This window comes from Rathayibacter sp. AY1C4, from assembly GCF_002932195.1.
Lineage (GTDB): Bacteria > Actinomycetota > Actinomycetes > Actinomycetales > Microbacteriaceae > Rathayibacter.
This window is the reverse complement of sequence record NZ_PSWE01000021.1, coordinates 1-55460: the sequence shown is the minus strand read 5'-3', so window position 1 is coordinate 55460 and position 55460 is coordinate 1. Positions and strand designations below refer to the sequence as shown.

Below are 55460 nucleotides of genomic sequence, written 5' to 3'. Positions count from 1 at the left end.
CGACCAGGACGCCGAACGCGAGGGTCACGCCGAGGTTCGCGCCGAGCGCGTCGATCGCGACCAGCGGTCCGGGGTGGGGCGGGACGAGGCCGTGCATCACCGAGAGGCCGGCGAGCGTCGGGATCGCCACCTTCATCAGCGGCAGACCGCTCCGGCGGGCGACCAGGATCACGACCGGGATCAGCAGCACGAGCCCGACCTCGAAGAACATCGGCAGCCCGATCAGCGCGCCGACGAAGCCCATCATCCAGGGCAGCGCGCGAGTGCTCGAGCGGGCGATGAGGGTGTCCACGATGCGGTCCGCGCCGCCCGAGTCGGCGAGGAGCTTGCCGTACATCGCGCCGAGGCCGATGAGGATGCCGACGCCGCCCATGGTGTTGCCGAACCCCAGCGCGAAGCTGGCGACCGCGTCCGCCGCCGCCAGCCCCGCGATCAGGCCCGTCGTCAGCGCTCCGATCAGCAGGGAGACGAAGGGGTGCAGCTTCAGCCAGGTGATCAGCACGACGATCACGGCGATGCCGACGACGGCGGCGAGGATCAGCTGCCACTGCCCGGCGGTGGTGGCGGGGGCGTCCCCGGCGGCGGCGCGGAGGGCGGGGAGGAGGGTCGGTGTCATGAGCGTCCTTGGTCGAGCCGACGGCCAGCGGTCGGCTTTTGTCCGACATAACCTGCGTGTGTCCCGATCATGCCCGAAGATCGGCCGGGGCGCGACTCCGGCGATGGCAGGATGACCGCATGCCCGCGCCGACGCCCTCGCTGCACCACTCGGTGCTGGACGAGCTCGGCTCGCAGATCGTGCGCGGCGAGCTCGCGCCGGGCACCACCTTCAGCGCCGACGAGCGTGCGGAGCGGCGCGGGGTCTCCCGCTCGGTGATGCGGGAGGCCGTGCGCGTCCTCGAGACGCTCGGGCTCGTGACGTCCCGCCGCCGCGCGGGGACGCGGGTCCAGCCTCCGGAGTGCTGGAACGCCCTGGACACGCGTGTCGTCGCGTGGGGACTGGACGGCCCGGACCGGCGGCGCCAGCTGCACCAGCTCAGCGAGCTCCGACTCGGGGTGGAGCCGCTCGCCGCCCGGCTCGCAGCGGCGAACGCGACCGAGGAGCAGCGGCGGGCGCTCACGGAGGCGGGCGACGCCCTCTCCACCCACTCCCGCGCAGCCGACCAGTCCGCCTACCTCGCCGCCGACACCGCCTTCCACCGCTCCCTCCTGGCCGCGTCCGGCAACCGGATGCTCGCGCAGCTGGGCGATCTGGTCGCCGAGGTCCTCGCCGGCCGCACCCGCAACGCGCTCATGCCGCGCGAGGCCGACTCCACCGCGGTGCGGCTGCACCGGGCGGTGGCCGCCGCCGTCGCCTCGGGCGACGCGGACGCTGCGGAGGTCGCGATGCGGGCGATCGTCGAGGAGTCGGACCGGGCGGTGCAGGAGAGCTGACGGGGTTGCACGCCCGCTGCGCCGCGCGCACAGTGGAGCGCATGGTCGAGGGATACACGTCCGCGCAGGTGCGGGCCGCCGAGGCTCCGCACCTGGCCCGGCGGGAGCCGCTGATGCAGCGCGCCGCCGACGGCCTGGCCCGCGAGCTGCGTCTCGTGCTCGCCGGGCGCTCCGACCGCTCCCGTCCGGGCTCGGTGCTCGTCCTGGTCGGTCCGGGCGACAACGGCGGTGACGCGCTCTACGCGGCCGCCGAGCTCTCCTCCTCCGGAACCGACGTCGTCCTCGTCCTCACGGCCGAGCGGGTGCACCGCCGGGGCCTCGCCGTGGCGCTCGACGAGGGCTGCGGGCAGGTGCCGGCCGACGACGCGCCCGGCCTCGCCGCGGCGGTGGCGCGGGCGGATGTCCTGGTCGACGGGATCCTCGGCATCGGAGCGACGGAGCCCGCGCTGCGGGGGCGGCCGCGCGTCGTCGTCGAGGCGGTGCTCGACGCGCTGGAGCGGCGGGCCGAGCGCCCGGTGGTCGTCGCGGTCGACCTGCCGAGCGGCGTCCATCCCGACGATGGGTCGGTCCCCGATCCCACCGTGCTGCGCGCCGATGTGACGGTCGCCTTCGGCGCGATCAAGGCCGGTCTGCTGCTGCCTCCGGGCGACTCCTACGCGGGCCGTCTGCGCCTGGTCGACATCGGCCTCGGCCCGGACCTGGCCGGAGTGGAGCCCGCGGTCCGCGAGTGAGCGAGCGGCTCAGGAGGGAGCGAGGAGGTGCGCCTTCTCGGGGTGCTGCTCGAACCACTGCCCGACGTACCAGCACATCGGCACGACGCTCCGCCCGCCGGCGGCCTCGATGTCGTCGACGGCGAAGGAGACCAGCTCCCCTGCGAGCCCGCGGCCGCGGAAAGGCGGAGTCGTGAAGGAGCGGACGAGGGAGACGCTGCCGGGCGCCTCGCGGTAGTCGAGGACGCCCACCAGGGCGCCGTCGAGGTGGAGCTCGTAGCGCGACGCGTCGTCCGCCCGGCGGAAGTCCTTGGCCATGCCTCCAGAGTAGGACGGCCCGGACGGATCAGGCCTCGTCGCCGAGCATCTCGCCGTCGACGTAGAGCCAGCGACCGTCCTCGCGCAGGAAGCGGCTGCGCTCGTGCACGAGGCCGGGGCCGGCGGGCGAGCGGTAGGAGGCGCGGAACTCGACCAGGCCCTCCTCGTCGCCCTCCCCGCCGAACGAGGTGTCGACGATCTGGAGCCGGCGCCACTGGACGTCGGGATCGAGGTCGATGCGGCGCGGCCGGGTCGAGGGGTCCCAGCTCGCGAGCAGGTAGGGAGCGCTGCCGAGGACGTTCGCGCTGTAGCGGCTGCGCATCAGGCGCTCCGCCGTCGGCGAGGTCTCCTCGCCGAGGTGGGCGGGGCGGCAGCAGTCGGCGTAGTGGCGGCGGCTTCCGCAGGGGCAGGAGTCGGCGGGATGCATCCGGCCAGTGTGGCAGGCGATGCGGCGCCCCCGGTCCGGCGCGGCTCCGGCGAGCGCCGCGACTCCCCGGGCCGTCCAGGTGTGCATCCCCTCCACATCCGCTCCGCCGCCTTGAGGGTGCCGCCGGATCCCGGCAACGTGGCCCCCTCATCGACCACGGACGGAAGGAACGACCCGATGCTCACGCTCACCGACAACGCCAGCACCGTCGTCAAGACCATCACCGGGCAGACCGAGACCCCCGTCGAGGGAGGCCTGCGCATCAGCGGCACCGATCTCGACGCCCGCAACTTCGCTGTCGCGGTCGCCGCGGCCCCCGAGACGACGGACGCCGTCGTGGAGCAGGACGGCGCGCGCGTGTTCCTCGACGTCGCCGCCTCCGTCGCTCTCGGCGACAAGGTCCTCGACGCGCAGGTGGACGAGGGCGGCTCCGTCAGCTTCGGGATCGCTCCGCAGGGCTGACCCCGTCGACCCGGAGGCCGCCCCCACCGCAGTGCGGGAGGGCGGCATCCGTCGTCCCCCGGATCAGGAGAGGACGTCGCGAGTGGTGAAGCGGCCGATCGCGAGCGACCCGAACACGGCGACGTAGGCGAGCTGGAGCAGCGCGTTCTCGCCGAAGGAGCTCCACGCGATCGGGTCGCGCAGGAGGTCGGCGAAGTCGAACCACCGATCGGTCAGCAGGAACGGGTGGAAAGCGTCCAGCTGCGAGAGCGAGCCGACGATCTGCGCCGCGATGGAGACGACCACGGTGGCCGCCATGGCGCCGACCGGCACATCGGTCAGCGTCGAGATGAAGAGGCCGATCGCCGAGAGCCCGACCAGCGAGAGCGCCGCGTACACGGCGATCGCCAGGGCCCGGCCGATCGCGTCGGCGAGCGGGACGGCGCTGCCGGAGAGCAGCGTCACCGGTCCCGCCGGGAAGAGCGCCAGGCCGATCAGGATCCCGACCACCATGACGGTGAGTGCTGCGGCGAGGCAGAAGGCGAGGGAGGCGGCGAACTTCACCGCGAGCAGCCGCACGCGGCCGACGGGGCTGACCAGCAGGTAGCGCAGCGTCCCGAGCGAGGCCTCGCCTGCGATCGCGTCGCCGGCGACGACCCCGACCGTGAGCGGGAGGAACAGCGGGACGGCGACCGTGATGGCCGCGAAGCCGGTGAAGAGGCCGTTGCCGGCGATCGCGCCCACGAAGGAGGGCCCGCCTCCGTCGCCGCCCGAGAGCCGCACCGCGACGGCGAGCAGGATCGGGATGGCGGCCAGGGCCGCGAGCAGCGCCCAGGTGCGGCGCCGGCGGAAGAGCAGGGCGAGCTCGGAGGCGAGCAGGGACCCGATCCCCGCGCGGCGGACGGTCGCGTCAGCGCTCGACATCGAAGCCCTCCCCGGTCAGCTCGACGAAGCGCTCCTCGAGCGAGGGGCGGCGGACGGCGAACCCGCGGACGCGGACGTCGGCCCGCACGAGGTCGGCCACCAGCGTCTCGGCCGCGAGCCCGGGCGGCAGAGCGGCGACGACCAGCGGCGGATCGGCGGGGTGCGGGCCCGGCGCGGTGCGCGGCTCCAGACCCCGGGTGTGCAGGGCCACGATCGCTCGCTCGCGGTCGGGCGTCAGCAGCTCGACCGAGGCGGCGTCCCCGCGCAGCTCGTCGAGCCTGCCCTGGGCGACGAGGCGACCGGTGCGCATGACCGCGGCGTGGGTGCAGAGCTGCTCGATCTCGGCGAGGAGGTGGCTGGAGACGAGGACGGTCGTGCCGTCCTGGTTCAGTCCGCGCACGAGAGCGCGGACCTCGCGGGTGCCCTGCGGGTCGAGGCCGTTCGTGGGCTCGTCCAGCACGATCAGGTCGCGCGGCGAGAGCAGGGCGACCGCGATGCCGAGCCGCTGCTTCATGCCCAGGGAGTAGGAGCCGACCTTCTTGCGCGCCGCGGCCGAGAGGCCGACGCGGGCGAGGGCCTCCTTCGCGCGGGTGTCGCGGGTGCGGGACGAGGTGCCCGCCTCCGCGGCGTCGAAGCGCCGGAGGTTGGCCGCTCCGGAGAGGAACGGGTAGAAGCCCGGCCCCTCGACCAGCGCCCCCACCCGGGGCAGGACCTCGGCCGCGCGCCGGGGCATGGCCTGCCCGAGGACGGTGATGCTGCCCGCGGTCGGCGCGGCGAGGGCGAGCAGCATCCGGATCGTCGTGGTCTTGCCCGAGCCGTTCGGGCCGAGGAAGCCGAAGACGGCGCCGCGGGGAACGGCGAGGTCGAGACCGGAGACCGCCTCCTGGCGCCCGAAGCGCTTGGTGAGGCCCCGCGTCTCGACTGCGAGCTCGCCCGCCGTCACCGAGCGGAGGCCGCGTCGCGGAGCGTCTTGGCCGGGACCGCGCCGGCGAGGACGCGTCCGTCGTCGGTGACGAGGACGGTCAGCAGGGCGGAGGAGAGGATGCGGCCGCCGTCGACCGGCGTGGTGACCGCGTCGAGCGAGGAGAGCGCGTCGGCGTCACCGGCGGGCAGCTCGACGACGCTCGTCCAGCCGGAGCCCGTGGTGACGACGTCGGAGTGCTCGGCCGTGTCCGCGGCGGGCGCGTCGGAGGCGTCCGCCTCGTCGTCGACCGGAGCGGCCTGCTCCGTCACCTCGGCGCCGGCCGGGGGCGTGAAGGAGAAGAGGGACGCGTCGGGCGTCGAGAAGTCGATACTCGTGTACGCGACGCTGAACGCGGGCGCGGTGCCCCCGCGGGCGGTCACGGCTACTCCGAGCGGGAGGCCCGTCTCGCCGTCGACCGAGACGGTCACGGAGCCCACGAGGGTGCCGCCGTCGCGGGGCGTGAGCACGAGCTCGTACGCGTCGCGCCCGGCGACGCTGACGTCCGAGCCGACCGCGACCGTGGTCGTCGGGTCGATCGCGGCGAGCAGCTGCTCGGTGGCGGACGACGGCGTGACGACCTGATCGCCCGGCGAGGCCTCGGGGGCTCCGCCCGCGGGAGGCACGAGGTGGGTGGCGGTGTTCGCGCTCGAGTCGTAGATCCAGACTCCGTCGGTCGTCGAGGCGACGACGTCGCGCTCGGCGAGCCGGTCGAGCACCTGGAGGCGCACGCCCTTCTCGGCGTCGACGTACACGCGCGCCTGGTGCGAGCCGGTGGCGAGCTCGACGAGGGAGTCGGCGGGGTCGGCGGACGCCGAGCCGGCGGAGCCGCCGAGCGCCGAGAGGTCGGGCAGGCCGAGGTCCGAGGTCTGCCGGATCTCGCCGGAGAACGCCGTGGTGTCGCTCTCGGCGACGAAGGCGAGGAGGTCGGCGGCGGACTTCTCGGGGAGGTCTCCCGCGGCGCTCGCCGAGAGGGGGAGGGCGACGGCCGCGGCGACGACGACCGCGGGGACGACGGCGACGGGCGTCCAGCGCTTCCAGTCAATGCTCATGCCGGGAACGCTACGCCTCGAACCTCCGCGGCGGGCCCGGAACGTGCCGGTCCACAGCCTTCCGGAAGGGGGTGCGGTCGGAGACCGCGGCCGGGATGATCAGGGCATGGACCTCCCGTTCGCGCTCCCCCTCGCCCCGATGCTCGCCAAGGCCGTTCCGGCGGTGCCGGAGCAGACCGCCGTCGCGGGCGGATACTCCTACGAGCCGAAGTGGGACGGGTTCCGCGCGATCGTCTCGGTCTCCGGCGGGGAGTGCGAGATCGGGAGCCGCGGCTCCAAGCCGCTGACCCGGTACTTCCCCGAGCTCGTCGAGGCCTTCCTCCGGCTGCTCCCCGACGGCTGCGTGCTCGACGGCGAGATCGTCCTGGCGACCGGCGAGCCGGGAGCCCAGCGGCTCGACTGGGACCTGCTCTCGCAGCGCATCCATCCGGCTGCGAGCCGCGTGAGGATGCTGGCGGAGACCACCCCGGCGATGCTCGTCGCCTTCGACCTGCTCGCCGTGGACGGGCGCAGCATGCTCGAGGAGCCGTACTCGGCGCGGCGGGAGGCGCTCGCCGCGGTGATGGCCGGCGTCCCGCATCCGCTGCACCTCGGCCGCGCCACCGACGACGAGGCCCTGGCGCGCGACTGGCTGGAGCGCTTCGAGGGCGCAGGACTGGACGGCGTCGTGGCGAAGCCCCTGGCCGCGCCCTACTCCCCCGGGAAGCGCGCCGTGCTCAAGGTCAAGCACCACCGCACGGCCGACGTGATCGCGATCGGGTACCGCGAGCACGCCTCCAAGCCGGGCGTGGGCTCGATCCTGCTCGGCCTGCACGGCGACGACGGCGAGGTCCGCCAGGTCGGCGGGGCCTCGGCCTTCAGCGACGAGCGTCGCGTGCAGCTCCTGGAGGAGCTCGCACCCGCGGTCGAGCGCGACGCGGAGGGAGCACCGGTGCGCGGCGAGGGCGAGCGGAGCCGGTTCTCGAGCGGCCGCGACACCTCCTTCGTGCGTCTGCGTCCCGAGCTCGTGCTCGAGGTCCGCTACGACCAGCGCGAGGGCGACCGCTTCCGGCACACCGTTCAGTTCGAGCGCTGGCGCCCGGACCGCGACGCCGCCTCCTGCACCATGGAGCAGCTGGAGCAGCCGACCGCGTACGACCTCGGCGACGTCCTCGGCTAGGCCTTCTTCGCGCGGCTGGGCTGCACGCGGGGCGGCTCGCCCGGCATCTTGGGGAAGTCGGGCGGGAACGGCAGCTCGCCGAGGCCGGCGGCGACATCGCGCTCCCACCAGCCGAGCAGGGCGTCGAGGTGACCGGGGGCGTCGTGCATCCGGGCCCACGGATCACCGCGCTCGGCGAGGCGCGCCGGGACCGTGCGGATCGTGAAGGCCCGCGGGTCGACGCCGTCGAGCTCGTCCCAGTCCAGCGGAGTGGAGACGGGAGCGTGCGCGAGCGGCCGCGGGCTGTAGGCACCGGCGATCGTGCGGTCGCGGTTGGCCTGGTTGAAGTCGACGAAGATCCGCTCGCCGCGCTCCTCCTTCCACCACGCCGTCGTGACCTGCTCGGGCATCCGCCGCTCCAGCTCGCGCGCCGCGGCGATCACCGCGTGGCGGACGTCGAGGAACTCGTGCTCGGCGACGATCGGCGCGAAGACGTGCAGGCCGCGGTTGCCGGACGTCTTCACGAACGGGTCGAGGCCGGCTTCCCGCAGGACCTCCCGCAGCGCGTGCGCGGCGACGACCGCGTCGGCGACGTCGGTGCCGGGCTGCGGGTCGAGGTCGATCCGGAGCTGGTCGGGCAGGTCGGGCGCATCGGCGCGGGACGCCCACGGGTGGAAGACGACGGTGTTCATCTGCGCCGCCCAGACGGCGGCCGCGGGCTCGTCGATCACGAGCTGCGGATGCACCCGCCCGCTCGGGTACGTCACCGGGACGGACCGGACGTACTCGGGCGCGCCCTTGGGCGGGTTCTTCGAGAAGAACTGCTCGCCCTCGATCCCGGAGGAGAAGCGCTGCAGCGAGACGGGGCGGCCGCCGTTCGCCGCGACGAACGGCTCGCCGACGGCGATCAGGTACTCCGCGACCTCGCGTTTGGTGATGCCCGGCTCCGGGAAGAGCACGCGCTCGGGGCTCGAGATCCGCACCTCCCGGTCGCCGTGCGGTCCGGGGACGGTGAGGACGACGGCGTCGCTGCTGGGCATCTGCTGAGGCTAGCCCGCGGCGCCGCCCGGCGACAGGGGTCCGCCGGGGCGTCGCCGCAGCCGGATCGGGCCCTTCGCCCGCGAGGGGTCGACGACCTGTCCGCCCTGCACGATGTCGATCTCGCCCCGGTCGACCAGGCGGCGCGCGGCCCGGCGCGCGGGCTCCATCAGCGGCCGCCACTCCTCGCCGCCGACCCGGCGCGCGACCTCGGACGGGCACGCCGTCGACGCCGCCGCTCGCGCGAGCAGGACAGTGCGGATCTCCTCCTCGAGCCGCGCCTCCTCCGGTCCGACTCCGCGACGGCGGCAGGCGTCCGAGCAGTAGCGGACGTCCTCCCAGTCCCGTGCCCACTTCGCGCGCCACTCGATCTCGCGACCGCAGGAGGCGCAGGTCTTGCTCTCGGGATGCGCGGTGGACGTGCGCTGACGATGGGCCATGCCCTCGAGTCTGCGCGCAGACCGCGGCCGCAGCGACGGGTTGCGCTGAGGGCGAGCGACGGGCGCGCGGAGGCCGGCGCCGACGACGGGCACCCGATCGGGCGTGATCGGGAACAGGGAGCGGCGGATCGGCGTTCCCCGAGGTGGCGGCGTCATACTCCGCAATGGGGCGGCCCTCCCCCGGCCGGTGCGCCAGTCTGGAGGGGCCGTGCTGCGGCGCGACGGCGGGCCACCACCCCGTGCCGCACCCTCGATCGATCAGGAGTCTCCGATGAGCCGCGAGAACCTCGCCACCACCCCGGACCGCGAGCCGGAGCACCGCGCCTTCGCCGGACTCTCCCCGGAGGACTTCAAGCTCGCGTTCCGCAACCACGCCGCCGGAGTCGCGCTGATCACCGCCGACCCGGGCACCGGCCCGGTCGCCCTGACCGCGACCTCCGTCTTCTCGGTGAGCGCCGAGCCACCGCTGTTCGTCTTCTCGCTCTCGTCCGCCTCGTCCAGCTCTCCGGCCATCCAGGCGTCCGAGACGCTGGTCGTGCACCTGCTCGGGGCGGAGCAGCTCGACCTGGCGCGTCTGGGCTCGACCAGCGGCATCGACCGCTTCGCCGACACGTCGCTCTGGTCGCGGCTGCCCACGGGCGAGCCGTTCTTCCCGGGCGCCGCCGCCTGGATCCGCGGCACGGTGATCAACCGCATGGAGGCGGGATCGTCCACGATCGTCGCCGTGCACGCCCTCGAGGCCCACGTGCCCGAGGACTCCGAGACCACGGCGCCGCTCGTCTACCACAACCGCACCTGGCACCACCTCGGCGAGCACTCCCGCCTCAGCTGAGCTCCGCGGGCACTCCGGAGCAGGCGGTTCAGGCCTCCGGGCCGGTCGCCACCGTCCGGCCCGGCGTGCTCGACCACTGCGACCAGGAGCCCGGGTAGAGCGCCGGTGCGAAGCCCGCGAGCGTGAGCGCGACGACGTCGACCGCGGCCGAGACGCCGCTGCCGCAGTACACGCCGACGGGGGCGTGCTCCCGCACGCCGAGCGCCTCGAATCCGGCGCGCAGGTCGGAGGCGGGCCGGAACCGCCCCTCGGAGTCGAGCGCCGCGGACGCGGGAGCGTTCCGAGCGCCGGGGATGTGGCCCGCCCGCGGGTCGATCGGCTCGACCTCGCCGCGGTACCGCTCAGGGGCGCGGGCGTCGAGCAGGACGCCCGCCGAGGGCAGCGCCGCCGCCTCGTGGATGTCCAGCACCGGGAGCCGACCGTAGGCCAGCTCGACGTCGCCCCGCTCGCGCGGGACGTCGCCCGTCTCGAGCTCCCGCCCCGAGCGGATCCAGCCGGCGAGCGACCCGTCGAGCAGGCGGACGTCCTCCACTCCCGTCGCCCGCAGCAGCCACCAGGCCCGCGCGGCCGGGACGCTACGCGCGTCGTCGTACACGACGACGGACCGGCCCCGGCGGAGCCCCCAGCCGCGCGCCGCCTCCTGCAGCACCTCGATCGGAGGCAGCGGGTGGCGCCCCTCCTCCGGCTCGCCGTGGGCGGCCAGCTCGTGATCGAGGTCGACGTGCACCGCGCCGGGCAGGTGACCCGCGAGGTACTCCGGGCGGCCGTCGGGCCGGTCGAGGCGCCAGCGCACGTCGAGGACGAGCGGCGGCTCGGTGGAGGCCATGAGCTCGGCGAGCTCGTCAGGGGTGACCAGCAGGCTCTCGCGGCTGGAGGGGGTCGTCGGGGTCATGGCGTCCTTCCGATCCGCGTCGTCGGCGGAGTCCTGCCCCAGCATGCCGGGTCGCCCGGCGGCGCGGGAGCTCGGGCGGCAGCGGAGCATCAGTGCGCAAGGCGCCTTGTCGATGGTCGTCTGCCGGAGAGCCTCTCGCGCAGGCGGGTCGTGTTCACCACTCGAGACCCGCGGGCGCGGCCCGGAGGCCTGCAAGGGACCGCTCGGGCCTGAGAGAGGAGGGCGAGGCTCTCGACGTCGGAGGACCGCCGAAGGCCCGCCCCTCCGGCAGGGGCGGACCTTCGCTGCCTTCAGTTGGACTCGCAGGCGAACCCGTCGTCGTCCCTGTCGAGCCCTGCGACATCGCCGTAGTACGGGTAGTACAGGTCGAAGTACCGCTGAGCTGAGGCCTGGTCCGGGAAGTCGTCGCAGTTCACAGCGTCGCCGGGATAAGCAGGTCGTCCCGGGCCGGGCGCCGGTGCCGGCGCCGGTGCCGCGGCCTGCGTGCTCGCCCAGAGTGCGCGGCCCTGCGGCGAGTAGATCACCAGGTTGCCGTCGTTCTGCATGACCATCCGGGAGCCCGGGCTGCCCGCCGTGCCGGACTGCCAGCGCGCTCCGCCGGAGCCCGCGTAGACCACGGCGTTGCCGTCGGACTGCATCTCGAGCCGGTTGCCGCCTCCGGACGTGCCGGCCGCCCAGCGGGCCGAGCCGTGCGAGTACACGACGAGGTTGCCGTCGCCCTGCATGACCGCCTCGCTTCCTCCGTCGGAGGAGCGCAGCAGCTGACCGGCGGTCAGCCGGTTCCCGGAGGAGAGGGTGTCCCGGACGGCGGGCGCGGGCGGCGCCGGAGGAGTGTCGCTCGCCCACAGCGCGCGGCCCGAGGCGGAGTAGACGACCAGGTTGCCGTCGTTCTGCATCTGCAGGCGGGATCCCGGGTTGCCCGCCGTACCCGAGGCCCACAGGGGTCGGCCCGAGGCGGAGGTGACCACGGCGTTGCCGTCCGACTGCATCGAGAGCGTCTCGCCCTCGCCCTGGGTGCCGGCGCCCCAGCGGACGTCCCCCCGCGAGTAGACCGCGAGATTGCCGTCGCCCTGCAGGGAGGCGCGCGACCGGCCGTCCGGCGAGGTGAGCTGCTGTCCCCGGCTGAGCCGCGAGCCGGAGGAGAGGACGTCTCGGATCTCGGGCGCGCGCGAGGTCGAGCTCGCCCAGAGCGGCCGTCCGGAGGCGGCGGTGATCACCAGGTTGCCGTCGTTCTGCATCCGCATCCGCGCGCCCGGGTTCCCGGGCGTTCCCGCCTGCCAGCGCACGCCGGACCCGGGGGCCGAGACCACCGCGTTCCCGTCGGTCTGCATCGCGAGGCGGTTGCCCGCTCCGGAGGTGACGGAGCTCCAGCGCGGCGATCCGTCCACGGAGACGACGAGATTGCCGTCGCTCTGCATCTCGGCGCGCGAGCGGCCGTCGGAGGCGGTCAGCTGCTGTCCCGGAGAGAGCTCGCGCCCGCTGTCGAGGACGTCGGCGATCGGCTCCGGCTCGGGCTCCTGCTCATCGGCCGAGGACCAGGCCGTGTCCCCGTTCGGGCGGACGAGCACGAGCTGCCCGTCGTCCTGGATGAGGGCGAGCGCGCCGGTCTCTCCCGCGGTCCCGGACGCCCAGACGGGCGTGCCGGAGCCGGTCACGACGACGAGGTTGCCGTCCTCCTGCATCCGCACCGTGGTCGCACCGGTGCCCTGGGTCCTGGTGCTCCAGACGGGGCGGCGCCCGGCGTCGTAGATCACGGCGTTGCCGTCCGCCTGCATCTCGAAGCTCGCGGAGTCTCCGTTCGAGAAGATGCGCTCGCCCGCGTCGAGCGAGTCGCCGCCGAGGAGGGCGTTCGTGTAGGTCTGCGATCCGCGCGCCTCGGCGGGCGGAGTCTCCCCCGGGACGAAGGCGGTCGGAGTCTCGGCGACGGCCTGCGTCGCGAGGGCGGACGGCGCCAGAGCGGCGGAACCGCCCGCGGCGAGCAGGCAGGCGAGGGCCATCGCCGCGAGGCGATGAGGAGGTCGTGGCACGGAGAGCCCTTTCGGAGGCGGCGGCGGCGGAAGCCGTGGTCGAGCGGAGCCTGGCACGCGCTCGCCACGGCCGTCCATCCGGGCCGCGCGGAACCACTCAGCCGGAGCGGGCGATCCGCGCCGGCTGCGCGGGCGCCGCCTCCGGACCACGGAGCCTCCGGCCGGCTCGCGCGCCCCGGTCGGGGTTGTCGGCGATCGACGCGGATCGACGGAGGACGTGCTCCCACGGCCGGAGCGCACCCCGCGCGGGTGCCCCGGGAGGCGGCTCGGACCTCCCGCGGCACGGAGGAGGTCCCCGTTCCTCCTAAAATCGGAGGCATGTCGAAAGTGTTGAGCAGTCTGCCCGTGGGCGAGCGTGTCGGAATCGCATTCTCGGGAGGCCTCGACACATCCGTCGCCGTCGCCTGGATGCGCGAGAAGGGCGCGGTGCCCTGCACGTACACGGCCGACATCGGCCAGTACGACGAGCCCGACATCGAGAGCGTCCCGTCCCGCGCGGCCCAGTACGGCGCCGAGATCTCGCGCCTCGTCGACGCGAAGAGCGCGCTGGTCGAGGAGGGGCTCGTCGCCCTGCAGTGCGGCGCCTTCCACATCCGCTCCGGCGGCAAGACCTACTTCAACACCACCCCCCTCGGCCGCGCCGTGACCGGCACCCTCCTCGTCCGCGCCATGCGCGAGGACGGCGTCGACATCTGGGGCGACGGCTCGACCTACAAGGGCAACGACATCGAGCGGTTCTACCGCTACGGCCTGCTCGCCAACCCCCGCCTGCGCATCTACAAGCCCTGGCTCGACGTGCAGTTCGTCAACGAGCTCGGCGGCCGCACCGAGATGTCGGAGTGGCTGGTCGCCCGCGGCTTCCCCTACCGCGACGCCACCGAGAAGGCCTACTCGACCGACGCCAACATCTGGGGCGCCACCCACGAGGCCAAGCGCCTCGAGGAGCTCTCCAGCGGCCTCGAGCTCGTCGAGCCGATCATGGGGGTCGCGTCGTGGCGTGACGAGGTCGAGATCGCCTCCGAGGTCGTCTCGGTGCGCTTCGAGGCCGGCCGCCCCGTCGCGCTGAACGGCGTCGAGTTCTCGGACGCCGTCGCGCTCGTGCTCGAGGCGAACGCGATCGGCGGACGCCACGGGCTCGGCGTCTCGGACCAGATCGAGAACCGGATCATCGAGGCCAAGAGCCGCGGCATCTACGAGGCCCCCGGCATGGCGCTGCTGCACATCGCCTACGAGCGCCTGCTGAACGCGATCCACAACGAGGACACCGTCGCCCAGTACCACTCGGAGGGCCGCCGTCTCGGCCGCCTGATGTACGAGGGCCGCTGGCTCGACCCGCAGTCGCTGATGCTGCGCGAGTCCATCCAGCGCTGGGTCGGCTCGGCCGTCTCCGGGGAGGTCACCCTGCGTCTGCGCCGCGGCGACGACTACACGATCCTCGACACGACCGGCCCCGCGCTGAGCTACCACCCGGACAAGCTCTCGATGGAGCGGGTCGGCGACGCCGCCTTCGGCCCCGAGGACCGCATCGGGCAGCTCACGATGCGCAACCTCGACATCGCCGACTCCCGCTCGCGGCTCGAGCAGTACGCGGCCGCCGGCCTCGTCGGCGGTCCGACCGCCGAGCTCGTCGGCGAGCTCGAGATCGGCGAGGCCGACGCGATCACCGAGGGCGGCGGGTCCGCAGCGGCCGATGCGCTCGGACGCGCCACCGACCTGGCCTCGGAGGGTGCGGCGTTCGACGCCGGAACCGACTGACCCCGCCCGTCCGACGCCCCCGCGCGCATCCGTCCCACCGGGACGCGAGGCGCACGGGGGCGTCGTGCTGTGCGGGCCGACCCGGCGCGCCGGCTGCGAGGGCGGGCCCGGCGCGAGAGCGGTGCTCCGGCGTTCGTCGCGACGGCCGTCAGAGCGCGGAGGATCGGACGAGCGCGAGCGCGGCGTCCACGGTGGCGAGCGACTGCGCCGGATCGACGCGGGCCAGCACGAGCGCGGCCACCAGGAGCGACACGAGGACGTCCGCCTGAGCCGACGCCCACGCCTGCGCGTCGGGCCAGCGGGCCAGCGCTCCGGCGCGCAGTGCGCCCAGCAGCTCGGCCCGGTAGTCGGCGATCACCTCGCGCACGGCGTCGTCGCGCGCGATCGGCGCGCCCGCGGCGTTGAGCAGCAGGCAGCCGCTCCTCGCGGAGAGCGTGCGAGAGTCGGCGAGCGCCGCCCGCAGCCCGGTGAAGTACTCCTCGAGCGCCGTCGGCGACGCCCCTCGCGGATCGACGAGCGGGGCGAGCCGGGGCCGCACCACCTCGTCGAGGTAGCTCTGCACGGCAGCGTCGAAGAGCCCACGCTTGCTGCCGAAGGCGTGGTAGAGGCTGGAGCGGCGCAGTCCGGTCGCGGACTCCAGGTCCGGGAGGGACGCCTCCTCGAAGCCGCTCTCCCAGAAGACGGCGCGGGCGGCGCGGACGACCTGCTCGGTGTCGAAGCCCTGCGTGCGACCCACGGTGCTCCTCCTGAGGGGTGACAGCTGCGGCGCCGCACTGGCGCGGACCGCTCGCTCCAGTATATTGTGGACTGGTCGTTACACAATCGGTGCGGAGCCCTCCGCACCACGACCATCGCCTGGAGGCCCGCCGTGATCGTTCTCGGACTGGTGCTCGCCGCTCTCGCCGCGGCGCTGCACGTCTACATCTTCGTGCTCGAGTCGGTCCTCTGGACGACCTCGCGCGCCCGAACGACGTTCGGCACGACCGCCGGCGAGGCGGAGGCGACGAAGGAGATGGCCTACAACCAGGGCTTCTACAACCTCTTCCTCGCCGTCGTCACCGTGGCGGGCATCGTCGCCGTCGCGATCGGCGCCACCGCCGTCGGCGCGGCCCTCGTCTTCGCCGGCGCCGGATCGATGGTCGCCGCAGCACTCGTCCTGCTCCTCTCCGCTCCGACCAAGCGCCGCGCCGCGCTGACCCAGATGACCCCGGGTCTGCTCGCGGTGATCGCGCTCGCCGTCGGCCTCTCACTCTGATCCCCTCCGATCCACCACCACGAAAGGTCCTATGAGCACCGTCACCAGCACCCAGATCCAGCTCGTCCGCCGCCCCGACGGCTGGCCCGTCGCCGAGGACTTCCGGACCGCGACCGTCGAGTACGGCGACCCGGCCGCGGGCGAGATCCGCGTCGAGAACGCCTTCCTCTCGGTCGACCCCTACATGCGCGGCCGCATGAACGACGTGAAGAGCTACACCCCGCCCTTCGCCCTCGGCGAGACCATGACCGGCGGTGCCGTCGGCCGGGTGACCGTCTCCGACGACCCCGCGTTCCCCGTCGGCAGCGCGGTCCTGCACCAGCTCGGCTGGCGCGACGTCGTGCAGGCCGAGTCGTCGCAGTTCCGCGTCGTCCCCGAGATCCCCGGAGTGCCGCTCTCGCTCCGCCTCGGCATCCTCGGGATGACCGGACTCACCGCGTACGTCGGGCTCACCGCCATCGCGGGCATGAAGGAGGGCGACACCGTCTTCGTCTCGGGCGCCGCGGGAGCCGTCGGCTCGGCCGCCGGTCAGATCGCGCGCCTCCTCGGAGCCGAGCGGGTCGTCGGATCCGCGGGCTCGGCCGAGAAGGTCGCCCTGCTCACCGAGAAGTACGGCTACGACGCCGCCTTCGACTACCACTCCGGCCCGGTCCGCGAGCAGCTGGCCGAGGCCGCGCCCGACGGGATCGACGTGTACTTCGACAACGTCGGCGGCGACCACCTCGAAGCGGCCCTCGACGCCTTCCGCGACGGCGGCCGCGCGGCGCTCTGCGGAGCGATCGCCGGCTACAACAGCACCGAGAAGACACCCGGCCCCGACAACATGGCGAACATCATCACCCGCGGTCTCACGCTGCGCGGATTCACGCTGTCCGGCTACCTCGACCACTCGCCGGAGTTCAACCGGCTGATGGCCGGCTGGTTCGCCGACGGAGAGATCGCCTACGACGAGACCGTCGTCGACGGCATCGACCACGCCGTGGACGCGTTCCTCTCGATGATGCGCGGCGGCAACACCGGGAAGATGGTCGTCCGCGTCTAGCGCCGACCCCGGTGCGGCGGGCGCGAGGAGGGGCACCTCCGGACGCCCGCCGCATCCGTCCTCCGCCTCCCTGACCGGGACCTCCGAGAATGCTCGCGGATCCGCGGGGCCGATCGGTCCGGGCGGTGGCAGACTGCGGACATGAGCACGTTCTCGCACCGGACCGGCGCCTCCGCGCTGGCAGCAGCAGCACTCGTCCTCGTCCTCACCGGCTGCGCGGGCAGCGGCGGAGCCCCGTCCGCGCGGACGCCGCTCCCGACACCGACCGCGACCGCGACCCCGACGTCTTCGCCGACTCCCGCTCCGACGCCGACTCCCACCGTGACCGTGACGGTCACGGCGACCCCCGAGCCCTCGTCGACCGGTTCTCCCGCCGCGGATCCGGCGGCGGCGCGCTGCACGGGCTCCGACCTGACGATGGAGTACCGCCCCGACCCCGACGCGTCGGGTGCCGGGAACAGCGCCTTCGACCTCGTGCTCACCAGCACCTCCTCCTCCGACTGCGCTCTCGCGGGCATCCCCGGCGTCTACGCGACCGACGCCGACGGGAACCGGATCAGCGCGGTCGCCGACGCGTCCGGCCCGAACCCCGACGCTCCCGTGATCCTCGTCCCGGGCGCCCGGGCGGACGTCCGGGTCGCCTGGCACTCCCCCGGCGCCTACGGCTGCACGGTCGGGACCTCCGCGTACCTCGTCGCCGAGGTCCTCGACGCCCCGGACGGCGCGGTCCGCGCCCCCGCCGAGCTCCAGGTGTGCACCGACGGCACCGTGATGATGGACGCCTCCGCCTACACGCTGCTCTGAGCCCTCCCCGAGCGCGCACGCCTCCCGCGCGGCCCGCTCACCGGGCGCGACCCCTTGACCGGGCGCGGCGCAGCCGGGACCCTCGCACTACACGTCCCCACCCCACCCCGGAGGTCACCATGAAGGTCGGCTCACTCGTTCTCCGTCTCGCCGTCGGCGGGCTCTTCGTCGGACACGGTCTGCAGAAGCTGCGGGGCTCGTTCGACGGCCCCGGCCTCGACGGCACCGAGCAGATGATGTCGAGCCTGGAGATGCATCCGGCCCGGCGCAACGCCGTCGCCGCAGCGGTGACCGAGACGGCCGGAGGCGCCGCTCTCGCCCTCGGCGCCGCGACTCCGCTCGCCGCCGCCGGACTCGTCGCCACGATGGTCACCGCCGTGCGCAAGGTGCACTGGAGCAACGGCCTGTGGAACGCGGGCGGCGGGTGGGAGTACAACGCCGTCCTCGTCGCGGCGACGGCCGCGATCGTCGCGGACGGCCCCGGCGCGCTCTCGTTCGACGCCCTGATCGGCAAGCGCAAGTGGGGAGCCGGCTGGGCGCTGTTCGCCCTGATCGGCGGAGCGGCTGCGTCGACCGCCCTGATCGAGGCCGGGCGACGCGCCGCGCCGGTCGGAGCGGGCACCTCCGGCTCCGACGACGGCGGGTCGGACGACGACGGCGCCGACTCGACCGCCTCGTAGCCCCGCTCCGCCGCACTGTGCGGGCGCGGTAGCGTCGGAGGCGTGACCGAGACACGCGCCTCCGACCCCGATCGCCCCGAGACCGACGCGCTCGCCCTCTGGCTCGCGGCGGTCGAGCGCCTCGACGCTCAGGACGACCCGGACGGCGTCGTCGAGCGGATGCGCGTCCTCGCAGCCCGCTACCCGGGACACGACGGAGTCGCCGCTTTCGAGCTGGGCGGCGCCCTCGACAGCGCGGGACACGAGGCGGAGGCGGCGGTCGAGTACGAGCGCGCCCTCGCAGCCGGCCTGGATGACGAGCGGCGGGCGCGGTTGACGATCCAGTACGCCTCGACACTCCGGAACCTCGGCCGCACCGATGAGGCGATCGACCTCCTCGCCGGCGCCGCCGCGCACCCCGCGGTGGGCTCCGCGCGGGAGGTGTTCCTCGCGCTCGCCCTGCACAGCGCCGGGCGCGTCGACGAGGCCCTGCGGATCGCGCTGGAGGCGCTGGCTCCGGGGCTCCCCCGGTACCAGCGCTCCGTCCGCGCCTACGCCGCCGCCCTCACCGACCCCGAGCAGTAGCGCGGAGGCTCGGCGCGGCGAGCGCCGAACCTCCATGGGCGCCGACTCAGTCCTCGAGCAGGATCGCGTCGATCTGCCCCATCGCCTGGCGGAGTCCCTCCTCCATGCCCATCTGGACCATCTGCTCGAGCTGCTCGACCGACTCGAAACGGCTGCTGAGGACCATCCGCGTGCGCCCCGGCTCGATCTCGTCGAGGGTGACCGTGGCCCGGGTGATCCCCAGCGCGTCGACCGGGTCGCCGCGCTCGTCGGCGAAGCCGTCCTCGAACTCGAACCGCGTCGGCTCCTCCACCCGGGTCACGCGCCACCAGCCGCGCGCCTGCTCGCCGTCCGGTCCCGTCATGACGTAGGCGCTCCGTCCGCCCTCGACCGGCTCGTGCCGCTCGAAGGTCGCCGGCCAGGTCGGCGGCCCCCACCAGCGCTCGAGGCGGCGCGGATCCGTCCAGAGGAGCCAGACGCGCTCGATCCCCGCGTCGAACTCGGCGGTCACGGTCAGGGTCAGTTCCTCGATGTCCTTCACGGACTGCAGCACGCTCATCGCGCCTCTCCCTCCAGCAGATCCCGCGCGCCGGTCGGCTCGCGGGTGTCACTCCTCGTCGAGGAGGTCCGACATGCGGTCGATCCTCCCCGCCCACAGCTGCTCGTAGGCGTCGAGCAGGCGCGACGCCCGCCGCACTGCGGCGACCTCGCCCTGCACCAGCTGCTCCCGCCCCCTCCTCCGCTTGCGGACGAGTGCCGCCCGCTCGAGGACGGCCACGTGCTTCTGCACCGCCGCGAACGACATCTCGTAGCGCGCCGCGAGTGCGGAGACGGACTGCTCGCCGACCAGCACCCGGGCGACGATGTCGCGGCGGGTGCTGTCGGCCAGCGCCCGGAAGAGCAGGTCGATGTCGGCGTCCATTCGTACAACCATGTGGTTGCACATTAGGGCCGTCCCCTCCCCCGCGCAAGAGCATCCGTCTCCGGGGCGAGCGCACCGACCGGCGCCCGACCTCAGGCGCTCGCGGCATCGAGGGCCTCGGCAGCGGCCGCGAGCACCCAGTCCGGCAGGGGGCGGGCCGCGAACAGCGAGGCGTAGAGCCGGGCCATCGAGTCGTCGGGGTCGAGCCGCAGCGCCTCGTCGAGGTGGAGCCCGGCGAGGCTCGAGACTCCCCTCGCCCACCAGCACCACGCGAGAACGGTGAGCACGGAGGAGCGCGCCTCCTCCGGCGCCAGCGCGGCGGCACGGGCGAGGAGCCCGGTCGCCCGCGCCAGACGGGCGCGCTCCGGAGCGCGCCCGCTGCCGAGCAGCAGTGCCGACAGCTCGAGGTCGTGGTCGTCGTCCGTTCCGGCGCGGGCCTCGCCCACCGCGCCGGGCGGCACTCCCACTCCCGCCTGCGGGCTCCGCGCGATCTGCACGGTCACCCGGTCTCGGAGGGGCGGCGACTGCAGGGTCCGCACGATCAGTCCTTCGCGGCGGACGTCCCGCGGTCCGCTGAGCCAGCGCTCGACGAGCCGTTCCGTGTCGCCGACCAGGGGCGGCCGGCGGAGCACCTCCGCGACGAGCGCGCGATCCTCCTCGACGACCGGCGGCAGCACGGAGAGCGCGTCGATGTCCAGAGGCTCATCGGCCACCGCTCGGGCGAGGACGCCGGTCTCGCTCCGCTCGATCTCGAGGAGCGGACGTGGCCTGCGGCACTCCTCGGCGTCCGTGTAGCGCCCCCATCCGTCGGCGGCGATGCAGGCCACGGCGATGATGTCCAGGCGCGTGCGCTCCAGGCGCCGGAGCACCGCGTGGCCGAGGTCGAGATGCGGGATCCCCCGCTCCTCGGCGTAGCCCGCACGGGTGCAGACCACCACCAGCACACCGGTGGCCCGCGGCATCGTCTCCATCATGGCCGCGCAGCCGCCCGCCAGCGCCTCCGCCTCCATCCCGCGCAGCGTCTCCGGGAGCGGGATCCGGAAGCCTCCCCCGGCGCGCGTGCCGAGAAACGGCACCACCACGACGGACTCCTCCGGACGGATGCCGATGATGGAGGGGACGGCCGCCAGGAGGTCCTGGATCGCGCTCGCCCGCAGGACTTCGGGATCGCGGCGGCGGGACGGAGGAGCAGGGGTTCGCTGTGTGGATGTCATGTCCGACACCCTGCTCGCGTCGCCGGCGGTGCAGGATCCCGCAGGCTCGGACCGGGGAGAACCGGGGCGGACCGGCGCCTGTGGAGGAGCGTCCGGGGCCGGCGGCTCAGCCGGCCGCGGGAGCCCGCAGCACCTTCGCCATCGGCCGTCCCTTCGCGATCTCGTCGATCAGCTTGTCGAGGTACCGGATGCGCTGCATCAGCGGATCCTCGATCGTCTCGACTCGCACGCCGCAGATCACTCCCGTGATCGCCGAGGCCTGCGGAGGCAGGCGCGCCTCCGCGAAGAACTCCTCGAAGGTCGTCCTGCTCTCGAGGTGCCGGGCCAGCTCCTCGTCCGAGAAGCCGGTGAGCCAGCGGACCGCCTCGTCGACCTCCTCCCTCGTCCGGCCCTTGCGCTCCGCCTTCGCCACGTAGAGGGGGTGCACGTCGGCGAACGCCACGGAGAAGATCCTGCTCATGGCCGGGAAGCGTACTCGCGCGACGCCCGGCGCGGCAGAGGCGCCCGCACCGCTATCCTCCCCAGTGGCCCTCGCGCCTCCACCCCGCAGCCCACAGAGAGAACCACCGTGAGCCTCCTCCGCACCAAGTCCGTCGAGCAGTCGATCGCCGACACCGATGAGCCCGAGTACAAGCTCAAGAAGTCGCTGACCGCGCTCGATCTCACGGTCTTCGGCGTCGGAGTCGTCATCGGCGCCGGCATCTTCACCCTCACCGGCCGCGCCGCCCACGACATCGCCGGACCGGCGATCGTCCTGAGCTTCGTCGTCGCCGCATTCGCCTGCGCCCTCGCGGCCATGTGCTACGCCGAGTTCGCCTCCACGGTCCCGGTGTCGGGCTCCGCCTACACCTTCTCCTACGCCTCCCTCGGCGAGCTCTTCGCCTGGATCATCGGCTGGGACCTGATCCTCGAGCTGTTCCTCGGAGCGAGCGTGGTCGCGCAGGGGTGGAGCGCGTACCTCGGGTCGCTGCTGCAGCAGCTGGGAGTGACTCTCCCGCCGGCGCTCACCTACGGCGGCGTGGTCGACGTGCCGGCGATCCTGCTCGTCCTCGCGCTCGGCGCGCTGATGACCTTCGGGATCAAGGAATCGCTGCGCGTCAACCTGGTGCTCGTCGCGATCAAGCTGTTCATCGTCCTGTTCGTCATCATCGCGGGCCTGCAGTTCGTGAACACCGCCAACTACACCCCGTTCGTCCCCGCCGCCGAGCCCTCGCAGTCCGCGTCCGGTCTGACCCAGCCGCTGCTCCAGTTCCTCTCGGGCATCGAGCCGGCCACGTTCGGCGTCGGCGGCATCATCGCCGGCGCCTCCCTGGTGTTCTTCGCCTACATCGGGTTCGACGTCGTCGCGACGACCGCGGAGGAGACCCGCCGCCCCCAGCGCGACCTGCCCATCGGCATCATCGCCTCGCTGATCATCTGCACGGTCCTCTACTGCGCCGTCGCCCTCGTCGTGACCGGCATGGTCCCCTACCGCGAGCTCGACCCGTCGGCCGCGCTCGCCAATGCGTTCGCCTACCACGGGCAGACCTGGATGGCGACGGTCATCTCGGCCGGCGCCGTCGCCGGTCTGACCACCGTCGTGCTGACGCTGCTGATCGGAGCGACGCGCATCATCTTCGCGATGGCGCGCGACGGGCTCCTCCCCCGGCGCCTGGCCACCGTCCACCCGCGCCTGCGCACGCCGTGGTTCACCTCCGTGGTCGTGACCATCGTCGTCGCGCTGCTCGCCGGGCTCACTCCGATCGGCGTGCTCGAGGAGATGGTCAACATCGGCACGCTCTCGGCGTTCGTGCTGGTCTCGGTCGGCGTCGTGGTGCTGCGCCGCAAGCGGCCCGACCTGAAGCGCGGCTTCCGGGTCCCGCTGAACCCGTGGCTCCCGCTGCTCTCGGCCCTGATCTGCACCTACCTGATGCTCAACCTCTCGATCGAGACCTGGCTGCGCTTCCTGATCTGGCTGGCCGTGGGCTTCGCGATCTACTTCGCCTACTCGCGCAGCCACGCGAAGATCGGCACGCAGCCCTAGGGGGCCAGGCCCACCTTCGGCCTGGCCCAGGAGCGTCCGCGCGTGTCCTTGAGGATGTCGTACTCCACCTCGACGTGCGGCTCGATCGCGCTGTACTTGTCGTTCGGGGCGCCGATCACGAGCTGGAAGCCGAGACCGCGCCACGCACCGATCGCCCGCTTGGTGAAGTGGGCGTCGGCCTTGATCAGCGCCTCGTCCATGAAGACCGGGGCGTACCGGGGGCGGTCTGCTCCCGCGTCGCCGAGCTGATAGCGCAGCGCCGCTCCGACGATGAAGGCGATCAGCTCCTGCGACTCCCCGCCGGACTTCTCGCCGATGTGGTCGTACAGCGCCACGTGCGCTCGGGTGACGGCGTCCACGCGCTCGGCGCTGACCCGGACGTGGTTGCGGACGTCGACGAGGTCGCCGAAGTCGGGCGCGGTGCGCCGCAGCCGCTGGATGAGCCGGGACATCCGCCGGTAGACCTGCTCGCGCTCCTCCTCCGCGGACACGGCCTGGATCTGCGCGCGCACCTCGCGGAGCTCGCGGCGGAAGCGACGGCGCACCTCCGACTGGTTCTCGCGCGTCGTGATCTGCAGGCGGTGGCCGTCGTCGTAGAACGGCAGGTCCTGCATGATCACGTTGATCGGCTCGATCCGCTCGCGGATCTCGCGCAGCGAGCGGCCGAGCGTGGAGTCGAAGCTCGTGAGGTCGTTGCCGGAGAGCGTGAGCAGGCTGTCGCGCCACTCGGTCTCGAGCCGGTGCAGGCCGCTGGTCTCGAGGGCGTCGAGCAGCCGCTCGAAGTCGCCCGCGGACGCCTCGGGGTCCGCGAGCAGGTTGGGATTCGGCCAGCGGTCGAGGAAGCCGGCCATGATCCGGCCGGCGCTCTCGCGCTGCTGCTCGTGCGCCTCGGCCGCGGAGCGGCGGTCCTCCGCCAGTCGCTGCGCCGCCGTGGCGAGTGCTGCGTCGAAGCGGACCAGGACGTCCGAGGCGCTGCCGGACGCCGCGGCCTCGGTCAGCGTGAACCGGGCGTCCAGGAAGGCGCGCTGGTCGTCGTCGAGCTCGCGTCCTGCGCGCTCCGCCGCATCGAGAACCGCCTGGCTCGCGTCGACGTCGTCGACCACGACGGCCCACTCCGCCTCGATCCGCTCGCGTTCCACACCGGCGCGCGCGATCTCCTGGCGGAGGCGCTCGAGGCGGCCGCGCAGCCCGTCGATCTGCTCCTGCAGGCCGGCGAGCTCGGGGTTCGCCTCCGCAGCCTCGGCGCCGACCGCCTCCCAGCGCTCCTGCTCGGCGAGCAGCGACTCGACGTCGACCGTCTCCCAGCTCACCAGCGCGAGGCGGGCGTGGCGCGTCATCCGGTCGTCGAGTGCATCGAGGGATTCCTCCGCCGCCGACGCCGCCGAGACGGCCGCCGCGCTGCGGGCCCGGGCCGCCTCGACCAGGGCGTTCAGCTCGCGGAGTCGACGGGAGTTGGAGAAGCCGAGGACGTTCGCGGCGCCGTGGCCGCCGTGCGCACCGCGCTGCCCCTGCGAGAGCTGACCGGTGAGGGTCAGGGCGAGCCGGTGGCGTCCGAGCTCCGCAGCGCTGTCGACGCACACGTAGCCGAAGCGGTCCTCGAGCCGGTCCTGCAGCCAGCCGGTGAAGGCGGTGGCGCGGTAGTCGAGGCGCCCGGGCAGCGTCTGCGGGTCGAGGCCCCGCACCTCCTCGAGCCCGGTCTCCACGCCCTCGTAGCGGAGCCGGACCGGGAGCCGGAGGGAGTCGATGGCGCGGCGGAAGCGGTCGAGGTGGGCGGAGTCGATCATCAGCGTCGTCGCGAAGCCGCCGAGGGCGAGCGTGAACGCCTCGCGCCAGGGCTCGAACTCGGCACGCACCTCGACCAGCTCGCCGACGAAGGGCAGGTCGTCGGCGGTGAGGCCGGCTGCCTCCGCGATCCGCTCGCGCGCCTCGTGCAGAGGCCGGGGGATGCTGTCCCGACGGTCCGAGGCCGAGCGCTGCTCCGCCTCGAGCTCGGCGAGCTCGCGCGCCGCGGCCTTCCGCTCGGCGACCGCGTCCGACCAGGCCGCACGGGTGCTGCGCTTGGCGTCGGCCGCGCTCGCCGCCCGGGCGAGCACCGCCTCGAACCGCTCGCGGGTGGTCTCCGGCTCGCCGAGAGCGCGCAGGTCCTCCTCGAGCCGGGCGCGGTTCTCGCGCGCCGCTCCCAGCCGCCGCTCCACCTCGCGGAGCTCGCGCTGGGCCGTCTCGAGGCGGTCGCCGCCGGAGGCCCGCAGCACCTCAGCGAGCCCGTCCCGCTCCGACTCCGCCGCCTCGGCGAGCGCCCGCTTCTCGCGGAGCACGGCGTCGACGGCGCGGGTGCGCTCGCGCAGCTCGACCTCGACGTCGCGCAGCAGGCCGAGGCGCTGCTCAGCGCGCCACAGGGCCGCCGGCGACACCGGGGCATCGAACTCCCCGAGCGCGTCGATGAGGCGCACGCGCTCCGCGGACGCGGCGATGCGCAGGCGCAAACCCCGCAACGGCTCGAGTGCCGCGACCTGCTGGCGCGCGGTGAGCATCCGCTGCCGCGTGCTCTCGAGCTCGTCGAAGTGGGCGACGACCGCGTCGGCGGAGGCCAGGGTCTCGGGCTCCTCGAGCACGAGCCGCTTGTAGAGGTCGTCGACGGTCGTGATCTGCTGACCGGCCTGGATGCGGGCGAGCAGGCTCATCGCCTTCGATCCGGCTCCCGCCGCTCCGATGCCGAGCACCGCGTGCAGACGCGCCGAGAACTCGCGGTCGGTGCCGAGCGGATCCAGGCCCGCCGCGCGCAGCGACGCGTCGGAGAAGCGGTGCGCCGCCGCCCGGTCGAGCGCGGCGAGGTCGACCGGGCCCTCGGCGCTCGCGCGGATCCGCACGGTCTCCTCGAGCACCCGGGAGCCGGCCGGGACATACCAGGCGCGGACCGCGCTGAAGCGCGAGCCGTCGTGGTCGACCCAGGTCATCGCGACGGCGGTCCAGGTGTCGACTCCGTCGCCGCGCAGGACGCGCATGGTCGTGCCCTCGTCCGTGCGCGACTCGTCGAGCTTGCCGCGCGCGTAGGAGAGGATGTTGCGCTGGTCCTCGCCGCGCGGACGGCCCGTCACTCCGCCGTTCGAGGCGCCGTTGAACGGCGTGGTGTGCGGCATCATCAGGGCGATGTAGGCGTCCATCAGCGTGGACTTGCCGGAGCCGGAGCCGCCGCAGAGCAGTGTGGCCCCCGGCGAGAAGCGGACCCGGTGCGCGCCGTCGTAGCCGCCCCAGTTGACCAGCTGCAGGTCCTCGGCGAGCCACTGCTGACCGCGGGAGGCGGCGGGGATCAGGCCGAAGAGGGTGTCGAGCATCGTCATCGGGGGTCGTCCTCCGGGTCGGGGGTGTCGTCGTCGGTCGGCTCGTCGTCCAGCGGCTCGTCGTCGGCCGGCTCGTCGTCCGCGACATCGGTCCCGGGCAGGACGCCGTCCGTGGGCGGGTCCGCGTCCTCGTCGAGGCCGTCGTCCTCGAGCGCGTCGTCGTCCGCCTGCTCCGGATCGTCCGAGCCGGGCTCCTCGGCGGGCGCCGCTTCTGCGACCACCGAGGAAGCGTCTTCGCCCGCCCGCCCGCGCAGCCAGTCGCTCAGCTCCCGCAGCTTCGGCGCGCTCAGCACGATCTCCACGATCGGGCTGATCCGGTACCGCCCTGCGGACTCCTCGTCGACGATGCCGTCGCGGCCGAGCCGCTCCAGCGCCTTGCGGACCATGCGCTGCCGGCGGGCGGTGTCGCGCTCGGCGTCGGCGAAGTAGCTGAGCACCGTCTGCTCGACCTCCTCGACGTCCACGCGCGCCGACGCCTCGCCGGCCGCCGACTCCCGCTGATGGACCGTGCGCAGGTGCACCAGCACCAGCGTCTCGGCGCGGGTGTAGGGGAGGTCGCGCAGCAGCACCGGCATCTCCACCTCGTCGGAGCGCACCTGCTGCTTGTAGGCGACCCCGCGCTCGTGGTCGACGACGAGCCGCACGAACAGGTCGTTCAGCCGCGACTCGATCAGCTGCCGGTGCTCCTGGAGCACGGCCCACTGCTCGCGGTGGCGGTCGGCGAGGAGGAAGCGGCGCTGCAGCACGTGCACGAGCACCCGGCGCACCTCGGTGTCGAGGACGCCGCGGTCGCCGGGGAAGAGCTCGTCGGGGTCCTCCTCCATCGACACGGGCGCGATGAACGGATCGGCGGCGGTCCCGTCGGTCGCCAGGGTGTCACTCATCGTCGGTCTCCTCCTCGGTGCGGGCGGTCACGGACCCGAAGGCGAAGCGGCGCACGGTCCCGTCGGGTCGGCGCGTGCTCACGACGGAGTAGCCGTCGCGGTCGACGAGGCCCGTCCGGTGCGCGATCTCGAGCAGCCCGAGCAGGTCGACGGGCCGTCGCGTGTCCTCCGGAGCCGCGCTGAACGCGTCCGCCAGATCGAACTCGTCGCCGAGCTCCGCCACGTAGGCCTCCAGCTCCGCGTAGCGGGGACCGCCCCAGGCCCGGCTGTCGTCGCCGACGAACTCGGCGTCGCCGTCGTCTCCGGCCAGGGGCGCCGGCCCGCCGGCCGGGCGCACGTCGCCGAGGGTCTGGCGCAGGTGGCCGATCCCGGCGACGGGCAGGTGCCGCAGCGGCGTGACCGGCGCGTCCGGCGAGATCCCGCCCGTCCACTCCTGGAGCCCCGCCATCACGTCGCGCAGCAGCTCGTCCACCTGGCGGTCGCGAGCGGGGTCGTGGGTGCGGACCTGGCCCGTGATGACGTGGGACGCGCGACGCTGCGCGGTCAGGACCTCCTGCACGCCCAGCTCCACCCGGCGGCCGATCGCGGCCAGCTCCCCGCGCTGGGCCGGGTCCATCAGGCGGGAGAACGGCTGCACGAGCACGGTGTGCAGCTGATCGGCGAGCGCATCGATCCGCTCGGGGTCGCCCAGGAGGCGGAGGGCTCCGGCGAACGCACGGCCCTCGCTGGTGGCCTGCATCACGTGCTGCCCGCGCTCGAGGTACTCCCGCAGCACCTCGCCGGTCGGACGGACGTCGCGGCGCAGGTCCGCGACCACGTCGCGCTGCATCGCCTTGATCGACTCCGCCACCCGCGCGAAGTCGGCCGGCAGCTCGCGGGCGAGGTGCACCACGTTCTCGGCCTCCTCCAGGAGCTGCTCGTCGTCGGCCGGCTCGAGACCGGCGCCCTCCTCGAGGGCGGCGATCTCGGCATCCAGGCGCGCCCGCTCCTCGCGGAGCCGCGAGAGGCGGGCCTCCGGGTCGGGATCGACGTCCGCGGCCAGCCGCTCGACCGCCTCCAGCAGGGTGCGCACCCGCGAGTTCGAGACGCGCGTGCGTCCACCTCCGGTGCGCCCGGTGATCTCGAGGGCGCTCACGGCGTGGGCGCTCAGCCGGTAGACCTCGGCCTCGCCCTCGATCTGCGGCACGAGCCAGCCGACGCGGACCCAGTAGCGGCACACCTCGCGCGCCGTGCCGCTCGGCAGAGCGCGCTCGCCCTCGTCGTACCCGGCCGAGCGCAGCTCCTCGAGCAGCTCCCCCACCTCGGCGTGCGCGTCGGCGACCGCCACGGCCTGCCGGTCGACGGTGAACACGAGCGACAGGGCGGCGACGACGAACGGGGCGTACCGGCCGTGGAGGAGATCCAGGGTCGGCGTCCGGAAGGCGCCGAGGGAGCGCAGGTAGGCGGCCTCGGCGCGGGAGTTCGACATCGCCCTCAAGGATAGGCGGCGGGTCGGGCGCCCGAGGACGGCCGCGCCTGGGCCGCAATCCGACCAGCGCCTTCAGGCGCCGTCGGGGCGGAAGCCTTTGTAGAGCGTGAGCGCGAGGGCGGTGCGGTCGCGGAGGCCGAGCTTGCGCAGCAGCGCCGAGACGTGGTTCTTCACGGTGCCCTCGGCGAGCACGAGGGCGGCCGCGATCTCCCTGTTGTTCCGCCCTTCGGCCACCAGCTCGGCGACCACCCGCTCGCTCCGCGTGAGCAGCGTCAGCGGGCTCTCGCCGGTGCGACCCGGCTGGACGGCCGGCCGGGCGACGCGCGGATCGATCACCATCCCGCCGGCGATCACCGCGTCGAGGGCCACGACGAGACCCTCCACCGAGGTGTCCTTCAGGAGGAATCCGGAAGCGCCGGCCGAGAGGGCCGCCTGCACGAGCGCGTCGTCGTCGAAGGTCGTCAGAAGGAGGACGGGCAGACGCGGATGGAGCTGCGCACACTCGGCGGCGAGCTCCACGCCGCCCATGACCGGCATCCGCGCGTCGGTGACGACGACGTCCACCTCCGTCGTGCGCAGAATGTGCAGAGCAGCCTGTCCGTTCTCGGCCTGGGCCGAGACCACGACACCCTCGACCGTCGAGAGGAGCATGACCAGCCCACGGCGGATCATCTGCTGGTCCTCCACCAGCAGCACTCGCCTCGGTGTCGTCTCCGTCACGAGGCGCGGCTCTCCCGTTCCCCGTCGGCGCCTCCGAGAGGGATCGAGAGGCGCAGGAGGAACCGGTCGCCGATGCGCCGCGCCGTCAACCGACCTCCGCGAGCCGTCGCGCGATCGTCGAGGCCGCGCAGCCCGAACCCCAGCACAGGCTCGCCGTCGCTGATCCCGTTGCTCCTTCCCGCGCCGATGTCGCTGAGCAGCGAGAGCTCGAGCCGGACGTCGTCCGTCTCGATATCGATGCGGACTCTGCGGGCAGCGCCGTGCCGCAGAGCGTTCGTCAGCCCTTCCTGCACGCCTCGGTAGACGACGAGCGCGGTCTCATCGTCGCTGGTGAGCACACGGTCCGACGCCTCGTCGCCGACCACATCCACGGTCACGCCCGTGCCGCGGAAGGACTCCGCGATCAACTCCAGCGCAGCCAGGCCGCGGGCGCCCGCGTCCCGGAAGGGACTGAGCGCTCGTACCCACATCCGCATGTCCGCGAGAGCCTCGCTCGACGTGGATCGGGCGGTGCGGACCTCGGCCCACGCCTGCTCGGCATCGGCGGAGCGCAGGCGATCAGCGAGCTCGAGACTCATCGAGACGAGGGTCAGCTTGTACCCGAGGCCGTCGTGGAGCTCGCGTGCGCTCCGGGCGCGCTCGTCCGACAGCAGCAGCTCCTTCTCCGTCTCGGAGGCGCGATGCAACCGCCTGATCACACGCTGGTCGGCGGATCGCTCGCTCTCGAAGCCGCGAAGAGAGAGTCCCAGGGCGATCCCGAAGCACATCAGCACGGCCACGGGCACCACGTTGAGCAGACCGTCGAGCACTCCGGAGAGCAGCGCCCTCCCCGAGCCGACGGCGCCCCCGACATGGAGGGCCAGTCCGACGGAGGCGATCCAGATCATCGCGTGCGCCCCTGCGCGGAGCGAGACGTCGACCACCGCGAACGCCACGACGAGGAGGAGGACCGGGATCGTGAAATCGAGCCGGCCGAAGACGACGACCGGCGTCGCCGCGACGATGGACACCGTCGTCACGGCGACCCCGTGTCCCGCTCGGATCAGTCGGGGCCGGACGGCCCAGAGCCCGGCGATCACAGGCACCAGCGCGAGCCATGTGACCGCGACCGCTGCACCCGTGCCTCTCTGCGCGGAGTCCACGACGCCCAGGATCCCTGCCAGGACGAGGCAGCACAGGGCGATCGCCTGAAGTGCGATGACGGTCCTGTCCACGGTGCTCGACAGGGACGGCGCGACCGCGACCCGCTCGTGTCCTGCCGCTGACGGCGCAGAGATCTCCGCCGCCGTCTCCGGAGTTGAGCCCATGTCGACAACTGTAGCTCCGACTCCGGGATGCCGACCCGTGACCGCAGTCACGCCCTCACCGTGACTCCGGTCATCCTCATCCGTGACTTCGGCGGGAGGTGGTCGACTGCGGACCTTCCTAGCCTCGAAGTCAGCGCCGGGAGCCGCATCCCGCACCGCGAGACAAGTCGGACAGGAAAGGGAAGCGATGCCGCTCGACCTCGAATATCTCCGGTACTGCCGCCCGGGCAACCCGTTCTACGCGGTCGCCGAGGAGGGGGACGACATCGATGGCGACGCCTTCGACGTCGCGTCCTTCGCTCCGGAGGACTGGCAGGTGAGGGAGTCGCGGCCGTGGCGGAACTGGATGCCGGACGGTTGCCTCCTCCCTCGTCAGGGATGGAAGCTCCACCTCTCGTCGACACTCGATGACGCGGAGAAGGTCCTCGCCGCTGCTGCACGCTACTGCTTCGCCTCCCGACTGCCTTTCAAACATCTCTCGACCACCTCTCACCTTCTGATGCAGAACGGCAAGTACGCCGATCGAGCGGGAGCTGGGAAGTTCATCACCGTGTATCCCGGTTCGGACGACGAGTTCGCCCGAGCGCTGGAGGACCTCGACGTCCGTCTTCGCGGGTTCAGAGGCCCGTACGTACTGTCCGACCGGCGGTGGAAGTCCGGGCCTGTGCACTTCCGTTACGGCGCCTTCGTCCCGTCCGAGACGGAGAGCGGCTTCGTCTCGACGGTGCTCGACCCGGACGGGAACGAGGTGGAGGACGTCCGGCGGCCGACGTTCACACCTCCCCCGTGGGCTTCACTACCGGAGTCCGTCACTGTCGGGGCGGAGAACGAGGAAGAGGTCGCCTTCGGCTTCACGATGCTCTCAGCGCTGCACTTCTCGAACGGTGGTGGTGTCTATCTCGCTGAAGCGACGACCGACGAATTCGTGCCGATCGGGACGATCGTGGTCCTCAAGGAGGCGCGCCCGCACGCCGGGTTGGACGCCGACGGAGTCGACGCCGTGACTCGCCTGGCTCATGAGGAGGAGGTGCTCGTCGATCTGCAGTCCCTGGACTGCGTACCCGTCTTCTACGGATCCTTCACGGCCTGGGAGCACCGATACCTGGTCATGGAGCACATCGAGGGGAACGATCTGAAGCGCGAATGGATGACGAGGACTCCGCTGCTCCGACCAGCACCGTGGCGCGTCGGTGACCCTGCATACACCTCCTGGCTGACCACGACCGTCGCTCGCCTCGACGCCGCTCTCGCCTCCGTGCACCGCGCAGGATGGCTGCTCGGCGACATCCACCCGAAGAACGTCATCATGCGGAACGGCACGCACCCGTGCTTCCTCGACTTCGAGTTCGCGCATCGAATGGATCCGGAGTGGCGTTGTCGCCAGGGAGCGCCCGGCTACGAGCCCCTGGAAGGCCTGAAGGGGACGGAAGCGGACGAGTGGTCGCTCGGCATCCTCGAACTCGATCTCCTCTTCCCCCAAGCGACGATCGCCGACCAGGGCAACGTCGCGAAGATCGAGCAGCTCCTCCGAGCAGCCGCAGACGATCTCGCGGTTCCGCCCGCCGTGCTGCGGTCGATCAGGACCTCCACCCTCGACGTACTCCCCGCCTCCGGTCAGAGGTCGATCGACGAAGACGTCGGTCGACTCGCCGCCCTCTCGGACGACCAGCTGCGCGGCCAGATCGCCCGCGGTGTCGCATCGGTGCTTCAGTGGACGGACGACTCGCCGGTCGTTCCCGGAGACATCCCTGTCCTCGCCCGCGACAGCGCGGACCACCGTGCCGGATTCCCCTACGGCGCGGCTGGAGTCGTCGCTGTCTTAGGACGATCCGGAGATGTCGACCTCGAGGCCGCCGATCACTGGCTCGCCGCTCGCGTGGCCCAGGTGCGGTCGCGTGGTCTCTGCGGACGCGAGGGAATTCGCTACGCGGCTCGCCAGGCAGGACTCGCGCGCACACTCGAGGTCCTCGACCGCAGGCCCTCGGCCGCCCCTTCAGGTCCGACGCTGTGGTCGGGGTGGGCCGGTGCAGGGCTCGCCGAGCTCGCAGACGGAGGGGACCCGTCGGAGGCGGCCCACCATCTCACCACGCTGCTCGATGAGGACGTCCGAGGAGCCTCCGTCGGCCTCCTGCACGGATGGTCTGCGGCCGCGATCCTGTTCGCCCGACTCCACGAAGCCACTGGCGACGACTTGTACATCACGCTCGCGATACGAGCCGTCGACGCCGATCTGGCGCGCTGTGCGATCACCCGGAACAACACTCTCGAGTTCGATGAGGGATGGAGGACTCTTCCTTACCTGGGGATCGGCTCGACCGGGCCCGGCCTGGCGATCCTGGAGCTGCGGCGGGTCACGGGCGAGGAGCTCTTCGCCGATCCCCTCGCGTCCATCGACGCCGCCGCGTCCTACCAGCAGTGCGCGCAGGCCTCACTCGCCCACGGTCTGTCCGGATTCCTCGTCTACCTCCGCCGCCGCGTACTGCACCGCCCGAGCGCGGAACTCGAGGAGGTCCTCCGCTCGCACGTCCGGTCGCTGCGCCTGCACGCCGTGCTCGACGACACCGGCGTCTTCTTCCGCGGCAACCAGAACCTCCGACTCTCGTCGGACTACCTGACCGGCTCGCTCGGAGTGCTCGCAGCGCTCAACGAGCTCGAGACCGGACGCTCCGCCCTGCCGTTCGGACTCTGACCGAGTCGGCCCGAGACGAGGAGAGGAGGTGATCACATGAACCGGATCCTCGATTTCCAGACCCTCGAAGGTGAGGCCGACGCGCACGACGCCGCGCGCGTCAGCACCTTCAGCGTCATCTCGCCGTGCCCGGGCTGGCCCAGCTCGATCACATGGGGCAACTGCTGATAGTCGCTACCGGGCGCCCGCGATCCAGCATGACGTGGATCGCGGGCGTCTCACGAGTAAGACGTCCCCACCTTCGTCGAGGAGAAACGCTCATGATCCCCACCCTCCAGGCTCGAGCCGTCGAGCAGGTCATCACCGTAGGCCGGCAGCGGACGACCGTCCTGCGGGGCTGCGACATCGATCTGGAAGGGGGCGGGCTCACCGCTGTCGTCGGCCGCTCCGGCTCCGGCAAGTCCTCTCTCCTGATGTGCCTCAGCGGACTGGACCGGCCGACGTCCGGCGTCGTCGAGGTCAACGGCCGGGACGTGAACAGGCTGTCAGCGGCCGATCGCGCTCGCATGCTCCGCGCCCAGATCGGGTTCGTGTTCCAGCAGTACAACCTCGTGCCCTTCCTCGATGTCGAGGAGAACATCGCGCTCCCCTTCAGGCTCGACCGATCACCCGTGCCGCACGACCTGATCGGTGGACTCGTGGAATCGTTCGGCCTGCGCGACCGGCGCCGTGCGCCGGCGCGAACGCTCTCGGGAGGTGAGCAGCAGAGGACCGCTCTCTGCCGCGCCCTTGCACGGCGGCCCGGCATCGTCTTCGCCGACGAGCCGACCGGCGCCCTCGACTCGCAGAGCTCGCGGGTCGTCCTGTCGACTCTGAGGACGATGGCGGACGAGGGCCAGATGATCGTGATGGTCACGCACGATCTCGACGCCGCAGCCCTCGCGGACACGGTCGTGGTGATGCACGATGGTCGGACCGTGCGGACGACCGGACGCTGCACCAGCCATGAGCTGCTGAGCATCCTCGAAGAGGCAAGGGCCTGACTCGTGTCCCGTTACGTCGTACGCCTGTTCGCCGACGAGTGGCGCCGATGGTCTCCCGCGATCGCTGTGGTCGCCCTGATGGCGACGCTGATCGGGTTGTGCGTTCAGCAGTTCGCCTGGACCGGCGACCCCGCATTCACCGCCGCTGTCACGGCGGCCGGCGTCGCGCTCGGGGAGTTCCGGATCCTCTCGATCACGATCTACACTGTCGTGGCGCTCGTCGGCTGGGTCGCCCTGACGATCGTCGGCCGAGCGAGCGTTCTGGCCACAGGACGCACGCACGCGCTCTGGCTCCTGCTGGGCGCCTCCCGAGCCCAGGTGTTCGTCGTCACTCTCCTCGTGCTCGGCATCGTGAGTCTCCTCGGCGCCGGCATCGGAGCGCTCCTCTCGACAATGCTGGCGTTCTGGGCGGTTCCCGCATTCAACGGTGCCGTCTCGTCCGAGGTCGATCTTCCGAGCTTCTCGCTCGCGCCCTGGGCTCCGGTGGTCACGCTGGCGCTCGGCACGCTCACCGCTCTGGCGGGCGGAGTCCTGCCCGCGCGCCGCGCCGCCCGCACGCCGCCGAGCGCCGCGCTGCGTGAAGTCAGGAGCGGTCGACCGGGTACGGCGATGCGCGCGGTGCGGATCGGCTGCGGCATCGCCCTCCTCCTCATCGCCTCCGGCCTTGTCACGGCATCCGCCTCTGCTCGAGAACTCGGAGCGACCGGACCGGCGCCGATGTTCAACCTGGCCGTCGACGTAGGAGGCAGCGTCCTCGTGGCCGTCTACCTCCTCTGCCCGGAGGTGATCGCGCTCGTCTTCCGGGCTCTGCACGCGCTCTCCGCCCGATCGGGTCTCGTCGTCGCAGCTCTCGGAATCCGCGCGGCAGCAGCCCGGGTGCAGGTCAGCACCGCCACGATCGCGCCGCTCACGGCAGGGCTGGGGGCGATCGCCGTGCTCCTGTGCGCGGTGGAGTCCGTCGTCGCCATGACGACGGCGGTCCGGCCCGGGACCCGCGCCGATCTCACCGATGTTCTGACGATCGTCGCAGTCGTAGCCGTGTCGATGCTCGCGACCAGCGCCACTGTCGTCGCTCTCTCTGCGCAGAACCGCGAGCGCGAGATCGCCCTGCTCCAGGCAGCGGGCCTGCAGCGCCGACAGATCATCGGGCTCGTCGTCTCCGAGAGCCTCGCGATGTCCCTCGCCGCTTCCACAGCAGCTGCCGCACCCGTCGCCGCCACCGGCGCGGTCTGCTGGCTCGTCAGTCGCGCAGCACTGGGCGAAGGGGTAGTGATCTGGCCGGTCCCGAGCGTCGTTCTCGGCCTCATCGGCTCGTGGATCGTGCTCTCGCTGATCCTCCTGATTCCCGCGCAGGCTCGGCTTCGCCGTCCCCCTGGACCGAGGTTGCGTGAGCAGGGTGTCTGACGTGATCACGGGTCGCGACGCACTGCCGCCTCGGGTTTCTGCGATCGCCGGACGGCTGCGACATCTCGCAGCTCTGCAGCCGTCGAGCGCAGCCGCGGAGCTGACAGGCCCCCGGCAGGTGCTCCTCCGGGATCCCGACGGGCGCCCCGTGCAGCACACCCTCGTCATCGCACCGCAGGAGTCTCTGGTGCTCTCGCCGGGCGCCGCCGCTTTCGCACTTGTGAGCGATCAGGACGGTGATGAGCATCACCGCATCCGCGTCGCCGTCGCGACCAGGAGCGGAGCCGTCGAGATCGTTCAGGACGAGCGCCCCGTCTCCCCGCGCATCCGATCGTTCTCGGACGGATTCCTCTGGATAAGGCGGAACGACGCGGGTCGGCCCTGGCAGGCGGTCTGGTGGCATCGCAGCCTGACGACTCCCCACGTGCTGCTCGAAGAGCCCGATCAGGCTCGGAGGCTCGATCTGCGCAGCGTCGCCGGGGCGATCGCCGTACTCGCATCGAGAGGGGCGCGCGACTCCCGGTACTGGGTGCTGACCGGAGAGGAGAGCAGTCCCCCGACGTGCCGTCGCCTCGACCTCGGCACGGAGAACGCGGATGTCTCCGCCTGCAGGGGCGGCCTCGCGGTCCTGTATCGACGGCACGGAGTCGTCCGGATGACCGGCTCGACGCGTCCTCTCGAGGTTCCCGTTCCGAAGGCCCTTCAGGCGGAGCACCTGCAGGAGGCCCAGGGTGAGCTCTTCGTGCTCGGACGGTCGTCCGGCAGGAGAGCGGTGTGGCTGCCCGGCGGCGGGGCAGACGCGCTCTGGCTCGCGCCGGCGGCCGGGACCCTTGTTCCCGCCGTCGATCCGATCACCCGCCACCCGATCATGCTCGTCTCCTCCCCTGCTCACCGCGCCCACTGCGTCACCCCTGTACCGGGTAAGGCACTCGCCACCGAGGTCACAGAACGGATGAAGGTCACGTCACTCACTGCGCCGAGCCGGGACGGCACCCTCGTCCCGCTCACCCTGATGACTCCTGACGGCGCCGACAGCTGTCCCGTCGTCGTCCACGTCTACGGCGCCTACGGCATCAGCCTCGAGGGGCCGTTCGATCCCTTCACGGACGACCTCCTCGCGCGCGGAGCCGCGATCGCCTACTGCCATGTCCGCGGGGGCGGAGAGAACGGCCCGGAGTGGCATCGGCAGGCGACCGGCCTCGGCCGCGAGCGCCCGATCGAGGACCTCCTCGCCTGCCTGGCGTTGCTTCGTGAGCTTCCAGGGATCGACTCGCACCGGCTCCTTCTCACCGCGGCGAGCGCGGGCGCGCTGGTCGCTGCGACGGTCTGCCTCCGTCGCCCCGCAGAACTCCGTGGCCTCCACCTCGTGCATCCCTTCCTCGATCCCGTCGGCGCGCTCGATGATCGCTCCGCAGCCGCGGCGGCGTCCGACCGTGAGGAGTTCGGTGACCCTGACTGGATCCTCGCGAGCGGGCTCTCTCCACTCGCGACGATCGCCACAATGGTGGGGCGGAGCCGACCGCTTCCGCGCGCGTGGATTCGAGCCGGTCTCCGCGATGCCCGAGTCGACGCGTCGGCGATCGCGGAATTCGCAAGCGCCTACCGGGCAGTGGCTGAGCGCGACGATCCCGCGCACGTCGTCCTCCGTGCGACCTCGGGCGGTCACCTCAGCGGACTGACGCCCGAGGAGTCCCACCAGGAGAACGTCCTCGCTCACGCCTGGACGCTCGACCTCCTCGGCCTGGCCTGACCCGTCGAGCGCAAGGACGAGGGCGATCGTTCCGGCGGGAGCCGATCTCGTCCAGGCGAGAACTGCCCTACGGCGTCACTGGCCGGCACCCGACACCCCGCCCGCCGAGCCGTGCGGCATCGCCACGCACCGCCACAACGAGAACCCGGTGACCGCGGAGGCGTGCTCTCCCGACTCCGTCGCCGCCGGCCCCCACTCCTGCAGCTGTGTGCATCCGTCCGCCACCACGGCCTTCCGCACCGACTCGGTCGGTGGCGCCGAGTTCTTCAGAACCAGCAGAGGCGTGCGTCCTGCCGCGATCATCCCGGCGACGTCCTGCTCGGTGAAGACCCGCGCCTGGCCGGAGTAGCCGCCGTCGGTGAGCACGCTCGCGCCGGTCGCCGTGATGATCGGCGCCGAGATCGCCCAGGAGTCGGTGAGGAACAGGGGCGCTCCGTCCACCCCGCCGCCGGCGGCACGAGCAGCGGCGACCAGTGCGGTCTCGTCGGCGGTCATCGAGTCGTGCCCGCCGACCGCGTCCGGCGACGAGACCGCGAACGGAGCCGAGGTCTCGGCCCGCTGCGGGAAGCGCAGGCCGACGAGCGCGTCCCCGCCCGACCCGTCGAGGGACGCGTCGAGCACCTGGAGGCTGAACGCGATCGGCCCTGCCAGGATCACGACCGCTGCCGCGAGCGCGACGGGACGACGGCGGGCCGCTTCCCTCCGGCTCCCGACCGCTCGCTCCACCCCACCGCCCCTCCGTCGCCGCGCCGCCACCGCGACCACGACGAGCCCTGCTCCGGCGAGCGCCGCGAACGGCAGGCCCAGCACCGCGGGCAGCTGCCCGCCCACGGCGAGCACCGCGCTCCACGCCGTCTGCGCGACGAGGAGGAGCGGCAGCACCAGCCGCGCGACGACCCGGGTCGACGCGAGCAGCCGCACCGCTTCCGCCCAGCCCAGCGCCGCGAGGAGCGCCAGCTGCACTCCGATCGCCGCGACGTAGGCGGTGTGCGGCACCGTCGCCACCGAGAGCACCGCCGCCGCCGTCGCCAGCCACACCGCGGTCAGGACCAGGAGGGCGAACGGACCGCGGGTGCTCCCCCGCCGCGGCCGCCAGCGCACCGCCCCCAGGATCAGCCCCGCGAGCGCCGCGGGGTACAGCCAGCCCACCTGGGTCGCGTACTGCGCGAGCAGAAGCTTCACCGGCGACGATCCCGCCGCTCCGCCCATCGCCGCGACGTGGGCGGACGCGACGACGGCGCCGGGCACCGCGCCCGAGATCAGCCGGTCGAGCCCGTTGAATCCGAACACCATCGCGAACACGTCGTTCCCCGTCGACCCGTCGATGTACGGCCGGCCGCCCGCGGGCACCGCCTGGATCGCGACCGTCCACGCCACGGAGGCGCCCACCGCGACGGCCAGGAGCCCGCCCGCCCAGGCGAGGGCTCGGCGCCACCCGTGCACCCCGACGAGAGTCGCCGCCACGAGCGCCGGCAGGACGAACCAGGCCTGCATCATCTTCGCCTGGAAGCCGATCCCGATGGACAGCCCGGTCATCAGGAGCGGCCACCACCGCCCGGTCAGCACCGCGCGCTGCCACCACACCAGCGCCACGGCGAGTGCCGCCGTGAGCAGCCCGTCCTCCATCGGGTGCCCGAACATCGACACGAAGATCGGCGTGCTCGCCGCCGCTGCCGCCGCGACCAGCCCGAGCCCCCGGCCGCCCCACCGGAGCCCGACGACCGAGCACGCCGCGACCGTGATCAGCCCCTCGATCAGCTGCGGCAGCGCGATCGACGACGTCGACATGCCGAACAGCCGGATGCTCAGCGCCTGCGGCACCGCGAACCCCGCCAGCTTGTCCAGCGTCACCGTGGCGGCGGGATCGAAGGCTCCGAACGCCAGCGCGTGCCACGACTCCGACATCGACCGTGCCGCCGCCTCGTAGAAGACGGCGTCTCCGCCCCGGGCGAGGTTCCAGCCGGTGAGGGCCGTCGAACCGCAGAGGATCGCGAGGAGGGTGAGCCGCGCCCACCAGGGTTCGCGCCACCAGCGGGCGAGCGGAGCGGAGTGGGTCACGTCCACCGACGCTAGGGAGCCGGCCTGCCGCCGCCCTTGCGGGCGGTCGGGGAGACGCCGTGCATGCCGCTCCGGCCTCTCAGTCCGGACGCCGCCGGCACGGCCGACGACCAGGAAGGGTGCCGCGCCGCCCCGGTCACCCTCTAGGGTGCGGACATGCCCCGCTCCATGGCCGACCTCTCCTTCCGCCGCGCCCAGTGGGAGCAGCGCTACGCACCGCACGTGGCTCCCGTGAACCGCTGGGTCGACGAGCTGCGGAACCCCTACGGACGCGGCTGGCTGCCCTACGTCGCGCCCCTGCACGGCGGAGTGGAGGCGCGCGTCCTCAGCGTCCTCCGCGATCCCGGCCCCGCCACTCAGGACGGCATCGGAAGCGGCTTCCTCTGCACCGAGAACGACGACCCGACGGCGGAGCTCATGGCCGGGCTGATGGACGAGGTGGGCCTCGCCCCCGCCGACCTGCTGCCGTGGAACGCCTACCCCTGGTACATCAACCGGGCCCCGAACGCCGAGCAGCTCGACGCCGGCGTCGAGACCGTCCTGCATCTGCTCGCGCTCGCCCCCGACGTCGAGGTGGTCCTCCTGCAGGGCGGCGACGCCGATCACGGCTGGCGGCGCCTCCTCAGGCGGCACCCGGCGATCGAGCGCGAGCGCGGCCTCACGGTGATCCGCACCTTCCATCCGTCGCGACAGGCGCTCTGGGCACGGGATCCCGCCGAGCGGGAGGCGCGCTCCGCTCGACGTCGCGTGGCTTTCGCCGAGGTCGCCGCAGCGCTCCGGTGAGCGGTCCGCAGCGTCACGACGAGGCCCGGAAACGACGGAAGCCCTGACGACGACCAGTGGTCTCATCAGGGCTTTCCGTCGGGCTGACAGGATTTGAACCTGCGACCCCTTGACCCCCAGTCAAGTGCGCTACCAAGCTGCGCCACAGCCCGTGGCAGACCGGGCCGAGGCCCGGGCAACTCGACTACCTTAGCGGATGCCGACGCCGGAAGTGAAAACGAGCGGGCCCCGTAGACTCGCTGGGCGGAACGCGTCGGCACGGGTCGACGCGCCGTCGGCAGCTCGGGAGGCGTCAGCAGTGGATGCGCGGCAGAAGCGATCACAGGTGGCCCTGCACCGGGCGATCGTCGAACTCGCGACCGGCCGCGACGTCGCCACCCTCACCGTCTCCGAGATCACCGATCTCGCCGGCGTGAACCGCTCCACCTTCTACGCCCACGCCTCGTCCGCCGCGGAGCTGCTCTGCGCCGCCCTGCAGGACGAGCTCGACGCGATCCGGGAGGGCTACCTCCAGCAGCTCCGGAGCGGTGCCGCGACCGACGCGAGCATCCGCGAGGGCACCTCCCGCGTCCTCGGCCACCTGGACGGCCACCGCGACCTCTACCTCCGCGCCTTCGACGCCCCCGGCGGGGACTCGGGCCTCCGCGCGATGCTGGCAGGGCACTTCCGCACCGCCGTCTCCGCGACGCTCGACACGGGGATCCTCGACGTCCCGGCCGCGGACGCACCGCTCGGCTTCCTCGAGGACGCGACGGCCTCGTTCCTCGCGGCGGGCTCCGTCGGCCTGATGGAGCAGTGGCTCCGTCTGCCCGCGCCCCGCGATCCCGGCAGCTACCTCGCCGCCTACCGACGGCTCCTGCCGCCGTGGTGGCCATTCGCCACCGGCGACTGACCGGCCTCGTCGGGCGCCGCTGCGCAGACGCTCGCCGAGAGAGTCGACCGCTTGGCTCGAGGGCGGCCGCAACTCCGCAAGCCGGACCGCGCGGCTCCTCGCTCCCTCTCGAGAGAGCTGTCCCGCTCGGCCGTGACGCCTCGGCAGCAGCATCCGCCCCCGCGACTCGACGACCGTTCCTCCCGGAGACGCGGACGGCCCGCGGGAGGAGCTCCCACGGGCCGGACACGGTGCGGCTGCGCTCAGCGCGCGCGCTTCTCGCGGACGCGCATGTTGACGTTCACCGGCGACCCCTGGAAGCCGTAGATCTCGCGCAGGCGGCGCGCGATGTAGCGGCGGTAGCCCGGGTCGAGGAACCCGGTCGTGAAGAGGACGAATGTCGGCGGGCGCGACGAGGCCTGCGTGCCGAAGAGCACGCGGGGCTGCTTGCCTCCGCGGAGGGGGTGCGGGTGCGCCGCGGTGAGCTCGGCGAGGAACGCGTTGAACTTGCCCGTCGGGATGCGCGTGTCCCACGACTCGAGGGCGAGCTCGAGCGCCGGCACGAGCTTCTCGAGGTGGCGGCCGGTGCGGGCCGAGATGTTGACGCGGGGCGCCCACGCCACGTGGGCGAGGTCGGTCTCGATCTCGCGCTCGAGGTAGCGGCGGCGCTCGTCGTCGAGGAGGTCCCACTTGTTGAAGGCGAGCACGAGCGCCCGGCCCGACTCCAGCACCAGGTCGATGATGCGGACGTCCTGCTCCGAGATCGGCTGCGAGACGTCGAGGACGACGACGGCGACCTCGGCCTTCTCGAGCGCCGTCGAGGTGCGCAGCGACGCGTAGAAGTCGGCGCCCTGCTGGAGGTGCACGCGGCGGCGGATGCCCGCGGTGTCGACGAAGCGCCAGACCTTACCGGCGATCTCGACCTGCTCGTCGACCGGGTCGCGCGTGGTGCCGGCGAGCTCGTTGACGACGACCCGCTCCTCCCCCGCGGCCTTGTTGAGCAGGCTGGACTTGCCGACGTTCGGGCGGCCGAGGATCGCGACGCGGCGCGGTCCGCCGACCTCGCGCTTGGCGACGGCCGACTCCAGAGGGAGCTTCTCGAGCACCGCGTCGAGAAGGTCGGCGACGCCGCGGCCGTGGACGGCCGAGACGGGGCGGGGCTCGCCCAGGCCGAGCGACCACAGCGAGGCGGCGTTCGGCTCCTGGCGGGCGTCGTCCACCTTGTTCGCGGCGAGGAAGACCGGCTTCTTCGTCTTGCGCAGCAGCTTCACGACGTGCTCGTCGGTCGCGGTCGCGCCGACGTTCGCGTCGACGACGAAGATGACGGCGTCGGCGAGGTCGATGGCGATCTCGGCCTGCATGGCGACGGAGGCGTCGATGCCGCGGGCGTCGGGCTCCCAGCCGCCGGTGTCGACGATGGTGAACGCCCTGTCGATCCACTCCGCCTTGTAGGACACGCGGTCGCGCGTGACGCCCGGGGTGTCCTCGACGACGGCCTCGCGGCGGCCGAGGATGCGGTTCACCAGCGCGGACTTGCCGACGTTGGGGCGGCCCACGATCGCCACGACCGGGAGGGCGGGGAGGTAGCGGACCTCGTCCGAGTCCTCCCCGGCGAACTCGAGGAGGTCGAGGTCCTCCTCGTCGAGGTCGTAGTCCTCGAGTCCGCTCCGGAGCGCCTGCGCGCGTGAGGAGGCGAGCTGCTCGTCGAGGTCGCCGAGGCGCTCGACGAGGTCGTCGTCTCCGAAGTTCAGCTCGTCGTCACCGACGTGCGTATCCTGTGCCATGACCGGCCCTTGCTCTCGAAGTTCGGACCTCGGCGACGACCGCGTCGACGGTCTGCTCGAAGTCGAGATGAGTGGAGTCGAGAAGAGTGACTCCTTCTGCGGCGTTCATGAAGTCGACCACCTGCGAGTCGGCGCGGTCCCTCGACCGCAGTGCCTGACCCGTCGCCTCGGCGGATTCCGTGGTGACCTCGCGCGAACGCCTGGCCATTCTAGCCTCTTCGCTCGCCGTCAGCAGGATCCGGACCGGAGCGGTCGGTGCGACGACCGTCGTGATGTCGCGGCCCTCGACGATGATGCCCTCCCGGCGCGTCTCGCCGATGATCCTCCGGAACAGCAGGGTGATCCTCCGACGGACCTCGGGGACCTTCGCCACGGCCGAGACCCGCGCGGTCACCCGGGGCTCGCGGATGGCGGCGGTCACCTCGGTCGGACCGACCCACACCGAGTACGACTCGGGGTCGGTGCCGATGGAGTAGTCGAAGCCGTCGAGCGCGTCGACGATCGCGTCCTGGTCCTCGAAGTCGAGGCCGCGGTCGAGCCCGTGCCAGGCGAGCGCGCGGTAGGCCGCTCCCGTGTCGAGGAACTCGAAGTCGAGGCGGCGGGCGGCAGCCCTCGACACGCTGGACTTGCCGCTGCCGGCCGGGCCGTCGATGGCGACCACGACGGCCTCGCCGAAGTCGCCCTGCTCGGCGGCCTCGGAGCGCGCCTCGCGCTCGGGAGCCGCGCCCCCGTCCTCCGGGATGCTCTGCTGTGCCCGGCGGGCGGGCGTCATCCTGTTCAGGCCGCCCTCCTGCCTGTTCTGCTCGGTGCTCATCCGGCGATCCTCCAGCCGCGTATGGTCAGTTCTTCGGTCAGCGGCGCGACCGCTTCGGGCACCACCGAGATCTCGGCGAGACCCACTCGGCGCCCCTGCGCGTGCTCGAGGCGCACGTCCTCGAGGTTGACGCCCGCCTCGCCGATCTCGACCAGGAGTCGCGCGAGGGTTCCGGGAGAGTCGTCGACGAGGACGATCAGGGTCGAGAAGCGCTGGTCCTGGCCGTGCTTGCCGGGCAGGCGCGCCACTCCGGCGTTGCCCGCGGCCAGGTGCTCGGCGAGCACGCGGCGCGAGCCGGGCGCCTCGAGGTCGCGGAGAGCGTCGGCGACCGCGGCGACGTCGTCGCGGAAGGCGTCGAGCACCGCGACGACGTGCTCGCGGTTCGCGGCCAGGATCTGCATCCAGAGCTCGGGGGCCGAGGCCGCCAGGCGCGAGACGTCGCGGACGCCCTGCCCGGCGAGGCGGAGCGCCGCGTTCGGGGCGTCGAGGAGGCGCTGGCCGAGCAGTGACGAGATCACCTGCGGGGCGTGCGAGACGAGGCCGACCGAGAGGTCGTGCTCCTCCGGGTCCATCTCGACGATGGTGCCGCCGAGGTCGAGAGCGAGGCCCTCCACCCGCGCGAGCGCGTCGGGCGCGGTCTCGCCGTCGCGGCAGATCACCCAGGGCCGACCGACGAAGAGGTCCCCCCGCGCGGCGACCGGTCCGCCGCGCTCGCGGCCGGCCATCGGGTGCGAGCCGATGTAGCGGGCGAGGTCGACGCCGCGGGAGCGCAGCTCGCGCAGCGGCTGGGTCTTGACGCTCGCCACGTCGGTGACGACGGCTCCGGGGTGCGCCGCGAGCTCGCGCTCGACGACGCTCGCGGTGACGTCAGGGGGGACGCAGACGACGACGACGGAGGGCCGGTCGTCGGCGGAGGCGGCGCGGCCGGCCCCGTAGTCGATGGCGAGGGAGAGGCTCGCGGGCGAGGCGTCGTCGAGGACGACGTCGATCCCGCGGGAGGCGAGGCCGAGGCCGATGGAGGCGCCGAGTAGTCCGGAGCCGACCACCCGCACCGTCCCGGTCGTCCGCATCGCGGGCGGCGCGGGGTGCAGGAGCTCGTTCACCCCGACAGCCTAGCGATCGGCGCGGCGCTGCTTGTCGGCGCCGGACCGGCGCGGAGGACCGTCGCTCCGCCCGCCGCCGGCGGAGGAGCCGCCGCGATCGGACGACCGTCCCGCCGAGCCGCCGCGGTCGGACGACCGTCCGGACGATCCGCCGCGATCCGAGGATCGCCCGGCCGAGCCGCGCTCCGCCGGGGCGACGCGCTCGCCGCTGTCAGGCCGGGGCCGCCGCGCACCCGCGCTCACCTTCTTCGAGGGGACCGCGGGAGCGGCCGCCACCGCCTCGCCGCCCTGCCGCGCGATCGTGAGCAGCGCGCCCAGCTCCTCCCGGGTCAGGTCGCGCAGATCGCCCGAGCGCAGGGTGCCCAGGTGCAGCGGCCCGAACTGGCGCCGGACGAGCTCGATCACCGGGTGGCCGACCGCCGCCATCATCCGGCGGACGACCCGGTTGCGACCGGAGTGCAGGGTGATCTCGACGAGCGAGGCGTTCGAGCGGCCCTCCGGCCGGCCGAGGAGACGCGCCTTGTCGGCGGCCACCGGTCCGTCGTCGAGCTCGATCCCGGTGGTCAGCGTCGCGATCGTCTGCGGGAGCACCTGCCCGTGCACCTTCGCGATGTAGGTCTTCGTCACTCCGAACGACGGGTGCGCGAGGACGTGGGCGAGCTCGCCGTCGTTGGTCAGCACCAGCAGGCCCGAGGTCTCGGCGTCGAGGCGCCCGACGTTGAACAGCCGCTCCTCGAAGTTCTTCGTGTAGAGGCTGAGGTCGGTGCGTCCGTTCTCGTCCGCCAGCGAGCTGACGACGCCGATCGGCTTGTTGAGCATGACGTAGCGGCGCGAGGTGTCCAGCTGCACCGCGACCCCGTCGACCTCGATCCGGTCGGTCGCCGGATCGATGCGGCGGCCGAGCTCGTCCGCCACCTCGCCGTTGACGCGGATCCGCCGCGCCACGATCATCTCCTCGACCACTCGTCGGGAGGCGACCCCCGCTGCCGCGAGGACCTTCTGCAGTCGTTCGCCGTCGGGGCCGCTGTCAGGCGCGCTCATCGAATCCGTCTCTTCCGTCGCTCAGTAGGGGGGAGATCTTCGGCAGCTCGTCGAGCGAGGTGAGGCCGAGGTGCACGAGCAGCTGCTCGGTGGTGCCGTAGAGGACCGCGCCCGTCTCGGGGTCGTGGCCGACCTCCGCGATGAGGCCGCGGCCGAGGAGGGTGCGCGCGACGGAGTCGACGTTGACCGCGCGGATCTGCGCGACCTGACCGCGCGAGACCGGCTGCTTGTAGGCGATCACGGCGAGCGTCTCGAGCGCCGCCTGCGAGAGCCGCGTCGGGTTCTGCGTCAGGACGAAGTCCTTGACCACCGGGTCGTACTCGCGGCGCACGTAGATCCGCCAGCCGGCACCGACCTCGCGCAGCTCGAAGCCCCGGCGGATCGCCCCGTCGGCGCCGTCGTAGTCGGCGACCAGGCGCTCGATCGACTGGCGGACCACGGCGATCGGCCTCGACAGCGCGGTCGCGAGGGAGGCGAGCGGCTGCGGCTCGTCCGCGACCATCAGGATCGCCTCGATCGCCCGGTCGATCTCGAACGCGACGGTCCCGGGGCCGGCGTCAGGAGTCATAGTCGGCTCCGAGCGCGGCGAGGCTCGCATCGCTCCACTGCTCGGCGACCCAGCGCAGCGTGAGCTCGCCGAGCGGCTCCGGCTGGTCGAACGAGATCGCGGCGTGCCGGTAGAGCTCGAGCACGGCCAGGAAGCGCGCGACGATCACGCCTTTCTCGTCGGCGTCCGCGATCAGCTCGCCGAAGGTGGCCCTCCCGCGGGCGCGCAGCATCGCCACGACGTGGGCGGCCTGCTCCCGGATGCTGATCTGCGGGGCGTGCAGGTGGTCCAGGCCCACCGTCGGCAGCTCGCGCGGAGCGAGGGCGACGGTCGCGAGGGCGGCGAAGTCGGCGGGCGACAGGGTCCAGACGAGCTCCGGCTTCGCGGACCGGTACTCCTCCTCCAGAGGCACGTCGCGCACGTGGCGGGCGGTCTCGATCGCGATCCGCTCGGCGAACCACGACGACACCTGCTTGAAGGCCCGGTACTGCAGGAGCCGGGCGAACAGCAGGTCTCGCGCCTCCAGCAGCGCCGCGTCCTCCGCGTCCACGAGCTCGCCCTGGGGCAGGAGTCCGGCGATCTTCAGGTCGAGGAGCGTCGCGGCGACGACGAGGAACTCCGACGCGCGGTCCAGCCCCTCGAGCGAGTCGATCCCGTGCAGGTACGAGAGGAACTCGTCCGTCACGGCGCTCAGCGCGATCTCGGTGATGTCGACCTGCTGCTTCGCGATGAGGCTCAGCAGGAGGTCGAACGGACCCTCGAAGTTGGTCAGCGCGAGGTGGAACCCGGTGGGAGCGGCGCGCTCCTCGAGGAGGACCTCAGGCGACCGCGCCACGCGAGATCAGCTCCCTGGCGAGCTTGCGGTACGCCTTCGCGGCGTTGTGCTCGGGCGCGAACTGGGTGATCGGGACGCCGGACACGCTGGCGTCCGGGAACTTCACCGTGCGGCCGATCACCGTCTCGAGCACGCTGTCGCCGAAGGCGTCGACCACCCGGTCGAGCACCTCCCGCGAGTGCAGGGTGCGGGAGTCGTACATCGTGGGCAGGATGCCGTCGAGCTCGATCACCGGGTTGAGCCGGTCGCGGACCTTGTCGATCGTCTCGATCAGCAGGGCGACGCCGCGCAGCGCGAAGAACTCGCACTCGAGCGGGATGAGCACGCCGTGGCTCGCGGTGAGCGCGTTGACCGTGAGCAGGCCCAGCGAGGGCTGGCAGTCGATCAGGATGACGTCGTAGTCCGCGCTCACCTTGCGGAGCACCCGGGCGAGGATCTGCTCGCGCGCGACCTCGTTGACGAGGTGGACCTCGGCGGCGGAGAGGTCGATGTTGGCCGGGATGACGTCCAGGCCCGGCACGCGGGTCCTCCGGATCGCCTCGGCCGGGTCCTTCACGGTGCCGAGGAGCAGGTCGTAGATCGTGATGGCGTCGTAGGTGGTGACCCCGAGGCCGGCCGAGAGGGCGCCCTGCGGGTCGAAGTCGATGGCCAGCACGCGGCGGCCGTACTCGGCGAGGGTCGCGCCCAGGTTGATGGTCGTCGTCGTCTTGCCAACGCCGCCCTTCTGGTTGCAGAGCGAGATGATCCGGGCGGGGCCGTGACCGGCGAGCTCCACCGGCAGCGGGAAGTCGCGCAGGGGGCGGCCGGTCGGGCCGAGCGTCGGGGCTTCGAGACCGGTGAGCTCGGCCTTGTCGTCCGTCTTGCGTGTCACCTGCGTCGTCCTCGCTTCCGTGGCGGCGTGCGCTCCCGCGCGGCCTCCGACGAGTGTACCGGCGCCCCGCTCCTCGGCCGCCGCGCCCCGCCGCGCGGGGCCGCGGCTCTAGCGCCGCGCTCGCGGGTGCGCGGACGTGTAGACGTCCCGGAGCGTGTCCGCCGTCACCAGTGTGTAGATCTGCGTCGTCGCCACCGAGGCGTGCCCGAGGAGCTCCTGCACCACGCGGACGTCGGCGCCGCCCGCGAGCAGGTGGGTCGCGAAGGAGTGCCGGAAGGTGTGCGGCGAGATCTCCCGGTCCAGCCCGGCCTTCTCGGCGACGGCGCGGATGACCAGCCAGGCGCTCTGCCGCGACAGGCGGCTCCCGCGGACCCCCAGGAAGAGCGCCGGCGTCGCGCGCCCCCTCCGCGAGAGCTCGGGCCGCGCACGCACGAGGTACTCGTCGACCGCCTCGCGGGCGAAGCGGCCGAGCGGCACCATCCGCTGCTTGGACCCCTTGCCCGTCAGCCGCACCACCTCCGCGGCGACTACGTCGTCGACGTTCAGGTCCACCGCCTCCGAGATGCGCGCGCCCGTCGCGTAGAGCAGCTCCAGCAGGGCCCGGTCCCGCAGGTCCGCGAGCTCCTCGCCGCGCGCCGCGTCGAGCAGTGCCGCCATCTGCTCGACCGTGACCGCCTTCGGCAGGGTCATCGGGATCTTCGGCGGCACCACGTCCCGGGCAACGTCGTCCGAGACGACCCCCTCCTCGAGGGCGAAACGGTGCAGCCCTCGGACGCTCGAGAGGATCCGTGCGCGCGAGCTCGCCGCGAGCGGCCGCTCCGGGCGTGCGGCCAGCCAGGAGGAGAACTCCCCCACGTCGACCCGTCCGAGCTGCGCCAGATCGACGGTCCCGCGCTCCTCGAGCCAGCCGAGGTAGAGCTCCAGGTCGCGCCGGTAGGCCGCGAGCGTGTGCGCCGAGAGCCCGCGCTCCACGCTCGCCTGCCGGAGGTACGCCTCGGCGCAGGCGCGGGGGCTCACCCCCGGGGGTGGCGGACCCGCGGGTGGCGCGTCCACGGCGAGGACGCGTCGCCCAGCCCGTCCCAGTCGCGCGAGCGGAACGCGTGCGCCGCGAGCACCGCGATCGTCAGCGAGGGGTTCTGCACCCGGCGGGCGAGGACCGCCTCGACCGCCTCGTCCAGCGGCACCCACCGCAGCTCCATGTCCGCCTCCTCCGCCTCGCGGTCGAAGGCGGAGCCGGTGGACGAGAGCCCGCGGGCCAGGTAGATCCGGATGACCTCGTCGCTGCCGCCCGGCGAGGTGGCGAACTCCGAGAGCAGGTCCCAGCGCTCGGCCTGCAGGTCCGTCTCCTCGCCCAGCTCCCGCTGAGCGGCGACCAGGGGATCCTCGCCCTCGACGTCGAGCAGGCCGGCCGGGATCTCCCACTCGCGGGTGCGGACAGGGTGCCGGTACTGCTTGATCAGGGCGACGCGGTCCTCGTCGTCGAGGGCCAGCACGGCGACGGCTCCCGTGTGATCGAGGAACTCCCGGCGCAGCTCGCCGCCGCCGTAGCGGAACGTCTCGGCGCGGACGCCCCAGACCATCCCGTCGAAGACGCGCTCACTGGTCAGGACCTCCGGCTCGACGAGCTCGTCCGACAGCGGCTCACTCATCGGCGCCCGCCTCCGATGCCGGGAAGAGGCGCGAGGCCTCCTGGCGCTCGAGGGCGGCGGTCACGAGGCCGCGGAAGAGCGGGTGCGCGGCGTTCGGGCGCGAGCGGAGCTCCGGGTGCGCCTGCGTGCCCACGTAGTAGGGGTGCTTCTCGCGGGGCAGCTCGACGTACTCCACGAGGTGGCCGTCGGGCGAGAGGCCCGAGAACCAGAGCCCCGCCTCGGCGATCCGGTCGCGGTAGCGGTTGTTGACCTCGTAGCGGTGACGGTGGCGCTCGGCAGCCTCAGGTGCGCCGTACACCTCGGCGACGATCGAGCCCTCGGCGAGCTCGGCCGTGTAGAGGCCGAGGCGCATCGTGCCGCCCATGTCCCCGGACGCGAGGATCTCGACCTGCTCGGCCATCGTCGCGATGACGGGGAACTCCGTCTCCGGGTCGAACTCCGACGACGAGGCCCCCTCGAGGCCGGCCTCGTTGCGGGCGTACTCGATGACCATGCACTGCAGGCCGAGGCAGAGCCCGAGGGTCGGTATCCCGTTCTCCCGCGCGAAGCGCAGCGCGCCGAGCTTGCCCTCGATGCCGCGGATGCCGAAGCCGCCGGGCACGCAGATGCCGTCGAGCTCGGAGAGCGCCTTGGCCGCAGCCTCGGGGTCCTCGAGCCCGTCGGAGGCGATCCAGCGGATGGCGACCTTCGTCTGCTGCGCGAAGCCGCCGGCTCGCAGAGCCTCCGTCACGGAGAGGTAGGCGTCGGGCAGGTCGATGTACTTCCCGACCAGGCCGATGGTGACCTCGTGCTTGGGCTCGTGCACGGCCTCGAGCAGTCGCGACCAGCCGTCCCAGACGACCTCGCCGGCCGGGAGGCCCAGCTGGTCGATGATGTAGGCGTCGAGGCCCTGCTCGTTGAGCATCTGCGGGATCTCGTAGATCGACGCGACGTCCTTGGCGTTGACCACGGCCTGCTCGTCGACGTCGCACATCAGCGCGATCTTGCGCTTGTTCGACTCCGACACGGGCCGGTCGCTCCGCAGCACCAGGGCGTCCGGCTGGATGCCGATCGAGCGCAGCGCCGCGACGGAGTGCTGGGTGGGCTTGGTCTTCTGCTCGCCGGAGGCGCCCATGAAGGGCACCAGCGAGACGTGCACGAAGAAGACGTTGCGGCGGCCGAGCTCGTGGCGGACCTGGCGGGCCGACTCGATGAACGGCTGGCTCTCGATGTCGCCGACGGTGCCGCCGATCTCGGTGATGATGACGTCCGGCTGCGGGTCGTCCTCCGACTGGAGGCGCATGCGCCGCTTGATCTCGTCCGTGATGTGCGGGATGACCTGGACCGTGTCGCCGAGGTACTCGCCGGCGCGCTCGCGCGCGATGACCCTCGAGTAGATCTGGCCGGTCGTGACGTTCGCGGCCTGGTTCAGGTTGATGTCGAGGAAGCGCTCGTAGTGGCCGATGTCGAGATCGGTCTCGGCGCCGTCGTCGGTCACGAAGACCTCGCCGTGCTGGAACGGGTTCATCGTCCCCGGGTCCACGTTGAGGTACGGGTCGAGCTTCTGCATGACGACGCGCAGCCCGCGCGCGGTCAGCAGGTTGCCCAGGCTCGCGGCCGTGAGTCCCTTGCCGAGCGAGGAGACGACACCGCCGGTGACGAAGATGTGCTTCGTGATCTTCGAGGGGGCGTCCTGCCCGGCCGTCGAAGCGTTCCGGGTCGAGGACCCGGAGGAGCCCTCGGGATCCGAGGGAGAAGAAGAGGAAAGGCCCGCGTTCGTAAAGTCCACCACGGGGTTCCACCGTAACAGCAGAACGGCGGCGGCGGACCGCCCGGGACGGATCGATGTCGTCCAGGGCCGCTCGCGATCAGCCCCGCCGACTCGATTCGAGGAGCTCCCGCGCATGAGCGAGAGCGTTGGCGGAGTCGGTGAGCCCCGAGAGCAGGCGCGCCATCTCGGACACCCGCTCCTCGGAGTCGAGCTGCGTCACGGCGCTCGAGGTCACCGCGCCGTCCGAGCCCTTCTCGACGCGGAGGTGGTTCGTGGCGAATGCGGCGACCTGCGCGAGGTGGGTCACCACGATGACCTGCGACGTCTCGGCGAGCCGCGCGAGCCGTCGGCCGATCTCGATCGCCGCCGCTCCGCCGACCCCTGCGTCGACCTCGTCGAAGACGAACGTCGGCACGGGGTCGTTGGCGGCGACCACGACCTCGATCGCGAGCATCACCCGCGAGAGCTCGCCTCCCGAGGCTCCGCGGGCGAGGGGCCGGGGTGCGGCCCCGGTGTGCGGCTGGAGCAGCATCTCGACGGAGTCGCGCCCGTGGATGCTCGGCTCCCCCGCGGCCGTCACCTTCACGTGCAGGCGCGCATCCGCCATGGCCAGCGCGGTGAGCTCGTCGCTGACCCGCTCCCCCAGCTCGGCGGCCGCCGCGGTCCGCAGCTCGGTCAGCCGGGTCGCGAGGCGGTCGACGAGGTCCGCGTCGGCCGCGGTGTCGGCCTCGAGAGCCGCGATCCTCTCGTCGTCGCCGTCGAGCTCGAGCAGGCGGAGTCCGGAGGAGTCCACCAGGTCGAGCACGTCGTCCAGCGTCGGTCCGTAGGTGCGGGCGAGCAGAGACAGCTCCGCGCGCCGGTTCTCGATCAGCTCCAGGTCGTGCGCGCCGTCGAGGTCGAGCTCCGCCAGGTACGAGGAGAGCCCGCCGGCGGCGTCGACGAGGAGCACCGCCGCCTCGCCGAGCGTCTGGACCGTCGGCTGCAGGGCGGCGTCGTGCTCGGCCGCCCGTTCCAGCACGCGCCGCGCCGTCTCGAGGAGCCCGAGCGCGTCCCGCCCGTCCAGCTCCTCGGACGAGATCGCCTCGCGGGCCTCGCCGGCGGCGAGCCGGAGCTGCTCGATGCTCCCGAGCCGGGCGGACTGCGCCGCGAGCTCGACGTCCTCCCCGCGCTGGGGGGCGACCACCTCGATCTCGGCGAGGGCGGAGCGGAGCCGTTCGGCTTCGCGGGCGCGCGTCTCCCGGGCCTCGGTGAGCGAGTCGAGCTCCTCCCGGTTGGCCCGCCAGCGCTCGAAGGCGCTCGCGTAGTCGCGGAGGGCGTCGGCGAGACCGGGTCCGCCGAACCGGTCGAGCGCCTCGCGCTGCGCCGCGGCGGAGCGGAGGCGGATCTGGTCCGACTGCCCGTGCACGACGACCAGCTGATCGGCGAGCTCGCTCAGCACGCTGACCGGTGCGCTCCGGCCGCCGACGACGGCTCGCCCGCGTCCCTCCGCCGAGACCGAGCGCGCGAGGAGCAGCTCCGGGCCGTCGAGATCGCCGCCGGCGTCGTGGACCCGCTCGGCGACCGGGCCCTGCTCTGAGACCAGCCAGCGCCCCGACACCCAGGCCTGCTTCGCTCCCGAGCGCACAGCGGACGCGTCCGAGCGCGCGCCCAGCACGAGGCCGAGCGCCGTGACCACCATCGTCTTGCCGGCGCCGGTCTCGCCGGTGACCGCGGTGAAGCCCGGTCCGAGCGGGAGCGTCGCCTCGGCGATCACTCCGAGGTCGCGGATCTGCAGCTCTTCGAGCATCGGGCCTTACTCCGTCTCCGCCGACCCCCGCCATCCGCGGATGGGGAGACCGAACTTGTGCACGAGTCGATCGGTGAAGGGGGCGTCGTGCAGGCGTGCGAAGCGCACGGGCACGGGCGAGCGCCGGTAGACGACGCGCGCTCCCGGCGGCAGCTCGTAGGCGCGCCGGCCGTCGGCCCAGAGGACGCCGACGCCGTCGGTCCTCTCCTTGACCTCGACGGCGAGGCTCGACGACGGGCCCACGACGAGGGGCCGCGCGAAGAGAGCATGGGCACTGAGCGGAACGAGGAGCATCGCCTCGACGGTCGGCCACACCACGGGCCCGCCCCCGGAGAAGGCGTAAGCGGTGGAACCGGTCGGAGTGGACACGACGATGCCGTCGCAGCCGAAGCTCGACAGCGGACGTCCGTCGACGCCCACCATGACCTCGAGCATCCGCTCGCGGCTGCCCTTCTCGACGGTCGCCTCGTTGAGCGCCCAGGTCTCGTAGACGACGGCCTCGTCGATCTTGACGCGCACCTGCAGGGTCATCCGCTCCTCGACCGCGTAGTCGCCGTCGAGCGCACGGGCGACCGCGTCGTCGAGATCGTCCCGCTCGCTCTCGGCGAGGAACCCGACGTGGCCGAGGTTCACGCCGAGCAGAGGGGCTGTCCCCGACCGGACGATCTCCGCTGCGCGGAGGATGGTCCCGTCCCCGCCGAGCACGAACACGAGCTCGATGGACTCGAGCGGCACGTCGGACCCGAGCACGGCGACGTCGCTCAGATCCGGAGCGACCGCGACGATGTCTCCCTTGTCGTCGGCACAGAGGACGGGGTGGGCGCCGGAGTTCCGGAGGCGCTCGACGACGAGGACCGCCGCATCGAGGGAGTCCGTCCGTCCGGTGTGGGCGACGACGAGGATGTTGCGCTCGTCACGAGGGGACTGCATCGAGGGTGTGTCCTTCTGGTCGGTCGACAGCGGCGGACACGATCGCGTCACCCGGTGGTGAGCGCGGTGACCGCGTCCCTCCATTCTGTCGGAATCGTTCCGCGGTCGCGGTGGAGGTGCGCCAGATACTCACGATTCCCAGCGCCCCCCGGGAGTGGCGACTCGGCCAGGCCGACGACGCCGAGCCCCAGGTCCCACGCCGACCACAGGACGTCCGAGAGGGCCTCGCGACGCAGCTCGGGATCCCGGACGATCCCCTCCCGCACTCCCAAGCGGCCGACCTCGAACTGCGGCTTCACTAGCACCACGAAGTCGGCGAGCGGATCCACAGAGGCGGCGACGGGAGGCAGAACCATCCGCAGGGAGATGAAGGACACGTCGGACACGACCAGGTCCGGGACGATCTCGGTCCTGGCGGCTTCGGCGAGCCGGGCGGCGGTGAGATCCCGCGCATTGAACCCCTCCACCACGTGGACGCGATCGTCGGACCGGATCCGAGGAGCGAGCTGCGCGTGCCCGACGTCGAGGGCGATCACCGAGGCGGCGCCGCGCTCGAGCAGGACCTGCGAGAACCCGCCCGTCGACGCCCCGACGTCGAGAGCGTTCCGGCCGGCGACTCGCACCGTCGCGAAGGTGTCGAGGGCGGCGAGCAGCTTGTGGGCGGCCCGGCTGACGTAGTGGTCGAGGCCGGCGACCGCGACGTCCTGATCGTCGAGGACGCGGATCGAGGGCTTCAGTGCAGGGACGCCGTCCACCGTCACCATACCGTCGGCGATCATCCGAGCGGCATGGGTGCGGGACCGGGCGATGCCCCGTTCCGCGAGAGCCGAGTCGAGTCGCGAGTCTTCGGTCATCGGTCGCGGTCCGCGTTCTCGAGTCGGATGCGCAGCTGCTCCTGCAGCTGGACGTATCCGGCTGCCCTCTTGTCGAGCGCAGTCTGCTCGATCCGGAGGAGCTCGTCTGACAGGACGTGTTCCTCCACGACGTCGAAGCCGTTCTGGAGCGACCTCGATTCCGGGGAGGGCGTCGGGTCGTGCTGAGTCATCGCTGCTCCTCGTTCCGGAGTCGGGCGACGACGGTCATCGTCGCTCCGGCCGGCCCTATTCGTCCTCGAACAGAGACCGACCGGTTAAACAGCGATGGCCACCCATTTCTGGGTGGCCATCGTGAATGGTGTCCGGCGGTGTCCTACTCTCCCACAGGGTCCCCCCTGCAGTACCATCGGC

General features: G+C 72.8%; 53 protein-coding genes, 1 tRNA gene and 1 pseudogene (1 of these 55 running past the window's edge). 19 read left to right on the top strand and 36 right to left on the bottom strand.

Features of this window, described 5'->3' with window-relative positions; genetic code table 11:
• A protein-coding gene (locus C5C99_RS11750) for a GntP family permease (protein WP_104340111.1) crosses the window boundary here: on the bottom strand, positions 1–616 show its beginning. Its footprint begins 791 nt before the window's first position; the window shows 616 of its 1407 coding nt (coding positions 1–616); the start codon lies at positions 614–616; its stop codon lies beyond the left edge, outside the window.
• Positions 617–735: 119 nt separating this feature from the next.
• On the opposite strand from C5C99_RS11750, the gene C5C99_RS11745 reads away from it, so the two are divergent.
• Together C5C99_RS11745 and C5C99_RS11740 are read left to right on the top strand one after the other, a co-directional pair.
• Positions 736–1431 carry a FadR/GntR family transcriptional regulator gene (locus C5C99_RS11745; protein WP_104340110.1) on the top strand — a complete coding sequence of 232 codons (696 nt, stop codon included), beginning with the start codon at positions 736–738 and terminating at the stop codon, positions 1429–1431.
• Between the two features lie 41 nt (positions 1432–1472).
• Positions 1473–2162, top strand: a complete 690-nt coding sequence (locus tag C5C99_RS11740) for an NAD(P)H-hydrate epimerase (RefSeq protein ID WP_104340109.1) — start codon at positions 1473–1475, stop codon at positions 2160–2162.
• 9 nt (positions 2163–2171) lie between these two features.
• On the opposite strand, the gene C5C99_RS11735 is transcribed toward C5C99_RS11740, so the two are convergent.
• Positions 2172–2459: a GNAT family N-acetyltransferase gene (locus C5C99_RS11735; protein ID WP_104222554.1), complete on the bottom strand. Its 288-nt coding sequence runs from the start codon at positions 2457–2459 to the stop codon at positions 2172–2174.
• Positions 2460–2487: 28 nt separating this feature from the next.
• Positions 2488–2886 carry a YchJ family protein gene (locus C5C99_RS11730; RefSeq protein WP_104340115.1) on the bottom strand — a complete coding sequence of 133 codons (399 nt, stop codon included), beginning with the start codon at positions 2884–2886 and terminating at the stop codon, positions 2488–2490.
• Between the two features lie 177 nt (positions 2887–3063).
• On the opposite strand from C5C99_RS11730, the gene C5C99_RS11725 reads away from it, so the two are divergent.
• A complete protein-coding gene (locus C5C99_RS11725; protein WP_104225397.1) occupies positions 3064–3348 on the top strand; it encodes a hypothetical protein in 285 nt (94 codons plus the stop codon).
• Positions 3349–3411: 63 nt separating this feature from the next.
• On the opposite strand, the gene C5C99_RS11720 is transcribed toward C5C99_RS11725, so the two are convergent.
• The 3 genes from C5C99_RS11720 to C5C99_RS11710 are packed head-to-tail and all read right to left on the bottom strand — an operon-like array spanning position 3412 to position 6264.
• Entirely contained in the window at positions 3412–4251 is an 840-nt protein-coding gene (locus C5C99_RS11720) for an ABC transporter permease (protein WP_104340108.1), read from the bottom strand.
• Complete coding sequence (locus C5C99_RS11715) at positions 4238–5194, bottom strand: ABC transporter ATP-binding protein (protein WP_104340107.1); 957 nt, start codon at positions 5192–5194, stop codon at positions 4238–4240. Before C5C99_RS11715 ends, C5C99_RS11720 begins: the two co-directional genes overlap by 14 nt.
• Entirely contained in the window at positions 5191–6264 is a 1074-nt protein-coding gene (locus C5C99_RS11710; protein WP_104340106.1) for a DUF2092 domain-containing protein, read from the bottom strand. Before C5C99_RS11710 ends, C5C99_RS11715 begins: the two co-directional genes overlap by 4 nt.
• Before the next feature lie 106 nt (positions 6265–6370).
• Here C5C99_RS11710 and C5C99_RS11705 point away from each other — a divergent pair, with 106 nt between their 5' ends.
• Positions 6371–7423, top strand: a complete 1053-nt coding sequence (locus C5C99_RS11705; protein WP_104340105.1) for an ATP-dependent DNA ligase — start codon at positions 6371–6373, stop codon at positions 7421–7423.
• On the opposite strand, the gene ligD is transcribed toward C5C99_RS11705, so the two are convergent.
• Positions 7420–8442, bottom strand: a complete 1023-nt coding sequence (ligD, locus tag C5C99_RS11700; protein WP_181027141.1) for a non-homologous end-joining DNA ligase — start codon at positions 8440–8442, stop codon at positions 7420–7422. The genes C5C99_RS11705 and ligD overlap by 4 nt on opposite strands.
• Before the next feature lie 9 nt (positions 8443–8451).
• Positions 8452–8880, bottom strand: a complete 429-nt coding sequence (locus C5C99_RS11695) for a DUF2256 and DUF3253 domain-containing protein (protein ID WP_104340104.1) — start codon at positions 8878–8880, stop codon at positions 8452–8454.
• 271 nt (positions 8881–9151) lie between these two features.
• On the opposite strand from C5C99_RS11695, the gene C5C99_RS11690 reads away from it, so the two are divergent.
• Positions 9152–9712, top strand: coding sequence for a flavin reductase family protein (locus C5C99_RS11690; protein ID WP_104222547.1), 561 nt, complete (start codon positions 9152–9154; stop codon positions 9710–9712).
• Positions 9713–9740: 28 nt separating this feature from the next.
• Here C5C99_RS11690 and C5C99_RS11685 read toward each other — a convergent pair whose 3' ends face one another.
• Positions 9741–10604, bottom strand: a complete 864-nt coding sequence (locus C5C99_RS11685; protein WP_104324609.1) for a sulfurtransferase — start codon at positions 10602–10604, stop codon at positions 9741–9743.
• A 290-nt stretch (positions 10605–10894) separates the two neighbouring features.
• A complete protein-coding gene (locus C5C99_RS11680) occupies positions 10895–12601 on the bottom strand; it encodes an excalibur calcium-binding domain-containing protein (RefSeq protein ID WP_181074592.1) in 1707 nt (568 codons plus the stop codon).
• A gap of 348 nt (positions 12602–12949) precedes the next feature.
• Here C5C99_RS11680 and argG point away from each other — a divergent pair, with 348 nt between their 5' ends.
• Positions 12950–14386 carry an argininosuccinate synthase gene (gene argG / locus C5C99_RS11675; RefSeq protein ID WP_104222545.1) on the top strand — a complete coding sequence of 479 codons (1437 nt, stop codon included), beginning with the start codon at positions 12950–12952 and terminating at the stop codon, positions 14384–14386.
• A gap of 148 nt (positions 14387–14534) precedes the next feature.
• Here argG and C5C99_RS11670 read toward each other — a convergent pair whose 3' ends face one another.
• Positions 14535–15122, bottom strand: a complete 588-nt coding sequence (locus C5C99_RS11670) for a TetR/AcrR family transcriptional regulator (RefSeq protein ID WP_104273307.1) — start codon at positions 15120–15122, stop codon at positions 14535–14537.
• Between the two features lie 132 nt (positions 15123–15254).
• On the opposite strand from C5C99_RS11670, the gene C5C99_RS11665 reads away from it, so the two are divergent.
• From C5C99_RS11665 to C5C99_RS11640, 5 genes are all read left to right on the top strand, one after another.
• Positions 15255–15641 (top strand): DUF1304 domain-containing protein, encoded by a 387-nt coding sequence (locus C5C99_RS11665; RefSeq protein ID WP_104261131.1) that lies wholly within the window; start codon positions 15255–15257, stop codon positions 15639–15641.
• Between the two features lie 31 nt (positions 15642–15672).
• Positions 15673–16683 (top strand): NADP-dependent oxidoreductase, encoded by a 1011-nt coding sequence (locus C5C99_RS11660; protein WP_104340102.1) that lies wholly within the window; start codon positions 15673–15675, stop codon positions 16681–16683.
• Positions 16684–16824: 141 nt separating this feature from the next.
• Positions 16825–17487 carry a DUF4232 domain-containing protein gene (locus C5C99_RS17150; RefSeq protein ID WP_181069116.1) on the top strand — a complete coding sequence of 221 codons (663 nt, stop codon included), beginning with the start codon at positions 16825–16827 and terminating at the stop codon, positions 17485–17487.
• A 119-nt stretch (positions 17488–17606) separates the two neighbouring features.
• Complete coding sequence (locus C5C99_RS11645) at positions 17607–18167, top strand: DoxX family protein (RefSeq protein ID WP_104222539.1); 561 nt, start codon at positions 17607–17609, stop codon at positions 18165–18167.
• A 42-nt stretch (positions 18168–18209) separates the two neighbouring features.
• Complete coding sequence (locus tag C5C99_RS11640) at positions 18210–18731, top strand: tetratricopeptide repeat protein (RefSeq protein ID WP_244230648.1); 522 nt, start codon at positions 18210–18212, stop codon at positions 18729–18731.
• A 46-nt stretch (positions 18732–18777) separates the two neighbouring features.
• On the opposite strand, the gene C5C99_RS11635 is transcribed toward C5C99_RS11640, so the two are convergent.
• The 4 genes from C5C99_RS11635 to C5C99_RS11620 form a co-directional block, all read right to left on the bottom strand.
• Positions 18778–19269, bottom strand: a complete 492-nt coding sequence (locus C5C99_RS11635) for an SRPBCC domain-containing protein (RefSeq protein WP_104222538.1) — start codon at positions 19267–19269, stop codon at positions 18778–18780.
• A gap of 48 nt (positions 19270–19317) precedes the next feature.
• Positions 19318–19644 carry a metalloregulator ArsR/SmtB family transcription factor gene (locus C5C99_RS11630; protein WP_104222609.1) on the bottom strand — a complete coding sequence of 109 codons (327 nt, stop codon included), beginning with the start codon at positions 19642–19644 and terminating at the stop codon, positions 19318–19320.
• Positions 19645–19724: 80 nt separating this feature from the next.
• Positions 19725–20846 carry a DUF4192 family protein gene (locus C5C99_RS11625; protein ID WP_104309599.1) on the bottom strand — a complete coding sequence of 374 codons (1122 nt, stop codon included), beginning with the start codon at positions 20844–20846 and terminating at the stop codon, positions 19725–19727.
• Between the two features lie 106 nt (positions 20847–20952).
• Complete coding sequence (locus C5C99_RS11620; RefSeq protein ID WP_104222536.1) at positions 20953–21306, bottom strand: DUF2200 domain-containing protein; 354 nt, start codon at positions 21304–21306, stop codon at positions 20953–20955.
• 108 nt (positions 21307–21414) lie between these two features.
• Between C5C99_RS11620 and C5C99_RS11615 the strand changes: the two genes are divergently transcribed.
• Positions 21415–22869, top strand: coding sequence for an amino acid permease (locus C5C99_RS11615; protein WP_104247171.1), 1455 nt, complete (start codon positions 21415–21417; stop codon positions 22867–22869).
• Here the strand turns inward: C5C99_RS11615 and C5C99_RS11610 are convergent.
• From C5C99_RS11610 to C5C99_RS11590, 5 genes are all read right to left on the bottom strand, one after another.
• Positions 22866–26207, bottom strand: a complete 3342-nt coding sequence (locus C5C99_RS11610) for an ATP-binding protein (RefSeq protein WP_104340101.1) — start codon at positions 26205–26207, stop codon at positions 22866–22868. The genes C5C99_RS11615 and C5C99_RS11610 overlap by 4 nt on opposite strands.
• Positions 26204–27091, bottom strand: coding sequence for a DUF4194 domain-containing protein (locus C5C99_RS11605; RefSeq protein ID WP_104247173.1), 888 nt, complete (start codon positions 27089–27091; stop codon positions 26204–26206). Before C5C99_RS11605 ends, C5C99_RS11610 begins: the two co-directional genes overlap by 4 nt.
• The gene (locus tag C5C99_RS11600) at positions 27084–28559 is read right to left on the bottom strand and encodes a DUF3375 domain-containing protein (RefSeq protein WP_104340100.1); all 1476 of its coding nucleotides are present in this window, start codon (positions 28557–28559) and stop codon (positions 27084–27086) included. Before C5C99_RS11600 ends, C5C99_RS11605 begins: the two co-directional genes overlap by 8 nt.
• A gap of 72 nt (positions 28560–28631) precedes the next feature.
• On the bottom strand, positions 28632–29279 hold the full coding sequence (locus C5C99_RS11595) for a response regulator transcription factor (RefSeq protein WP_258063688.1): 648 nt from the start codon (positions 29277–29279) through the stop codon (positions 28632–28634).
• On the bottom strand, positions 29276–30586 hold the full coding sequence (locus tag C5C99_RS11590) for a sensor histidine kinase (protein WP_104222531.1): 1311 nt from the start codon (positions 30584–30586) through the stop codon (positions 29276–29278). Before C5C99_RS11590 ends, C5C99_RS11595 begins: the two co-directional genes overlap by 4 nt.
• 187 nt (positions 30587–30773) lie before the next feature.
• Here C5C99_RS11590 and lanKC point away from each other — a divergent pair, with 187 nt between their 5' ends.
• The 5 genes from lanKC (at position 30774) to C5C99_RS11570 (ending at position 37412) form a co-directional block, all read left to right on the top strand.
• A complete protein-coding gene (lanKC, locus tag C5C99_RS11585; RefSeq protein ID WP_104340099.1) occupies positions 30774–33275 on the top strand; it encodes a class III lanthionine synthetase LanKC in 2502 nt (833 codons plus the stop codon).
• 36 nt (positions 33276–33311) lie between these two features.
• Positions 33312–33443: a hypothetical protein gene (locus tag C5C99_RS17550; protein ID WP_258059251.1), complete on the top strand. Its 132-nt coding sequence runs from the start codon at positions 33312–33314 to the stop codon at positions 33441–33443.
• 92 nt (positions 33444–33535) lie between these two features.
• Entirely contained in the window at positions 33536–34258 is a 723-nt protein-coding gene (locus C5C99_RS11580) for an ABC transporter ATP-binding protein (RefSeq protein ID WP_104340098.1), read from the top strand.
• 3 nt (positions 34259–34261) lie between these two features.
• Complete coding sequence (locus tag C5C99_RS11575; RefSeq protein ID WP_104340097.1) at positions 34262–35662, top strand: FtsX-like permease family protein; 1401 nt, start codon at positions 34262–34264, stop codon at positions 35660–35662.
• 148 nt (positions 35663–35810) lie between these two features.
• Complete coding sequence (locus C5C99_RS11570; RefSeq protein WP_146078818.1) at positions 35811–37412, top strand: prolyl oligopeptidase family serine peptidase; 1602 nt, start codon at positions 35811–35813, stop codon at positions 37410–37412.
• A gap of 75 nt (positions 37413–37487) precedes the next feature.
• On the opposite strand, the gene C5C99_RS11565 is transcribed toward C5C99_RS11570, so the two are convergent.
• Positions 37488–39470 (bottom strand): glycosyltransferase family 39 protein, encoded by a 1983-nt coding sequence (locus tag C5C99_RS11565; RefSeq protein ID WP_104340096.1) that lies wholly within the window; start codon positions 39468–39470, stop codon positions 37488–37490.
• Positions 39471–39626: 156 nt separating this feature from the next.
• Between C5C99_RS11565 and C5C99_RS17545 the strand changes: the two genes are divergently transcribed.
• Positions 39627–40253, top strand: a complete 627-nt coding sequence (locus tag C5C99_RS17545; RefSeq protein WP_104273319.1) for a uracil-DNA glycosylase — start codon at positions 39627–39629, stop codon at positions 40251–40253.
• Positions 40254–40331: 78 nt separating this feature from the next.
• On the opposite strand, the gene C5C99_RS11555 is transcribed toward C5C99_RS17545, so the two are convergent.
• Positions 40332–40405: transfer RNA gene (locus C5C99_RS11555), tRNA-Pro, on the bottom strand.
• Positions 40406–40551: 146 nt separating this feature from the next.
• On the opposite strand from C5C99_RS11555, the gene C5C99_RS11550 reads away from it, so the two are divergent.
• Positions 40552–41145, top strand: coding sequence for a TetR/AcrR family transcriptional regulator (locus C5C99_RS11550; RefSeq protein ID WP_181069118.1), 594 nt, complete (start codon positions 40552–40554; stop codon positions 41143–41145).
• 242 nt (positions 41146–41387) lie between these two features.
• Here the strand turns inward: C5C99_RS11550 and der are convergent, their stop codons facing one another.
• The 14 genes and pseudogenes from der to C5C99_RS11480 form a co-directional block, all read right to left on the bottom strand.
• Positions 41388–42908 carry a ribosome biogenesis GTPase Der gene (gene der / locus C5C99_RS11545; protein WP_104222506.1) on the bottom strand — a complete coding sequence of 507 codons (1521 nt, stop codon included), beginning with the start codon at positions 42906–42908 and terminating at the stop codon, positions 41388–41390.
• The gene (cmk, locus tag C5C99_RS11540) at positions 42883–43722 is read right to left on the bottom strand and encodes a (d)CMP kinase (RefSeq protein ID WP_258063687.1); all 840 of its coding nucleotides are present in this window, start codon (positions 43720–43722) and stop codon (positions 42883–42885) included. The genes der and cmk overlap by 26 nt, the downstream gene beginning before the upstream one ends.
• A complete protein-coding gene (locus C5C99_RS11535; RefSeq protein WP_104222605.1) occupies positions 43719–44792 on the bottom strand; it encodes a prephenate dehydrogenase in 1074 nt (357 codons plus the stop codon). Before C5C99_RS11535 ends, cmk begins: the two co-directional genes overlap by 4 nt.
• A 315-nt stretch (positions 44793–45107) precedes the next feature.
• Positions 45108–45866 (bottom strand): annotated as a pseudogene (locus tag C5C99_RS11530) (pseudouridine synthase); the annotation flags it as partial.
• Positions 45853–46434, bottom strand: coding sequence for an SMC-Scp complex subunit ScpB (gene scpB, locus C5C99_RS11525; RefSeq protein WP_104238575.1), 582 nt, complete (start codon positions 46432–46434; stop codon positions 45853–45855). The gene scpB and the pseudogene C5C99_RS11530, both read right to left, overlap by 14 nt.
• Positions 46424–47248, bottom strand: a complete 825-nt coding sequence (locus tag C5C99_RS11520; protein ID WP_104267431.1) for a ScpA family protein — start codon at positions 47246–47248, stop codon at positions 46424–46426. The genes scpB and C5C99_RS11520 overlap by 11 nt, the downstream gene beginning before the upstream one ends.
• On the bottom strand, positions 47232–48119 hold the full coding sequence (locus C5C99_RS11515) for a ParA family protein (protein WP_104297471.1): 888 nt from the start codon (positions 48117–48119) through the stop codon (positions 47232–47234). Before C5C99_RS11515 ends, C5C99_RS11520 begins: the two co-directional genes overlap by 17 nt.
• A 108-nt stretch (positions 48120–48227) precedes the next feature.
• Complete coding sequence (xerD, locus tag C5C99_RS11510; RefSeq protein ID WP_104297472.1) at positions 48228–49136, bottom strand: site-specific tyrosine recombinase XerD; 909 nt, start codon at positions 49134–49136, stop codon at positions 48228–48230.
• Positions 49133–49768: an NUDIX hydrolase gene (locus C5C99_RS11505; RefSeq protein WP_104233392.1), complete on the bottom strand. Its 636-nt coding sequence runs from the start codon at positions 49766–49768 to the stop codon at positions 49133–49135. Before C5C99_RS11505 ends, xerD begins: the two co-directional genes overlap by 4 nt.
• On the bottom strand, positions 49761–51425 hold the full coding sequence (locus C5C99_RS11500) for a CTP synthase (RefSeq protein WP_104222604.1): 1665 nt from the start codon (positions 51423–51425) through the stop codon (positions 49761–49763). Before C5C99_RS11500 ends, C5C99_RS11505 begins: the two co-directional genes overlap by 8 nt.
• Before the next feature lie 190 nt (positions 51426–51615).
• The gene (gene recN / locus C5C99_RS11495; protein ID WP_104340095.1) at positions 51616–53304 is read right to left on the bottom strand and encodes a DNA repair protein RecN; all 1689 of its coding nucleotides are present in this window, start codon (positions 53302–53304) and stop codon (positions 51616–51618) included.
• 6 nt (positions 53305–53310) lie between these two features.
• Entirely contained in the window at positions 53311–54234 is a 924-nt protein-coding gene (locus tag C5C99_RS11490; RefSeq protein ID WP_104222498.1) for an NAD kinase, read from the bottom strand.
• Positions 54235–54281: 47 nt separating this feature from the next.
• Positions 54282–55088, bottom strand: coding sequence for a TlyA family RNA methyltransferase (locus C5C99_RS11485; protein WP_104340094.1), 807 nt, complete (start codon positions 55086–55088; stop codon positions 54282–54284).
• Complete coding sequence (locus C5C99_RS11480; protein ID WP_104340093.1) at positions 55085–55279, bottom strand: hypothetical protein; 195 nt, start codon at positions 55277–55279, stop codon at positions 55085–55087. The genes C5C99_RS11485 and C5C99_RS11480 overlap by 4 nt, the downstream gene beginning before the upstream one ends.
• Positions 55280–55460: the final 181 nt, after the last annotated feature.

Excerpts from the sequence above, each read along its gene's own strand:
- C5C99_RS11745 (WP_104340110.1), top strand. The coding sequence starts at position 736 with ATGCCCGCGCCGACGCCCTCGCTGCACCACTCGGTGCTGGACGAGCTC.
- C5C99_RS11740 (WP_104340109.1), top strand. The coding sequence starts at position 1,473 with ATGGTCGAGGGATACACGTCCGCGCAGGTGCGGGCCGCCGAGGCTCCG.
- C5C99_RS11735 (WP_104222554.1), bottom strand. The coding sequence starts at position 2,459 with ATGGCCAAGGACTTCCGCCGGGCGGACGACGCGTCGCGCTACGAGCTC.
- C5C99_RS11730 (WP_104340115.1), bottom strand. The coding sequence starts at position 2,886 with ATGCATCCCGCCGACTCCTGCCCCTGCGGAAGCCGCCGCCACTACGCC.
- C5C99_RS11725 (WP_104225397.1), top strand. The coding sequence starts at position 3,064 with ATGCTCACGCTCACCGACAACGCCAGCACCGTCGTCAAGACCATCACC.
- C5C99_RS11720 (WP_104340108.1), bottom strand. The coding sequence starts at position 4,251 with ATGTCGAGCGCTGACGCGACCGTCCGCCGCGCGGGGATCGGGTCCCTG.
- C5C99_RS11710 (WP_104340106.1), bottom strand. The coding sequence starts at position 6,264 with ATGAGCATTGACTGGAAGCGCTGGACGCCCGTCGCCGTCGTCCCCGCG.
- C5C99_RS11705 (WP_104340105.1), top strand. The coding sequence starts at position 6,371 with ATGGACCTCCCGTTCGCGCTCCCCCTCGCCCCGATGCTCGCCAAGGCC.
- ligD (WP_181027141.1), bottom strand. The coding sequence starts at position 8,442 with ATGCCCAGCAGCGACGCCGTCGTCCTCACCGTCCCCGGACCGCACGGC.
- C5C99_RS11695 (WP_104340104.1), bottom strand. The coding sequence starts at position 8,880 with ATGGCCCATCGTCAGCGCACGTCCACCGCGCATCCCGAGAGCAAGACC.
- C5C99_RS11690 (WP_104222547.1), top strand. The coding sequence starts at position 9,152 with ATGAGCCGCGAGAACCTCGCCACCACCCCGGACCGCGAGCCGGAGCAC.
- C5C99_RS11685 (WP_104324609.1), bottom strand. The coding sequence starts at position 10,604 with ATGACCCCGACGACCCCCTCCAGCCGCGAGAGCCTGCTGGTCACCCCT.
- C5C99_RS11680 (WP_181074592.1), bottom strand. The coding sequence starts at position 12,601 with ATGGCCCTCGCCTGCCTGCTCGCCGCGGGCGGTTCCGCCGCTCTGGCG.
- argG (WP_104222545.1), top strand. The coding sequence starts at position 12,950 with ATGTCGAAAGTGTTGAGCAGTCTGCCCGTGGGCGAGCGTGTCGGAATC.
- C5C99_RS11660 (WP_104340102.1), top strand. The coding sequence starts at position 15,673 with ATGAGCACCGTCACCAGCACCCAGATCCAGCTCGTCCGCCGCCCCGAC.
- C5C99_RS17150 (WP_181069116.1), top strand. The coding sequence starts at position 16,825 with ATGAGCACGTTCTCGCACCGGACCGGCGCCTCCGCGCTGGCAGCAGCA.
- C5C99_RS11645 (WP_104222539.1), top strand. The coding sequence starts at position 17,607 with ATGAAGGTCGGCTCACTCGTTCTCCGTCTCGCCGTCGGCGGGCTCTTC.
- C5C99_RS11635 (WP_104222538.1), bottom strand. The coding sequence starts at position 19,269 with ATGAGCGTGCTGCAGTCCGTGAAGGACATCGAGGAACTGACCCTGACC.
- C5C99_RS11630 (WP_104222609.1), bottom strand. The coding sequence starts at position 19,644 with ATGGTTGTACGAATGGACGCCGACATCGACCTGCTCTTCCGGGCGCTG.
- C5C99_RS11625 (WP_104309599.1), bottom strand. The coding sequence starts at position 20,846 with ATGACATCCACACAGCGAACCCCTGCTCCTCCGTCCCGCCGCCGCGAT.
- C5C99_RS11620 (WP_104222536.1), bottom strand. The coding sequence starts at position 21,306 with ATGAGCAGGATCTTCTCCGTGGCGTTCGCCGACGTGCACCCCCTCTAC.
- C5C99_RS11610 (WP_104340101.1), bottom strand. The coding sequence starts at position 26,207 with ATGACGATGCTCGACACCCTCTTCGGCCTGATCCCCGCCGCCTCCCGC.
- C5C99_RS11605 (WP_104247173.1), bottom strand. The coding sequence starts at position 27,091 with ATGAGTGACACCCTGGCGACCGACGGGACCGCCGCCGATCCGTTCATC.
- C5C99_RS11600 (WP_104340100.1), bottom strand. The coding sequence starts at position 28,559 with ATGTCGAACTCCCGCGCCGAGGCCGCCTACCTGCGCTCCCTCGGCGCC.
- C5C99_RS11590 (WP_104222531.1), bottom strand. The coding sequence starts at position 30,586 with ATGGGCTCAACTCCGGAGACGGCGGCGGAGATCTCTGCGCCGTCAGCG.
- lanKC (WP_104340099.1), top strand. The coding sequence starts at position 30,774 with ATGCCGCTCGACCTCGAATATCTCCGGTACTGCCGCCCGGGCAACCCG.
- C5C99_RS17550 (WP_258059251.1), top strand. The coding sequence starts at position 33,312 with ATGAACCGGATCCTCGATTTCCAGACCCTCGAAGGTGAGGCCGACGCG.
- C5C99_RS11580 (WP_104340098.1), top strand. The coding sequence starts at position 33,536 with ATGATCCCCACCCTCCAGGCTCGAGCCGTCGAGCAGGTCATCACCGTA.
- C5C99_RS17545 (WP_104273319.1), top strand. The coding sequence starts at position 39,627 with ATGCCCCGCTCCATGGCCGACCTCTCCTTCCGCCGCGCCCAGTGGGAG.
- der (WP_104222506.1), bottom strand. The coding sequence starts at position 42,908 with ATGGCACAGGATACGCACGTCGGTGACGACGAGCTGAACTTCGGAGAC.
- cmk (WP_258063687.1), bottom strand. The coding sequence starts at position 43,722 with ATGAGCACCGAGCAGAACAGGCAGGAGGGCGGCCTGAACAGGATGACG.
- C5C99_RS11535 (WP_104222605.1), bottom strand. The coding sequence starts at position 44,792 with ATGCGGACGACCGGGACGGTGCGGGTGGTCGGCTCCGGACTACTCGGC.
- scpB (WP_104238575.1), bottom strand. The coding sequence starts at position 46,434 with ATGACTCCTGACGCCGGCCCCGGGACCGTCGCGTTCGAGATCGACCGG.
- C5C99_RS11505 (WP_104233392.1), bottom strand. The coding sequence starts at position 49,768 with ATGAGTGAGCCGCTGTCGGACGAGCTCGTCGAGCCGGAGGTCCTGACC.
- recN (WP_104340095.1), bottom strand. The coding sequence starts at position 53,304 with ATGCTCGAAGAGCTGCAGATCCGCGACCTCGGAGTGATCGCCGAGGCG.
- C5C99_RS11490 (WP_104222498.1), bottom strand. The coding sequence starts at position 54,234 with ATGCAGTCCCCTCGTGACGAGCGCAACATCCTCGTCGTCGCCCACACC.
- C5C99_RS11485 (WP_104340094.1), bottom strand. The coding sequence starts at position 55,088 with ATGACCGAAGACTCGCGACTCGACTCGGCTCTCGCGGAACGGGGCATC.
- C5C99_RS11480 (WP_104340093.1), bottom strand. The coding sequence starts at position 55,279 with ATGACTCAGCACGACCCGACGCCCTCCCCGGAATCGAGGTCGCTCCAG.